Source organism: Bradyrhizobium sp. CCBAU 45389 (assembly GCF_028128625.1).
Taxonomy (GTDB): domain Bacteria; phylum Pseudomonadota; class Alphaproteobacteria; order Rhizobiales; family Xanthobacteraceae; genus Bradyrhizobium; species Bradyrhizobium liaoningense_B.
Genome location: NZ_LBIY01000091.1, coordinates 229,835 through 271,380, shown reverse-complemented (window position 1 = coordinate 271,380; position 41,546 = coordinate 229,835). Strand labels below are relative to the sequence as shown.

Annotated in this window: 35 protein-coding genes (1 of these 35 cut by a window edge); 12 read left to right on the top strand and 23 right to left on the bottom strand. The window is 64.3% G+C overall.

All coding sequences use genetic code 11. The annotated features are described in order from the left end of the window. Window positions 1-26: 26 nt before the first annotated feature. A complete protein-coding gene (locus XH79_RS22480) occupies window positions 27-830 on the bottom strand; it encodes an N-acetylmuramoyl-L-alanine amidase (protein WP_271582959.1) in 804 nt (267 codons plus the stop codon). Between the two features lie 3 nt (window positions 831-833). Beyond that, entirely contained in the window at window positions 834-2,171 is a 1,338-nt protein-coding gene (locus XH79_RS22475; protein WP_271582958.1) for a Rieske 2Fe-2S domain-containing protein, read from the bottom strand. A 440-nt stretch (window positions 2,172-2,611) separates the two neighbouring features. Here XH79_RS22475 and dgt point away from each other — a divergent pair, with 440 nt between their 5' ends. Next, complete coding sequence (dgt, locus tag XH79_RS22470) at window positions 2,612-4,057, top strand: dGTP triphosphohydrolase (protein ID WP_271582957.1); 1,446 nt, start codon at window positions 2,612-2,614, stop codon at window positions 4,055-4,057. A 41-nt stretch (window positions 4,058-4,098) separates the two neighbouring features. Here dgt and XH79_RS22465 read toward each other — a convergent pair whose 3' ends face one another. The 4 genes from XH79_RS22465 to XH79_RS22450 all read right to left on the bottom strand — a co-directional run bounded on the left by XH79_RS22465 (window position 4,099) and on the right by XH79_RS22450 (window position 7,922). Further along, window positions 4,099-4,995, bottom strand: a complete 897-nt coding sequence (locus XH79_RS22465; protein ID WP_271582956.1) for a TauD/TfdA dioxygenase family protein — start codon at window positions 4,993-4,995, stop codon at window positions 4,099-4,101. Window positions 4,996-5,141: 146 nt separating this feature from the next. Continuing rightward, the gene (ispG, locus tag XH79_RS22460) at window positions 5,142-6,425 is read right to left on the bottom strand and encodes a flavodoxin-dependent (E)-4-hydroxy-3-methylbut-2-enyl-diphosphate synthase (protein WP_271582955.1); all 1,284 of its coding nucleotides are present in this window, start codon (window positions 6,423-6,425) and stop codon (window positions 5,142-5,144) included. A 12-nt stretch (window positions 6,426-6,437) separates the two neighbouring features. After that, window positions 6,438-7,391, bottom strand: coding sequence for a DMT family transporter (locus tag XH79_RS22455; RefSeq protein ID WP_212340452.1), 954 nt, complete (start codon window positions 7,389-7,391; stop codon window positions 6,438-6,440). 36 nt (window positions 7,392-7,427) lie between these two features. Further along, entirely contained in the window at window positions 7,428-7,922 is a 495-nt protein-coding gene (locus XH79_RS22450; RefSeq protein ID WP_212340451.1) for a Fur family transcriptional regulator, read from the bottom strand. Window positions 7,923-8,079: 157 nt separating this feature from the next. Between XH79_RS22450 and XH79_RS22445 the strand changes: the two genes are divergently transcribed. From XH79_RS22445 to XH79_RS22435, 3 genes are read left to right on the top strand one after another with little or no spacing between them, the layout of a single operon-like run. Further along, window positions 8,080-8,562, top strand: a complete 483-nt coding sequence (locus XH79_RS22445) for a MarR family winged helix-turn-helix transcriptional regulator (protein ID WP_212340449.1) — start codon at window positions 8,080-8,082, stop codon at window positions 8,560-8,562. Next, complete coding sequence (locus tag XH79_RS22440) at window positions 8,555-9,718, top strand: HlyD family secretion protein (protein ID WP_212340447.1); 1,164 nt, start codon at window positions 8,555-8,557, stop codon at window positions 9,716-9,718. The genes XH79_RS22445 and XH79_RS22440 overlap by 8 nt, the downstream gene beginning before the upstream one ends. 30 nt (window positions 9,719-9,748) lie before the next feature. After that, window positions 9,749-11,305, top strand: coding sequence for an MDR family MFS transporter (locus XH79_RS22435; RefSeq protein WP_271582954.1), 1,557 nt, complete (start codon window positions 9,749-9,751; stop codon window positions 11,303-11,305). 172 nt (window positions 11,306-11,477) lie between these two features. Here XH79_RS22435 and XH79_RS22430 read toward each other — a convergent pair whose 3' ends face one another. The 6 genes from XH79_RS22430 to pcaF form a co-directional block, all read right to left on the bottom strand. Further along, entirely contained in the window at window positions 11,478-12,569 is a 1,092-nt protein-coding gene (locus tag XH79_RS22430; protein WP_271582953.1) for a phosphotransferase, read from the bottom strand. 48 nt (window positions 12,570-12,617) lie between these two features. Then, window positions 12,618-14,306, bottom strand: coding sequence for a methyl-accepting chemotaxis protein (locus XH79_RS22425; RefSeq protein ID WP_271582952.1), 1,689 nt, complete (start codon window positions 14,304-14,306; stop codon window positions 12,618-12,620). Between the two features lie 231 nt (window positions 14,307-14,537). Next, a complete protein-coding gene (pcaG, locus tag XH79_RS22420) occupies window positions 14,538-15,128 on the bottom strand; it encodes a protocatechuate 3,4-dioxygenase subunit alpha (protein ID WP_271582951.1) in 591 nt (196 codons plus the stop codon). A gap of 1 nt (window position 15,129) precedes the next feature. Continuing rightward, on the bottom strand, window positions 15,130-15,831 hold the full coding sequence (gene pcaH / locus XH79_RS22415) for a protocatechuate 3,4-dioxygenase subunit beta (protein WP_271582950.1): 702 nt from the start codon (window positions 15,829-15,831) through the stop codon (window positions 15,130-15,132). 108 nt (window positions 15,832-15,939) lie between these two features. After that, complete coding sequence (locus tag XH79_RS22410; protein WP_212340435.1) at window positions 15,940-16,833, bottom strand: dioxygenase family protein; 894 nt, start codon at window positions 16,831-16,833, stop codon at window positions 15,940-15,942. Between the two features lie 137 nt (window positions 16,834-16,970). After that, window positions 16,971-18,179, bottom strand: coding sequence for a 3-oxoadipyl-CoA thiolase (pcaF, locus tag XH79_RS22405; RefSeq protein ID WP_271582949.1), 1,209 nt, complete (start codon window positions 18,177-18,179; stop codon window positions 16,971-16,973). Window positions 18,180-18,394: 215 nt separating this feature from the next. Between pcaF and mutS the strand changes: the two genes are divergently transcribed. Beyond that, entirely contained in the window at window positions 18,395-21,133 is a 2,739-nt protein-coding gene (mutS, locus tag XH79_RS22400; RefSeq protein ID WP_271582948.1) for a DNA mismatch repair protein MutS, read from the top strand. 83 nt (window positions 21,134-21,216) lie between these two features. Here the strand turns inward: mutS and XH79_RS22395 are convergent, their stop codons facing one another. The 5 genes from XH79_RS22395 to XH79_RS22375 form a co-directional block, all read right to left on the bottom strand. After that, the gene (locus XH79_RS22395) at window positions 21,217-22,026 is read right to left on the bottom strand and encodes a hypothetical protein (RefSeq protein WP_212340430.1); all 810 of its coding nucleotides are present in this window, start codon (window positions 22,024-22,026) and stop codon (window positions 21,217-21,219) included. A gap of 174 nt (window positions 22,027-22,200) precedes the next feature. Next, the gene (locus XH79_RS22390; protein ID WP_008145226.1) at window positions 22,201-22,710 is read right to left on the bottom strand and encodes an OsmC family protein; all 510 of its coding nucleotides are present in this window, start codon (window positions 22,708-22,710) and stop codon (window positions 22,201-22,203) included. A 53-nt stretch (window positions 22,711-22,763) separates the two neighbouring features. Further along, entirely contained in the window at window positions 22,764-23,549 is a 786-nt protein-coding gene (locus XH79_RS22385; protein ID WP_271582947.1) for an ABC transporter ATP-binding protein, read from the bottom strand. Between the two features lie 4 nt (window positions 23,550-23,553). Next, complete coding sequence (locus XH79_RS22380) at window positions 23,554-24,399, bottom strand: ABC transporter permease (RefSeq protein WP_271582946.1); 846 nt, start codon at window positions 24,397-24,399, stop codon at window positions 23,554-23,556. Between the two features lie 217 nt (window positions 24,400-24,616). After that, the gene (locus XH79_RS22375; RefSeq protein WP_271582945.1) at window positions 24,617-25,588 is read right to left on the bottom strand and encodes an aliphatic sulfonate ABC transporter substrate-binding protein; all 972 of its coding nucleotides are present in this window, start codon (window positions 25,586-25,588) and stop codon (window positions 24,617-24,619) included. A 188-nt stretch (window positions 25,589-25,776) separates the two neighbouring features. On the opposite strand from XH79_RS22375, the gene XH79_RS22370 reads away from it, so the two are divergent. After that, window positions 25,777-28,566, top strand: coding sequence for a [protein-PII] uridylyltransferase (locus XH79_RS22370; RefSeq protein WP_212340423.1), 2,790 nt, complete (start codon window positions 25,777-25,779; stop codon window positions 28,564-28,566). A gap of 124 nt (window positions 28,567-28,690) precedes the next feature. On the opposite strand, the gene XH79_RS22365 is transcribed toward XH79_RS22370, so the two are convergent. Next, window positions 28,691-29,221, bottom strand: coding sequence for a methylated-DNA--[protein]-cysteine S-methyltransferase (locus XH79_RS22365; protein WP_271582944.1), 531 nt, complete (start codon window positions 29,219-29,221; stop codon window positions 28,691-28,693). A gap of 49 nt (window positions 29,222-29,270) precedes the next feature. On the opposite strand from XH79_RS22365, the gene XH79_RS22360 reads away from it, so the two are divergent. From XH79_RS22360 to XH79_RS22350, 3 genes are all read left to right on the top strand, one after another. Further along, window positions 29,271-29,678: a DUF1304 domain-containing protein gene (locus XH79_RS22360; RefSeq protein WP_271582964.1), complete on the top strand. Its 408-nt coding sequence runs from the start codon at window positions 29,271-29,273 to the stop codon at window positions 29,676-29,678. Window positions 29,679-29,810: 132 nt separating this feature from the next. After that, window positions 29,811-31,037, top strand: a complete 1,227-nt coding sequence (locus XH79_RS22355; RefSeq protein ID WP_271582943.1) for an ABC transporter substrate-binding protein — start codon at window positions 29,811-29,813, stop codon at window positions 31,035-31,037. Window positions 31,038-31,285: 248 nt separating this feature from the next. Further along, window positions 31,286-32,512 (top strand): ABC transporter substrate-binding protein, encoded by a 1,227-nt coding sequence (locus tag XH79_RS22350; protein WP_271582942.1) that lies wholly within the window; start codon window positions 31,286-31,288, stop codon window positions 32,510-32,512. 138 nt (window positions 32,513-32,650) lie between these two features. On the opposite strand, the gene XH79_RS22345 is transcribed toward XH79_RS22350, so the two are convergent. Further along, window positions 32,651-33,076: a DUF1330 domain-containing protein gene (locus XH79_RS22345; protein WP_271582941.1), complete on the bottom strand. Its 426-nt coding sequence runs from the start codon at window positions 33,074-33,076 to the stop codon at window positions 32,651-32,653. A 180-nt stretch (window positions 33,077-33,256) separates the two neighbouring features. On the opposite strand from XH79_RS22345, the gene XH79_RS22340 reads away from it, so the two are divergent. Beyond that, on the top strand, window positions 33,257-35,473 hold the full coding sequence (locus XH79_RS22340) for a transglycosylase domain-containing protein (protein ID WP_271582940.1): 2,217 nt from the start codon (window positions 33,257-33,259) through the stop codon (window positions 35,471-35,473). Between the two features lie 356 nt (window positions 35,474-35,829). After that, window positions 35,830-36,489, top strand: a complete 660-nt coding sequence (locus XH79_RS22335; RefSeq protein WP_271582939.1) for a hypothetical protein — start codon at window positions 35,830-35,832, stop codon at window positions 36,487-36,489. Window positions 36,490-36,701: 212 nt separating this feature from the next. On the opposite strand, the gene XH79_RS22330 is transcribed toward XH79_RS22335, so the two are convergent. From XH79_RS22330 to XH79_RS22315, 4 genes are all read right to left on the bottom strand, one after another. Next, complete coding sequence (locus XH79_RS22330) at window positions 36,702-37,541, bottom strand: M48 family metallopeptidase (RefSeq protein ID WP_271582938.1); 840 nt, start codon at window positions 37,539-37,541, stop codon at window positions 36,702-36,704. 218 nt (window positions 37,542-37,759) lie between these two features. Continuing rightward, complete coding sequence (locus tag XH79_RS22325; protein WP_018644330.1) at window positions 37,760-39,088, bottom strand: polyhydroxyalkanoate depolymerase; 1,329 nt, start codon at window positions 39,086-39,088, stop codon at window positions 37,760-37,762. A gap of 121 nt (window positions 39,089-39,209) precedes the next feature. After that, window positions 39,210-40,028 (bottom strand): ABC transporter permease, encoded by an 819-nt coding sequence (locus tag XH79_RS22320; protein ID WP_212340400.1) that lies wholly within the window; start codon window positions 40,026-40,028, stop codon window positions 39,210-39,212. Continuing rightward, window positions 40,025-40,828, bottom strand: a complete 804-nt coding sequence (locus XH79_RS22315) for an ABC transporter ATP-binding protein (RefSeq protein WP_212340398.1) — start codon at window positions 40,826-40,828, stop codon at window positions 40,025-40,027. The genes XH79_RS22320 and XH79_RS22315 overlap by 4 nt, the downstream gene beginning before the upstream one ends. 107 nt (window positions 40,829-40,935) lie before the next feature. Here XH79_RS22315 and XH79_RS22310 point away from each other — a divergent pair, with 107 nt between their 5' ends. Beyond that, window positions 40,936-41,546: the 5' end (the start) of an ActS/PrrB/RegB family redox-sensitive histidine kinase gene (locus XH79_RS22310; RefSeq protein ID WP_271582937.1), read on the top strand. It continues 712 nt past the right edge of the window; only the first 611 of its 1,323 coding nucleotides appear in the window; the start codon lies at window positions 40,936-40,938; the stop codon falls past the right edge of the window.

The window sequence follows — 41,546 nt, the reverse complement described above, 5'->3', positions numbered from 1 at the left end:
ACAACCGAAATCTTCACGCTCGCCGGCTACCGCCTCTCGCAAAACTCCCCCACCGCCGCCGCCACCGCCCCTGCAATCATCTCCTGCCGCTCGGTCGAGTTCATTTCCATCTCCTCGTCGCGATTGATGATGGAGCCGGCTTCGAGCAGCACGGCAGCGCTTCTTGTTCGCGACAGCACGATGAGCCCGTCATAGCGGTAGACGCCGACATCCTTGTCAAGCAACTGACGCCGGTAGCGGCCCATCACCGGTAAGCTGTATTGGCTGGCATAGTGCAGGCCCTGCTCCTTCAACTGCCGACCGATCAACCTGGCCAGCTTCAGACTGGTGGTGAAGTGCGGATTGCGCTCGGAGACGAACAGCGAGTGGCCGGAAAAACGATCGCTGAAATAGCTCTTCGCGCCGTCGAATTCCCAGGTGTCGAGCAGCTTGTCCGGCACCGAATCGTGATGAACCGACAGAAAGAGATCGGCCCGGCCGTCATTCGCGACACTGACGCGCTTGAACAGGCTCGGCCGCGCCTTGCCGTCCGTGACGAGCAGGCGGGTTGCGGCGAACCCTTCAGACTTGAGCTTCGCCGTGATGAGCCGTGCGAGCCGGAAGTTGAAGCCGAACTCCGGATCGTTGCGCGCGCTTAGGGCGCCATAGGAGTCCGGGGTGTGACCGACATCCACGACGATGCGGAATTTCGGCATCTCACATTTGGCCGGTGACTGCACCGGCTTCGGTCTGGCCTTCGCAGCTTTTGCCGCGGCTGCGACGTCGCCGACAGGCCCTGACAACAGGATCGACGCGACCAGCCCGGCGATGATGCTGCGCAACGGCCTCAAGCGCTACTCCGCTGCCGCAATTCGTGGCCGGCCGACAAAGCCGGCGACGTCGCCGAAACGCTCCAGCATCACGGCCGGCAGGTCCTTGGTCTTGCTGGTGACGCAGGCGCCGGAGCGCACCGCGTAGCGATCCTGATGCGCAGCCTGCGACGGCGGCTCGCCCTGCTGGAGCGCGCGCGCCAGCTCCATCACGGTTTTGCGGAAATGCATGATGCCGAGATCGGTCGGCCCGAGATGCTCGCGGGTGCGGTCGGCGATCGGGCCTTGGCTGTCCTGCACGGCGGCATCCTGCTCGGACACGCCCTTGATGCCGGTATAGCTGCGGGTCTTCTGGAGCTTGCGGTCGATCAGGTAATCGTTGCCCTTGTGGCGCAGCGGCACGTAATTGGCGTCGACCTCCGCGATCACGCCGTTGCCACGGTCGTAGGCGTCGCGCTCTCCCTGCGTCAGCGGCCGCTCCGGATTCCAGACATAGGTGTAGATCCAGCAATTGGTGTCGGTGACGGGCACGAAGGTCTGGCCAAAGATGGCCTCGCCCGGCATCGCGCTCGGCGCATAGGCGTGGAACGGCATCAGGAACTGCGCGATGCGCCAGTAGATGTTGTCGCCGCCGGTGAGCCGGCCGCCGGCGATGGTCAGCCCCGCCTCGTGCGGAGCGACCTTGATCACGGGGCGCGGGTCCTCTGCTATCCAGCGCATGTGATCGTTGTTCATGCGCACCAGCGGATTCACAAAATGCTTCTTGATGTCCAGGATCTCGTTCTCCTCCTTGTCGAAGGAGAGATGGGCGAAGGTGAAATGCGCGGTGTCGATCGAGCCTTCCAGCGCCTGCACCCAGTTGCAGTCCTGCCATTTCTTGCTGACGTAGCGGTGCGAGGCCGGCAGCAGCGCCATTTCGAGATCGGGCAGCTCAGGCATCGCGTCCGCCGGGCCCATATAGGCCCAGATCATCTCGCCCCATTCGCGCACCGGATAGGACTTGATGCGGATGAGATCCTTGGCGTTGAGATCGGGATAGGAGGTCGGCATGTCCACGCAAGCCCCGTCGGTGTCGAACTTCCAGCCGTGATAGACGCAGCGGATGCCGCATTCCTCATTGCGCCCGAGCCAGAGATTGGCGCCGCGATGCGGGCAGTACTGGTCGATGACACCGACGACACCGCGTGAATCGCGGAAGGCGAGCAACTCCTCGCCGAGCACGACGATCTTCTTCGGCTCGCCGTCGGGCTCAGGGAGCTCTTCGGAGAGGAGGACGGGAATCCAGAAGCGGCGCAAAAGCTCGCCCATGCCCGTACCAGAGCCGGACTCGGTCAGGAATTTATTGTCCTCTGCGCGGAGCATGGAAATCCTCCCGATTTGTTTTTTTGGGAAGATTGGCTTCGGCTGGGGATGGCGTCAATGGAACCAGCCGGCGTAGCTGTCCGCGCAAGCTTTCTCTGCAGATATCCCCACAGTTGGCCCCCGGAAAAAAAGTCCGAAGGCCCCGATTCCGGCAACCGAATCGCCGTTGTAGAATCAGTAACCTCGAATTGAATCGCCTCAATATGTTCGTCTTTTGTTCTTGACGCGACTTCTCAGTTCACGTATAAAATGCGTTAAAAAACAACGCTCTAGAGCGGAGATGACGATGGCGGACCTACCTAAGATTGACTCTGCAGGACTACGTCTAGCAAAACTCAAGGGCGCAGAACGTGTCTCGTCGGTGACGCGAATCTCTGGTCCGGAGGGGAAGGTCGCCAAACGGGGCCAGTCATACCAACTGCGTCGCGATGAGGTAGCGAATGGCAGCGGCCCTATACAACCGGCAGGTAGACGAAAAGAGAGTCGTTAAGGTCAGGAACAAGAAAGGCGATGCTCGGAACGCCTTTAGACGTGACGTCGCCCGCCTAATACATTCGCCATCCTTCCGACGGCTTCAGGGGAAGGCACAGCTTTTCCCGTCGGACGAGAACGATTTTTTTCGAAATCGCCTAACGCACAGTCTTGAGGTCGCCCAAATAGCGACCGGCATAGCGCTGAACCTCAATAATAATGAGCCCGCGCTCAAGCGAACCCCCATTGATATTGATCTCGTGCATTTCGCCGCACTTGCTCACGACCTTGGACACCCGCCGTTTGGGCACGACGGCGAACGCACACTCGACCACATGATGAAGGGCTATGGGGGATTTGAGGGAAATGCTCAGACGATCCGAATACTCACCCGATTGGAAAAGAAGGAACTCGAAACTCCGCCAATGAGGCGTAGAGACATCGACACGAGGGTTGGCCTGAACCTCTCATATCGAAGCATCGCTTCAGTTTTGAAGTACGACAGGGTGATCCCGACAAACCGTCCAGCTACAAGCGAAGTGACGAAGGGCTACTATCAAACAGAAGCCGCACTCATTGCTGACATCAAATCCAGTATCGGACCCGGTTGCAAGCCTGGAAGGTTCAAGACTCTGGAGTGCAGCATCATGGATCTGGCAGACGATATTGCTTACTCAACATACGATGTTGAAGATGCCTTCAAGGCTGATTTTCTCTCCCCGCTATCAATGGCGGCTGCTGACAATCGTCTTAAGCAGCGCATCGCGGACGTTGTAAACAGGAAGATGCTCACGAGTTACCCGAAGAGCGTCACTTCGCAAGAAGCTTTGACCATCGACGGCGTCGATCGCATCATATTCTCAATGATGAAAGATATCTTTCAGCCCTCGCAACGTCTCGTAGAACGAGCTCAGGAGACAGCGATGACGGGCGAGGAGTTGAGCTACGCATTGTCTGCCGAAGTTTCAGCGGGCTCAAAAACTCTTCAAGAGGAAGGCAGCCTCCGCAGCGAGTTCACATCGAAGCTCGTTTATGCATTCATGTCTGACGTAGAATTTGTGTTGGATCCAAAGACGCCAGCTCTTAGTTGGGTTCAGCTCAAACTTGGTACATTTCAGGCGATAGAGGTACTGAAGCGATTTGCCTACGAGGCGCTCGTCATGTCTAATCGCTTCAAAATGGCAGACAGAAGAGGACGGGAAATCATTGAGCACATATTCAAAGCGCTAGCGCAGCCGGGCGGCGAGAAGCTTCTGCCTCATGATGTCCGCTCAACTTACGACGCATACAGCGACAAAGCTTGGAAATTGAGGACGATTTGCGACTTCATCGCTAGTATGACGGATCGCTATTGCGTTGAATTTTACTCTCGACTGATCGGCATCAACGCACCATCAATTTATAAACCGTATTAGAAAGCCGGAAAGAGCGGAACGGGACGGCTTTATCGCCTCACTCACACCGGCCGCTCGCCCTTCACCGTCACGCGCGTGCCCGAGCGCGTATGCGGCCAGTAGTCCCACATTGCGCGGTGCTGGGTGCAGCGGTTGTCCCAGAAGGCGATGGCGTTCTCGGTCCAGCGGAAGCGGCACTGGAACAGCGGGTTTTCGGCGTGCTGGTAGAGATAGGCGAGCATCGCGTCGCTCTCGTCGCGCGGGATGCCGTTGATGTGGCGGGTGAAGCCGCGATTGACGTAGAGCGCCTTCCTGCCTGTGACCGGATGCGTGCGGACCACCGGATGCTCCGCGTTCGGATAGGACGGACGATCGGCAACGCCGTAGTTCGCGTAGAGCCCGCGATAGATCGGCTCGCCATCGTGCAGCGCGGTAAGCCCGTCGAGATAGGCCTTCATGCGGTCGGACAGCGCCTCGTAGGCCGCGTACATGTTGGCGAACAGCGTGTCGCCGCCACGCGGCGGGCATTGCTTGATGTAGAGGATCGAGCCCATCGGCGGCTCGAGATCGCAGGACACGTCGGAATGCCAGCCCTCGCCGTTCGCCCGCGGCGAATTCTTGTCGGCGTAGATCTTCATCAAGGCCGGGTCTTCATCCTCGTGCGGAGCTGCGGGATGGAAATGCAGTTCGCCGAACTTGCGGCCGAAGGCGAGATGCTGCTGCGGCGTGATCTGCTGGTCGCGGAAGAAGATGACGAGATTTTCGGCGAGCGCGCGGTGGATCTCGTCCATCTGCCGGTTGGAGCGGGCATCGTCGGAGACGAGCTTGCCGATGTCGACGCCGGAGATTTCCGCTCCGATGATGGGAGTGAGCTTTTCGACCGCGATGGTCTCGTAGGGCGCGCCGTCTTCGGCCGTGTGGCGATAGCGCGGGCCTTGCTTGCCGGCGAGTGAGCTCATGGCGGTTCTCCCGATCGTTCTGATTGGGAGACATCGTAGCAATGTAGGGCGGGTTAGCGAAGCGTAACCCGCCACTTCGCTCCGCAAAAAATAAGGCGGGTTACGCTTCGCTAACCCGCCCTACGATTCCGATATTTAGGAGACGCTTACTCCGCCGCGGGCACCGGCACCTTGGCGCCCTGGCCGTAGCGCTGGTCGATGTAGTCGATCACCAGCGCCTTGAAGTCGGCGGAGATGGTGGGCCCGCGCAGCGTGCGGAACTTCTTGCCGTCGACGAACACGGGCGCGGCCGGCGCTTCGCCGGTGCCCGGGAGCGAGATGCCGATATTGGCGTGCTTGGATTCGCCCGGGCCGTTGACGATGCAGCCCATCACGGCAACGTTGAGCTCCTCCACGCCGGGATACTTGGTCTTCCAGGTCGGCATCTCGTCACGGATGAAATCCTGGATCGAGCGCGCCAGCTCCTGGAACGTGGTCGAGGTGGTGCGACCGCAGCCGGGGCAGGCCGCGACCAGCGGCACGAAGGTGCGGAAGCCCATGGTCTGGAGCAGTTCCTGGCCGACCTGCACCTCGCGGGTGCGGTCGCCGCCGGGCTCCGGCGTCAGCGAGATGCGGATGGTGTCGCCGATGCCCTGCTGCAGGAGGATGCCGAGCGCGGCCGAGGACGCCACGATGCCCTTCGAGCCCATGCCGGCTTCGGTCAGGCCGAGATGGATGGCGTAGTCGGAGCGGCTGGCGAGATCCTGATAGACCGCGATGAGATCCTGCACCGCCGAGACCTTAGCGGAGAGGATGATGCGGTCCTTGGGCATGCCGAGCTCTTCGGCGCGTGCGGCCGAGAGCAGCGCGGATTGCACCATGGCCTCGCGCGTCACCGCGCGGACGTCGCGCGGATTGGCCGAGGCGGCGTTCTCGTCCATCAGCTTGGTCAAGAGCTCCTGGTCGAGCGAGCCCCAATTGGCGCCGATGCGGACCGGCTTGCCGTTCTTGTTCGCGATCTCGATGATGTCGGCGAACTGGGTGTCGCGCTTGTCCTTGAAGCCGACATTGCCCGGGTTGATGCGGTACTTGGCGAGCGCCTCGGCGCAGGCCGGATAGGCCGCGAGCAGCTTGTGGCCGATATAGTGGAAGTCGCCGATCAGCGGCGTGGTGATGCCGCGCTTGGCGAGGCCGTCGCGGATGTGCGGGACGGCGGCCGCGGCCTCCTCGCGGTCCACGGTGATGCGGACCATTTCGGAGCCGGCGCGCGCGAGCGCTGCAACCTGGGCGATGGTGCCGTCGATATCGGCGGTGTCGGTGTTGGTCATCGACTGCACGACGATCGGCGCGCCGCCGCCGACAGCGACGTTGCCGACCTTGACCTGGGTGGTCCGGTGCCGGGGCGCGGGGCCCGCGATGTCTGAATCGAGAGGGTTTTCGAGCTTGTTCATGGCGTCCAAATATCAGGTTTTGGTGACGTTCAGCAATGCATCGCGCGGCGCCGCAGCCGATTGGCTGGGACGGTTAACCAGAAAAAGCCCAGCAATTACAAGGACCGCGGCGGCCCCGAATGTCAGGCTCAGGGTGTCGTGCATGATGAAATAGCTACCCACCACGCCAAACAAAGGGGTGATGAAGGTAAAAGCGGACAATTTGCTGGCCGAATAGGCCTTCACCAGCGCGAACCAAAGCGTGAACGTGGTTCCCACCACCCAGATCGCCTGGAAGGCCATCAGGCCGAGCGACAGCGGCGCCGGGGTGTGGGTGATGGATTCGCCGAATAGCCAGGCCGCCAGCCCCAGGATCGGGATCGAGGTCGCGACCTGGTAGCCCAGCGCCTTTTCCGGTGCGGCGAAGCGCAGACGTGTGCCCTTGGCCACCAGCGTCGTTGCCGCCCACAGCCCGGCGCCGCCGACGATCAGAAGGTCGCCGAGCAGGACATGCGAATCGACATTCGGCTGCGGCACCCCGATCGCGAGCGCGACACCGGCAAAGCTGATGGCAAGACCCAGCCATTGCGAGGCGCCAAGCCGCTCGCCGAGCACCTGGTAGGAGCCGAGCGCGACGAAGAACGGGGCGGTGTAGAGGAACACCACCGCGCGAGAGGCGGAGGTGAGGCGCAGGCCCTGGAAAATCAGCACGAACTCGATGCCGAACATCAGCCCTGCGATCAGGCCGGCCTTCCATGTCCCGTCACGCTCGAAGAATTTCACGCCACGCAGAGTGCCGATGATGAACAGCACCGGCAGCGCGCCCATGGAGCGGATCATCGCCTGGAGCATCGGCGGGATGTCCGGCAGCACCAGCTTCACCGCGATCTGGTTGAATCCCCAGGTCAGGCACAGCATGAGCATCAGGGCGATGGCGCCGGCGCTGAGAGGACGGCCGGCAGACGGGATGGCTTGAGGTGCGGACATTTCTTCCCAAAAATCCGGCTTTGCGCCGTTGTTGCTTCAAGACGTTTTCTGACAATGGGTGCAGACGCCCGTGATCTCCACCACAGACAGCTTCGGCGCAAAGCCCGAGCTGCGCGCCGCGGCATTGAGATCCCCGGCAAAGGACCCCGACGGGATCTCGCCGACAAGGCCACAGCGCTCGCAGATCAGGAACGCCACCGCCGAGGTCGCGTCATGGTCATGGGCGGCACAGGCGAGATAGGCGTTGCGGCTTTCGATGCGGTGTACGAGGCCGTTGGCCATCAAGAAATCGAGAGCACGATAGACCGTGATCGGCGCCGGCCGCGCCATCGATTTCGCCAGCTCGTCGATCACCTCATAGGCGCCGAGCGGGCGATGGCTGGAGAGCAAGGCACCCAGCACCTGGCGGCGGATCGGCGTGAATTTTTGCGCGCGGGCCTCGCAAACCTCCTCGGCATGCGCCAGCGCGTCCGCGGTGCAGCGGCCGTGATCGTGGTCAGGCGCGGGAAAGGCCGGCTTTGCGAGGGTCATGCGGCCTGCCTTCTAGCATTTCGGCGATGGAACCCAAAGCATCACGGGCGGCGGGGCTGCCAGCCATGCTCTTCCTGCGGGACTGCATCCCGATAATCCGCCACACAATAATCATAAGCTTGCTTATATTATCTCAAGCTTATTGGAGACAAAGCTCATGACCCGCGGGTCGGTCGACCAGAACTTCCTGTTTACGCTCGGCGAACTCTACCGCCTGCTGCGCGTCTATGCCGACAAGGAGGCCTCGCGCTTCGGCATCACCCGTGCGCAATGGGCGGTGCTGGCCAAGGTCGAGCGCAGCGAGGGCATGAAGCAGTCCGAACTCGCCGAGCTGCTCGAGGTGCAGCCGATCACGCTGACGCGTCTGATCGACAAGCTCTGCGACAGCGACTGGATCGAGCGCCGCAGCGACCCTTCGGACCGCCGCGTCAAGCGCCTCTATCTCAAGAAGGCCGGCCGACAGCTGCTCGGCCGGATGAGCGGCCTGAAGTCGGAGCTCACGGCGAACGCGCTCGACGGCATCAGTCCGGCGGACGCGCACCGTCTCCTCACCCAACTCGAAACAATCAAGGAAAACGTGCGTAACGCGATTCAGACATCGGGCGCGGAGCAAGCACGCAAGGAGCAGCGCTATGGCTGATCAGGTTCTCAAATTCCAGCCCGAGCACAAGAACGACAGCGGCAAGCCCACCAGGAAGGCCGGCACCGATCCGCGCCGCCGCGTGCTCGCCGGCCTGCGCCGCTATCGCCGCTTCCTGCTGATGGTCGTGCTGCCTGTTGTCGCCGCCATCGGCGGCGTCACATTCTATCTGCACGGCGGACGCTATGTCGGCACTGACGATGCCTATGTCGGCGCACAGAAGGTGCTGGTGACGCCCGACATCTCCGGCAAGATCGAGAAGGTCGTCGTCCGCGAAGGCCAGCTCGTCAAGCAGGGCGACGTGCTGTTCGAGATCGATCCCGTGCCGTTCCGCCTCGCGGTGGACGAGGCCAGGGCGCAGCTCATGCAGGCGCAGACGACCTACGACAACCTTCGCGCCAACATCAAGATCTACGGCGACATGCTCGACCTCGCCCAGAAGGGCGTCGACCTCAAGCAGCGCGACGTCGAGCGCAAGCAGGCGCTGGTGAAGAACAGCTTCGGCTCGCAGCTCGATCTCGACAACGCCTCGAACGCGCTGGTCACCTCGGGCTCGATCGCGCAATACGTCAAGCAGCAGATCTCGACCGCCAAGACGCAGTTGCTCGGCGACACCGATCTGCCGCTGGAGAAATTCCCGCCCTACGCGCAGGCCAAATCCAAGCTCGAAAACGCCGAGCGCAATCTCGACCACGCCGTGGTGCGGGCCTCGATGGGCGGCGTCGCGACGCAAGTCGAGCAGATCCAGCTCGGCCGCTATGTGGCGGCGGGCACGGCGGTGTTCTCGATCGTCGATATCGCCCATCCCTGGGTCGACGCCAATCCGAAGGAGAGCGATCTCACCTATGTCACGGAGGGCCAGCCGGTGACGCTTGAGGTCGACGCATTCCCGAACCACGTCTTCAAGGGCAAGATCGGCTCGCTCTCGCCCGGCACCGGCGCGCAGTTCGCGATCCTGCCGCCGCAGAACGCCACCGGCAATTTCGTCAAGGTCGTGCAGCGCGTGCCGATCAGGATCTATTTCGACGAGACCGACAAATACGTGCGGAAGCTGAAGGCCGGCATGAGCGTCTATGCCACCATCGACACCGGCCACCAGCGCACGCTCGCCGGCCTGCTCGGCCTGTCGGCGACCGCAGGCCAGGACAAAGAATAAGATACAAAGAATAAGATAAGGACTGATCTGATGTCCGGCCCCAATGCCAGCCTGATGGTCCCCGGCCTGCGCCGGAACATGGTGACGATCTGCGCCATGACCGCGACCATCATGCAGGCGCTGGACACCACGATCGCCAACGTCGCCCTGCCCTATATGCAGGGCACGCTGTCGGCGTCGCAGGACCAGATCAACTGGGTGCTGACCTCCTACATCGTCGCCGCCGCGATCATGACGGCGCCGGTGGGCTGGATCGCCAACCGCTTCGGCCGCAAGCGCATCTTCATCATCTGCTCGGCCGGCTTCACCATGGCGTCCGTGCTGTGCGGCCTGGCGCAGGACATCAACCAGATGGTGCTGTTCCGCCTGCTGCAAGGCGTGTTCGGCGCGGCGCTGGTGCCGCTGTCGCAGTCGGTCATGCTCGATTACTACACGCTCCAGGAGCGCGCCAAGGCGATGTCGATCTGGGGCATGGGCGTGATGATGGGCCCGATCATGGGCCCCTCCCTCGGCGCCTGGCTGACCGAGACCTATTCCTGGCACTGGGTGTTCTTCGTCAATTTGCCGTTCGGCGCGATCACCGTGCTCGGGCTGATCGTCTTCATGGACGAGACCAGGAAGGATCTCAGCCTCAAGTTCGACTGGTTCGGCTTCGCAGCGTTGGCGATCGCGATCGGCTCGCTGCAGCTCGCGCTCGACCGCGGCGAGCAGCTCGGCTGGCTGGAATCCAACGAGATCATCGCGGAATTCATCGTCTCGGCCGTCGCCTTCTACTTCTTCCTCGCGCACTCCTTCACGACGTCGACGCCGTTCATCCGCTTTGCGCTGTTTCGGGACCGCAACTTCGTCACCGGCTGCGTGTTCATGGTCGTGATGGGCCTCGTACTGTTCTCGACCATGGCGCTCGCCTCGCCCTACATGCAGAACGTGATTGGCTATCCCATCATCACCGCCGGCCTGCTGCTGGCGAGCCGCGGTTTCGGCACCTTCTTCGCCATGATGCTGGTCGGCCGCATGATGCGCTATTTCGAGGCGCGTACGCTGATCATTACCGGCCTCACTCTGACCGCGGGCTCGCTGTTCCAGATGACCGGCTGGACCGACCTGACCCAGGTGCCGGAGATCGTCACCGTCAGCATCATCCAGGGCTTTGGCTTCGGTCTCGTCTTCGTGCCGCTCTCGACGGTGTCGTTCCTGACGCTGCCGAACCATCTGCGCACCGACGGCACCGCCATGCTGACCCTGATGCGCAACGTCGCGAGCTCGGTCGGCATTTCGGTCGTCATCGCCGAGCTGACGCAGGGCACGCGGCGGACCTATGCGATCCTGTCCGAGCACATCAACCCATTCAACCACGCCCTGCAAATGCCCGACGTGCGCGGCATCATCAACCTGTCCACCGACGCCGGCCGCGCCATGGCCGACCGGATGGTCGGCGTGCAGGCGCAGATCATCGCCTTCGCCCACGACTACATGCTGGTGATGGTCTTCATCCTCTGTACCATCCCGCTCGCGCTGATGATCGGCTCGACCAAGGCCACCCTGCGCAAGCAGGCAGCGGGGCCGGAACATGCGGTGATGGAGTAGTTGTTGTCGTCCCCTTCACGGTCGTCCTGGACAAGCGCAGCGCAGATCCAGGACCCATTACCCCAGGGAGGAGTTTGACGACGGCTCGTGGTTGCTAGCTCGGCGCCACAACCACGCCCAGGGGTAATGGGTCCTGGCTTTCGCCAGGACGACATCGGGGTTGCGGCGCCGCCTACCCCAACAACTCCTCACATCCCAAATCCTCGACCGCGATCATCACCCGTTCCAGATTGTTCCACCAGATCAGCGGCGGGATGTTGATGCTCCACTGCCAGACCGGCCGCGTGATCTGCCAGAGCACCGCCCAGCGGTAGTCGCGGTCGAGCGCGCCGCGCGTATAGCTGGTGATGCCGCTGTCGATCAGCGTCTCGTGATAGAGATTGAGCAGCGGCCGTTCGAGCGCCTGCCGGCGTTCCGGATACCAATGCATCGCCATCATATAGGCGAGATCGTGGGTCGGAACGTTGATGCTCCAGAGATCGAAATCGAAGATGCGCACGGTGTCGGCGACGCCGGCGCGCGGCAGCAGGAAATTCCAGGTATGGGCGTCGCCATGCGTGATGCTGAGATGACGGCGTGAATGGTAACGCTGGGACAGCCGTTCCGACTGATCGATCAGGCGACGGTAGAGGATCCGCCGCTCTTCGCTGAGGCGATTGCCGAGAACGTCGGCAAAGCGGTCATAATGGCCCGCAAACGTCTCCATGCGTTGTGCGCTGTCGTCCGTGCTCGCGAAGGTGCCGACGGTGTCGCCGAAGCTCGGATGGTCCCACCAGGCCGCATGCCAGCGTGCGAGCGTGGTGACGATGGCGAAGGTTTGCTCGCGCGACGGCGGCACCGGCCAGGCCATCGCAATGTCGTGGCTGTCGGTGAGGTCCTCCAGCAGCAGATGCCAGGTGGGGCCGTCCCCGTCGAAATGCCCGTCAAAACAGCGCGGCACGAGTCCCGGCGGCATTTTCGGCGCGAGCTGCGTGTAGTAGTCCACCTCGCGCCGGCCGCCATTGGCGAGGCTTTCGGCGAAAGCGGAATTGGGGGTCTTGAGGATCAGCGACTGCGGGGCGCCGGCGGATTCGCCGACATAACGCAGACCGAGCCTGACGATGTGTGACACGACGGTGTCACGCTGATGCAGCACCTTCACTTCGCGCACCGCGCCGGCGTCCAGCACGCCGCCCCGGCGGAGCGCAGCCGTCAGTCGGGCGGGCTCAACGACCGCCGGCAATTGTGGAAGTGTCATGACCACGATGCCCCTGTCCCGCGCCATACTGCACGATCACGATCCCAGGCACCAGCGGCCGACCTGATGCCTGACCTACGCCGCCGCAGTCGAGTCGCGCACGGTCCGAACCACGACCGACCGCAGCTGCTCGAGATTGGCCGCCATGCCGGCAATTGCCTGTCTGACCTCCGCGGCGCGCTCGTTCACGGAAGCGGCGTCGCGGCTGACATTGCCGATCTTGGCCGAGACGTCCTTTGCGGCAGACGCCGATTCGGAAATCGACCGCGCGATCTCCCGCGTCGCCGCATCCTGCTCTTCCATCGCGGCGGCAACTGAGGTCGCAACGCCGTCGATCTCGACGATGTGGCCTCCCATGGCCTCGACGGCGTCCACGGCCGCCTGTGTCGAGGCCTGGATCTCGGCGATCAGGCGCGCGATCTCCTCGGTGGACTTGGCGGTCTGGTCGGACAGGGATTTCACCTCGGATGCGACCACGGCGAAGCCGCGGCCGGCCTCGCCGGCGCGCGCCGCCTCGATGGTGGCGTTGAGCGCCAGCAGGTTGGTCTGGCCGGCAATGCCGCCGATGAGGTCGGAGACCTCCGCGATCTTCTTCACCGATCCGGCCAGCGCCTGGATGGTCGAGCGGGCCTGCTCGCGGCCTGCGACCGCCGACCTCGTGACGGTCGAGGTGCGAGCGACCTGGGTGGCGATCTCCCGGATCGAGGCGCTCAGCTCCTCGGCTGCAGCCGAAACCGTCTGCGAGCTGCCCAGCGCCTGCGTCGAGGCCGCAGCCACTGCCTGTGATTCCGTGGACAACGAGCGGGCGATCTCGGACAGGCTGGAGGCGACCCGTTCCACGCCCTGGCTCGCGGCGCTCGCGGTATCGACCGAACGGCCGGTTTCGCGCTCGACCGTCTCGGCCATCTGATGCAGGGCCGAGCGCTTGGCGCGTGCGGCCTCCTCTTCGTTCTGCAATTGCTCCTCGCGCAAGCGGGAGTTCTCGATCGCCCCCTGCTTGAACACCTCGAGGGCGCCGGCCATCGAGCCGACCTCGTCCTGCCGATGCGCGAAGGGGATGTCGGCGGCGAGATCGCCGGTCGCAAGCTTCTGCATCGTGCCGGTCATGCGCACGATCGGGCGCACCACGCCAAGGGCGACGCCGAGCAGGCCGGCGGCAATGAACGCAAGGACCGCCGCGGAGACACCGAGGAGGATATAGAGGATCGAGCTGTCGCGGTCCGCGGCCAGCTTCTCCATGGCGGCATTCTGCTTGTTGGCGTTCTCGACGATACTGTCGATGACGGCGCGATGCGCGGTGTAGGCGTCCTTGAGCTGCGCATAGGCGCGCTCGGCGGCAGTCGTATCCTTGGCCTTGAGGGCCGGCAGGAGCTGGTCGGACGCCTTCCAGAATTTCTGCACCTCGGCATCGGATTTCGACACCAGGGCAGTCTTCAGGTCGGCCGAGAGGCTGGAGGCGACCCAGTAAGCCTTGCGCTCGGCGTAATCCTTGCGGAGCTGGACCAGTCGCTCGCCATGGGCGGCCAGCTGATCCGGCTCGCGCATGGCGAGCGTGGCTTCGAGATAGGCCTCGATGACATATTCCGGCGGCGGCAGGATGTCGGCGATGAGGTCGTTGCCGAGCTTGATGTCGGAATAGAGCGGACCGCCGACCTTGAGCTCGCGTAGCGCGTAGAGGCTGGTCGAGACGACCGCAGTGAAGCCGATGGCGAGCACGATGCCGAACGCAATGATCGCGGAAGACAACGACAGACGAATTTTCATGAGGCAATCCAGGCGCGAATCAAATCTGCACCGAGCCTAGATCGCTACGGTAAATACGGACTTTCCTCGCGGACTGGTTGCAGAAGGAAAAGCTCCGCAGAACTACGGGAATGGGACGTCAATCAATCGGTTTTGGTCAGCGAGACTGACGCTCAAACGCGCAGCATCGGTTGCGATTGCGCTGAATGAGAAGCGCGTCGCGGCGACCCGGAGTTGCCGCGACGCATTGCCTCACATGTCGAAGAACACCGTCTCGTCGTCGCCCTGGAGGTGCAGGTCGAGGCGATAGACCGGCTTGCCGGCCTCGCGCACCGCGGTCAGCGTGGCGCGGCGCTCAGCTGGCACCAGGGCCAACACGGGATCGGAGGCGTTGCCGGCCTCGTCGCTGAAATAGATCCGGGTGTAGAGATGCCTGAGCATGCCGCGCCCGAACACGGCGAGGACGATGTGCGGCGCCTGCGGCTTGCCGTCGGGATCGGGCACCACGCCCGGCTTGATGGTGTCGAAGGAATAATTGCCGTCCGTGTCGGTGCCGCAGCGGGCGAAGCCGCGGAAGCTGGCATTGGGCAGCGCGCGCTTGTCCTGCGGGTCGGCGAAACGCCCTTGGGCATCCGCCTGCCAGATCTCCAGCATGCAGTCAGGCACGACAACGCCGTCACCGTCGAAGACCCGGCCCTCGATGCGGACACGATCGCCGGTGACATCGGGCGTCAGCGTCGAATTGGTGAACGCATCGTTCCAGGCGTAGTCGCCGGTCGGCGTCAGGCCGTATTTGAAGAACGGACCGACGGTCTGCGATGGGGTAATCCCGTTATCCTGCACGTTAGTGGTTCTCCATGGGCGTGGCGTTCTTGCCGCGCAGCACGATGTCAAAGCGGTAGCACAACGCCCATTCGGGCTGGGTATTCTCGAGATCGAACGAGGAAACCATGCGCGCCCGCGCCTTCTCGTCCGGCACCGAGTTGAAGATCGGGTCGAACGGAAACAGCGGATCGTTCGGGAAGTACATCTGCGTCACCAGGCGCGTGACGAAGGAATGGCCGAACACCGACAGATGGATGTGCGCCGGACGCCAGGCATTGTGGTGATTGCCCCAGGGATAGGCGCCGGGCTTGATGGTGACGAAGCGGTAGTAGCCGGCGGCATCGCTCACCGTGCGGCCCGCGCCGGTGAAATTCGGATCGAGCGGCGCCGGATGCCGGTCGCGGACATGGACGTAGCGACCGCAGGAATTGGCCTGCCAGATCTCGACCAGCGAGTTCGGCACGCCGCGGCCGTCCTCGTCGCGCACATGGCCGTGCACGATGATGCGCTCGCCGATCGGCTCGCCGGTGTGCTGGGTGGTGAGATCGTTGTCGCCCTTGCGCACGGTCTCGTGGCCGTAGACCGGACCGGTCAATTCCGACAGCGTGTGACGCATCGGGATCAAGGGCTTGTTCGGCGCGCGCTTGATCGAGCTCTTGTAGTCGGGCGACAGCGGCAGCGGATGCGCCTTGTTGCTGTCGACGGGATAGATGAATGTCATTGGCGAACTCCTCCCCGGCCATTTTAGGTCCAGCCGGTCAACGCTTCCGCCAATCATTATAGGATATAACTAATTTGGGGAAGCGGGTTTAAGCCTCCTGCGCCGACGCTATTTGATCGGCGGACGTGGCAGCACGGCTTCCCCGGTCTCGAGCCGATAGGTGTGGTCGAGCGAGTACCATGGCGTTGCGACGTCGGGCGCGGTCGGATGCGGCGTATCGTGGCGCTGGAACTTGCCGATCAGCGCCTGCGTCACCCCGAACTGCACGTCGCTGTCGATATGCGGATCGGCGGGATCGTAGACCTGCGAGATCAGCACCTTGAATCCGGGCTTGAAGATCAGGGCGTGCAGATGCGCGGGGCGGTAGGGGTGCCGGCCCTGCGCCTCGAGCAGGCGGCCGACCACGCCATCCGTCGGAATGGGATAGCCGACCATCATCACCGAGCGGAAGGCGAAGCGTCCGTCCTGGTCGGTGGTGAACTTGCCGCGCAGGTTCATATCGGCCTGCTCAGGGTCCTGGTTCTCGTAGAGGCCGACCGGCGAAGCATGCCAGACATCGACCTCGGCCCCGGCGACGGGACGGCCGTCCCTGTCGACGACGCGGCCATTGACGAACAGCGGCGCACCCGGTGTCTCCGAGCGCACGATCGATCCGCCATTCTCGACCCGCGGCGAGTTCAGCCGCCAGAACGGTCCGAGCAGCGACTGATCGGTCTCCGTATTGCCCTGATCGCCATTGTTGAGCAGGCACACCAGCGGGGAGACGCCGAGCGATCCCGCCATCAGCACGACTTCGTTATGCGTGTCGGTGGTCAACTTGCCGAGTTCGGCGATGACAGCGGTGGCGTCGCGAAACTCCTTCTCGGTCAGGCGAACGTCGCGCACGAAGGCATGGAGGTGCTTGACCAGGGAGACCATGATCTGCCGCAGCCGCGGATCGGATGTCCGCTCCATCACCGCCAGGGCCGCGGCCGTGACGTCCTGCTCGCGCTCGATGATCATGGGACGGTCCTTGAAGCGACCCGCGTAACTCTAACACTGTCATTCCGGGATGGTCCGAAGGACCAGACCCGGAATCTCGAGATCCCGGGTTCAGCCCTGTCGGGCTGCCCCGGGATGACGGGACGCTACGCGTCCCGTCAGTTCACCTTCTCGATCGCAACGGCGACGCCCTGGCCGACGCCGACGCACATGGTGGCCAGCGCCAGCTTGCCGCCGCGCTTCTCCATGCCGTGCACGGCGGTGAGCGCGAGGCGCGCGCCGCTCATGCCGAGGGGATGACCGAGCGCGATGGCGCCGCCATGCGGATTGACGTAATCGGCATCGTCGGCGACGCCGAGCTGGCGCATGCAGGCGATGCCCTGCGAGGCGAAGGCTTCGTTGAGCTCGATCAGGTCGAAATCGCTGATCTTCTTGCCGAGACGCTCCATCAGCTTGCGGGTCGCGGGCACAGGACCAATGCCCATGATGCGCGGCGGCACGCCGGCCGAGGCGAGGCCGAGAATGCGCGCGCGCGGCGTCAGGCCGTGCTTCTTCACCGCGGCTTCCGAGGCGAGGATCATCGCGGCGGCGCCGTCATTGACACCCGAGGCGTTGCCGGCGGTGACGGTGCCGGGATTGCGCACGATCGGCTTCAGTTTTGCCAAACCTTCCAGCGTGGTCTCAGGGCGCGGATGTTCGTCCTTGTCGACCGTGATCGGACCGGCCTTGCCGCCAGGAATCGTGATCGGCGTGATTTCTTCCGCGAAATAGCCGGCCGCGATCGCCTTGCCGGCGCGCTGCTGCGAGCGGATGGCGAAGGCGTCCTGGTCGGCGCGCGAGACCTGGAATTCCTCGGCGACGTTCTCGCCGGTCTCCGGCATCGCGTCGACGCCGTACTGCGCCTTGAGCAGCGGATTGATGAAGCGCCAGCCGATGGTGGTGTCGAAGATCTCGGCCGAGCGCGAGAAGGCTTCCTGCGCCTTGCCCATCACGAAGGGCGCGCGGGTCATGGATTCGACGCCGCCGGCAATGGCAAGCTCGATCTCGCCGGAGCGGATGGCGCGGCCAGCAGCGCCGACGGCGTCGAGGCCGGAGGCGCAAAGCCGGTTCAGGGTCTGGCCGGGAACCGAATCCGGAAGGCCTGCCAGCAGCAGCGCCATGCGCGCGACGTTGCGGTTGTCCTCGCCGGCCTGGTTGGCGCAGCCGAAGAAGACTTCGTCCACCTGCGCCCAGTCGAGATTGGGATGCTTGACCATCAGCGCCTTGATCGGGGCTGCGGCGAGATCGTCGGCACGCACCTTGGCGAGCGAGCCGCCGAAACGGCCGATCGGGGTCCGCACGGCATCGCAGATAAAGACGTCACGCATCGTTGTTCTCCCTGAATGCCGCGATCCGGCCAAATTCTTCAATGTCGGCGGAGTTTTAGGAGGGCGCCCGCGGCAGGTCAATTGACGGTTTCGCGTGCGATTTGCAGGGGCCTGCGGTCCGCCACGCATGCCGCGGTGCGGACAACGTGGAAAACCCGCCCCGCACGGCCAAACCGATAGGAGCAGGAGGCGAAATTTTGTAGGTTGCGCCGCCCATGACGATGCAACAGCCGATACCCGTACCGCCGCCCGACGAAGCGCCCGCACCGCAGGCGGAAGCTGCCGCGCGCGTGACGCCGATGATGGAACAGTACCTCGAGATCAAGGCGGCGCATCAGGGCCTGCTGCTGTTCTACCGGATGGGCGATTTCTACGAGCTGTTCTTCGAGGACGCCGAGATCGCCTCCAGGACGCTCGGCATCGTCTTGACCAAGCGCGGCAAGCATCAGGGCGCCGACATCCCGATGTGCGGCGTCCCGGTCGAACGCTCCGAGGATTATCTGCATCGCCTGATCTCGGCCGGCCACCGGGTCGCGGTCTGCGAGCAGACCGAGGATCCCGCGGCAGCGAAAGCGCGCGGCAACAAGAGCGTGGTCCGTCGCGGCGTGGTGCGGCTGGTCACGCCGGGCACGCTGACCGAGGATACGCTGCTCGATGCGCGTGCCAACAATTACCTGCTGGCGATCGCGCGCGCGCGTTCGTCCACCGGCGGCGACCGCTTCGGCCTCGCCTGGATCGATATCTCGACCGCCGAATTCATGGTGACCGAGGTTTCGGGCGGCGAGCTCGCCGCGACGCTGGCGCGCATCAACCCGAACGAGGCCATCGTCACCGACGCGCTCTATAACGACAGTGAGCTCGGGCAGACACTGCGCGAGCTGCCGGCTGTGACGCCGCTGACCCGCGACGTCTTCGACGGCGCCACCGCCGAGAAGCGCCTCTGCGACTACTTTGCCGTCGCGACGATGGATGGCCTCGCGCAGCTGACGCGGCTGGAAGCCACGGCTGCGGCCGCTGCCGTCACCTATGTCGACCGCACCCAGGTCGGCAAGCACCCGCCGCTGTCACCGCCCGCGCGCGAAGCGTCCGGCGCCACCATGGCGATCGATCCGGCCACGCGCGCCAATCTCGAGCTGACGCGGACGCTCGCCGGCGAACGCCGCGGCTCGCTGCTCGACGCCATCGACTGCACCGTGACCTCGGCCGGCTCGCGTCTGCTGGCGCAACGGCTGGCGGCGCCGCTGACCGACGCGCCGGCAATTGCGCGGCGGCTCGACGCCGTCGGCAGCTTCGTTGCCGATTCCGCCGCGCGCGAGGACATCCGCAGCATCTTGCGCGGCGCGCCCGACATGTCGCGCGCGCTCGCACGTCTCTCGGTCGGCCGCGGCGGACCGCGCGATCTCGCCGGCTTGCGTGACGGCATCCTCGCCGCCGACCAGGTGCTGACGCGGTTGTCCGAGCTCGACCAGCCGCCGCAGGAGATCGCGGCGGTGATGGCCGCTTTGCAGCGTCCGTCGCGCTCGCTCGCCGCCGAGTTTGCGACGGCGCTCGACGAGCAATTGCCGCTGATCAAGCGCGACGGCGGCTTCGTGCGCCAGGGCTACGAGCCTGCGCTCGACGAAGCGCGAAACCTGCGCGATGCCTCGCGCCTCGTGGTGGCCTCAATGCAGGCGCGCTACGCCGACGACACCGGCGTCAAGGGTCTCAAGATCCGCCACAACAACGTGCTCGGTTATTTCGTCGAGGTGACCGCCCAGCACGGCGACAAGCTGATGTCGGCGCCGCTGAACGCGACCTTCATCCACCGCCAGACGCTGGCCGGCCAGGTGCGGTTCACCACGTCGGAGCTCGGCGAGATCGAAGCCAAGATCGCCAATGCCGGCGACCGCGCGCTCGGCCTCGAGCTCGAAATCTTCGAGAAGCTCTGCGCCAAGGCGCTCGAGATCAGCGACGACCTGCGCGCCGCGGCGCAAGGCTTTGCGCTGCTCGACGTCGCGACCTCGCTGGCCAAGCTCGCGATCGACGAGAACTATGTGCGGCCCGAGGTCGACGGCTCCCTTGCCTTCGCGATCGAAGCGGGCCGCCATCCCGTGGTCGAGCAGGCCCTCAAGCGCAACGGCGAGCCGTTCATCGCCAATGCCTGCGATCTCTCGCCTGGTCCGGCGCAAAAATCCGGCCAGCTCTGGCTGCTCACCGGTCCCAACATGGCCGGTAAATCGACCTTCCTGCGCCAGAACGCGCTGATTGCCCTTCTTGCTCAAATCGGAAGTTTCGTGCCGGCGACGCGCGCGCGGATCGGCATCATCGACCGCCTGTTCTCGCGCGTCGGCGCCGCCGACGACCTCGCCCGCGGCCGCTCCACCTTCATGGTGGAGATGGTCGAGACCGCGGCGATCCTGAACCAGGCCGGCGAGCGCTCGCTCGTCATCCTCGACGAGATCGGCCGCGGCACCGCGACTTTCGACGGCCTCTCGATCGCCTGGGCCGCGATCGAGCATCTGCACGAGAGCAACCGCTGCCGCACGCTGTTCGCGACGCATTATCACGAGCTGACTGCGCTCTCGGCAAAGCTGCCTCGGATGTTCAATGCGACGGTGCGGGTGAAGGAATGGCAGGGCAATGTCGTGTTCCTGCACGAGGTGCTGCCGGGCTCGGCCGACCGCTCCTACGGCATCCAGGTGGCAAAACTCGCGGGCCTGCCGCCGGCCGTGATCACGCGCGCAAAATCCGTGCTCTCTAAGCTGGAGGCGCAAGACCGCGGCCAGACCGCGCGCGCCTTGGTGGACGATCTGCCGCTGTTCGCCGTGCCCTCGCGCGCCGCCGCTGAAGCCACGCCGCCGAGCGAAGCCGAGCTGTTGATGGACGCGGTGAAGGCACTGCACCCCGACGAGATGTCCCCGCGCGAAGCGCTCGATGCGCTCTATGCGTTGAAGGCCAGGCTGCCGAAGCAGTAGCGGTGCCGTAGGGTGGGTTAGCCGAAGGCGTAACCCACCACGGTCTATCCCCGGCGGAACGCAAGGTGGCGGATTACGCTTCGCTAATTCGCCCTACGAAGTTCAAGCCGCTTCCTCCGCCCCATCCACCACAGCGTCAGATTCCACCCGACGCAGGTCGCAAGCCCCATGCTGAGGCCGATGGCGGAGCCGAAATTGGCGGCGCCGAGATGCAGCACGGCGACCGCCATGCCGAACCCTAGCAGGCCCCACGCGGAATTGGCGAGCACGGCCGCGGTCGGCGGACCGCCGATGCGCGGATGCAGGATCACCATGATGCTGGAGAACACCACCGGATAGAGCGCGATGATGCCGCTGATGCGGGGGCCGACCCAGCCGGAGGTCGAGACCACGATGGCGACAAGAGTCGCGACCAGCGCAGCCCGCATCGGGACGTCATACCAGCGGCGCGTCACCAGCGGCATCTTCGCGTGGCGATAGCCTGCGAGCAGCGGAATGCAGATGCCGAATGCGATCAAATTGGCCGCGAGCCCGGCGGTGAGCGACCATTCGAACTGGCGGATGATCGAGGCCATTGCGATCCAGACCGCGAACGCGCTGCCACAACTCACCGCCATGCCGTGCCGCTGTGATAGCACGACATAGGTGAGGCACATGAAGATCGTCGCCGCATTGACCGGCAGGCTCGCCAGCGCGCCCTGCGCGATGAAGGCGGCGTCATGGTCGATCGCGAGGAAGACGTAGGACGGACCGGCCGACACCGGAAGCGTCGCGATCAGCGCGCCGATCACCGGCCCCGAGCGCTCGGTGATAACAGACGCCGTCACCACGAACGCCGCTGCGATCGCCATGCGCAAAAGGAGAAAGAGGATGAAGTGGAGGTCGAGGGACATTTTTTCTTCTTACCCTCCCCTGGAGGGGGAGGGTCGCTGTGCATGGAGCGAAGCGAAATGCGCAGCGGGGTGGGGTGATCTCTCAACACGAACAGTGTGCGACGTGGAGAGATCACCCCACCCCGCTCGCGCTGCGCGCGATCGACCCTCCCCCTTCAGGGGAGGGTAAGAAAGTCACATCCGCTGCATCGACACCGAAACCTTCGGGCCGTTCTTGATGGTCTGATAGACCACGCAATAGCGCTCGGTGAGCTTGAGCAGGAGATCGAGCTTGTCCTGCGGCGCCGGTGTATCGACCTCGAAGCGGAGACGGATCTCGGCAAAGCCAACCGGCGTCTCCTTGTCGACGCCTAGCGTGCCGCGGAAGTCGAGATCGCCCTCGGCGTAGACATTGCCGGTCTTGAGCGGCACCTCGATCGCGGTCGCGACCGATTTCAGCGTGACGCCGGCGCAGGCGACCAGCGCTTCCAGCAGCATGTCGCCGGAGCAGAGCTCGAGGCCTGAGCCGCCGGTGGCGGGATGCAGGCCGGCCATCGCGATGGCGCGGCCGGTCTCGACCTTGCAGGCGATACCTTCGCTGTCGGTGGAACCCTTGGCCTTCAACGTGATCAGCGCGGTCTTGGGATCGGTCTTGTAGCGCTCCTTGATCGGGGCCTGCATCTGGCGCAGTTCGGCGGCGTCCATTGTTCTCTCCCGGAAAAATCGCCCCCTCGATTTACCGGCTCAGAGCAAAAATGTCACCACCACATGGCCTGACCGGGACCCTGGGTTGCGTCCCGGTCGGGCACACTGCGGTCGAGCGAACGGTCGAGTGACGTCAGCACACTTCGCTTGAAATTCTCGAACAGCGGCGAATTGCGATCGCGCGGCCGGGCCAGATTGATCTCGATCTGGTCGAACAGCCGACCGGGCCGCGGCCGCATCACCAGCACGCGATCGGCCAGCACCACGGCCTCGTCGACGTCATGTGTGACGAGGATCAAGGTCGGCCGCGTGTCGGCCCAGAGGTCGAGCAGATGATCCTGCAGATCCCTGCGGGTGAAGGCATCGAGCGCGGAGAACGGCTCGTCCAGCAGCAGCACCTCTGGCTGCGGCACCAGCGCCCGCGCAATCGCGACGCGCTGCGCCTGCCCGCCCGAGAGCTCGCGCGGCCAGGCCTGTGCCTTATCAGTGAGCCCGACGCGCTCGAGTGCGCGCGCCACCTTTTCGCGCCGCTCGGCGGCGGGCAGATCGGCGAGGCCGAAGCCGATATTGTCGGCGACGCTGAGCCACGGCAGCAGGCGTGGCTCCTGGAAGATGATGCCGATCTTGGCGTGCGGTGAGCTGATCGCTTCACGGTCGAGCGTCACGGTGCCGGAGCTGGCGCGATCGAGCCCGGCGATGGCGCGGAGCAGCGTGGACTTGCCGCAGCCGGAGCCCCCGATGATGGCGATGACCTCGCCCTGCCTGATCTCGGCGGAGAAACGCGCCAGCGCCTCGACGCCGTTGGGATAGGTCTTGCTGACCCGGTCCAGTGCCAGCATCGCCTCAGGCTCCCTTCGCGCGGGAGAAAGCGTCCTGCCAGCGCAGGAACGGCGCAGCGGCGACCTCGATCAGCCAGTCCGTGAGCTTGCCGAGGATGGCGAAGATCACGATGGCGGCGAGGATCTGCGCGGGCTTGCCGAGCTGCTGGCCGTCGAGCAGGAGATAGCCGAGGCCTTCGGAGGCGCCGATCAGCTCGGCCGCGACCACGAACATCCAGCCGAGACCGAGGCCAACGCGCAGCGACACGACGTAAGCCGGCAGCACTGCGGGCAGCAGGATGCGGCGGATCATCGCCGGGCCGGAGAGACGGAAGGTGCGGCCGACCTCGACGATCTTGCGATCGACCGAGAGGATCGCGCCCATCACGCCGAGATAGACCGGAAAGAACACGCCGACCGCGATCAGCGCGATCTTCGAGGTCTCGAAGATGCCGAGCCACAGGATGAACAGCGGCACCCAGGCGAGCGAGGGGATCGCACGCAGCGCCTGCACGGTCGGATCGAGTAGCCGCCGCGCCAGCGACCAATAACCGGAGATGGCACCGAGCAAGGTGCCGGCGACCACGCCGAAGGCGAAGCCGAGCGAGACGCGCCACAGCGTCGCAGTGATGTGACGCACCAGCTCGCCGGAACGGGCGAGGTCGGTGATGGTGGTGAAGATGCGAGACGGCGGCGGCACCAGGCGTCCGTTGGACCAGCCGGACCAGACCACGAGCTCCCAGCCGAGCGCGAGCGTCAGCGGCAGCAGCACGCCCAGCATCGGACGCGCATAGCGCGACAGCCGCGAGGGCGCAGCAGCGCTCTCGGCGGGTTCCGAAGTTTGTTGCAGGACTGGCGCGTCGGAGATCATGGCCGGTAGGAAGCGCGTCTGACGAGGGAATGCAACAGTGTTGCTATGTTCTCAGCCGTCGTCCCGGCGAAGGCCGGGAGCCATAACCACAGGGCAGTGTGGTTACGGGGACTCGGAGTGACCGCCTTCGCAATAACTACGCTCGGTGGGTATGGGTCCCGGCCTACGCCGGGACGACGGCGGTGTGTGGTGCGCGCGCTTGCCTCTTCCCTGCCGACTAATTCGTCGGCAGCGGGACCTGGTCGTCGATCAGGGCATCCAGCGTCGCCTTCACGTCGACCTTGGCGTCGACGACACCGGCCTGTTGCAGCGCGAGGCCGGCAGCGAGGATCGACTCGCGCTGCGGCGCGCCGATGCGGCTGTGGGTGAGCTCGGTGCGCTCCTTGAGCTGCTTGTCGACGACCGCCTCGGGCAGCTTCGTCACGGCGATGAAGGTCTTCTTCAGCTCGTCGTAATTGGCCAGCGAATATTTGCGCGCTTCCTCATACACCGAGAGCACGCGGCGGGCCGCGTCCGGATGATCCTTCAAAAACTGCTCGCGCACATTGAGGATGCCCCAGGTGTTGGCGTCGGCCTTGCGATAAAACAGCTTTGCGCCCTCCTCGACCTCGGCCTGCGCCATCATGGGATCGAGACCGGCCCAGGCATCGACATCGCCGCGGATCAAAGCGGTCTTGCCGTCGGCGTGCTGCAGCAGCACCGGCGTGATGTCCTTCTCGGTCAGGCCGGCGCCGAGCAGCGCACGCACCAGGAAGATGTGCGGATCGGTGCCGCGCGTCACCGCGACGCGCTTGCCCTTGAGGTCAGCCACGCTCGCGATCTTGGAGTCCTTGCCCGTCACCAGCGCGGTCCATTCGGGACGCGAATAGACATAGATCGACTTGATCGGGTTGCCGTTGATCTTCGCCACCAGCGCCGCCGAGCCCGCGGTCGAGCCGAAATCGATCGAGCCGGCATTGAGGAATTCGAGCGCCTTGTTGGAGCCGGCCGACTGCACCCAGGTGATGGTGATGCCGTCCTTGGCGAACTCCTTCTCCAGCAGCCCCTTCTGCTTCAGCACCATCGACACCGGGTTGTAGGTCGCCCAGTCGATGCGGATTTCCTTGAGCGGATCAGCGGCCTGCGCCGCAGGGGTCAAAGCAAGCGCCACAGCGCCCGCCAGCAGAATGCGTCGTGTAATCCCAGTCATGCCCGGCCTCCTCCAAAACTTCATTGTTTTTCAATGAGTTATATCTAGAGGTCAACGAGAAAATCCGACCCTTGAAAGGGCGCCGGCCGAGAACAGATTTGCCCGAAGCCGGCCTTTTCCAGCACGGAACGACTATTGCCAGCGAATGACGGGTGACAGCGCCTGTCACCTCTTATATCCGGTGAGACATGGACAGCGTCGCAACTGAGCAGAAGCCACAGGTGGACGATCGCTTCGACACCGCGCGGATCACAGCCGCGGTCGATGCGCTTGCCGAGAAGCACGAGGGACGCGAGGACGCGTTCCGCACCGCCATGGCGCAATTGCTCAAGGCCGAGCTGATCGCGGCGCGCGCCGCAGCACAGGCGATCCTCTTGAAGGACCGTCACGGCCGCCGCTGCGCCGAGCGGCTGTGCCATGTGCAGGACGAGATCATCCGCATCCTCTATTCGGCCGCGACCCGCCATCTCTACCGCTCGCCGATCCCGAGCGGCGCCGAACGGATGGCGGTGGTAGCGACCGGCGGCTATGGCCGCGGCCTGATGGCGCCCGAGTCCGACATCGATCTCTTGTTCATCCTGCCCTACAAGCAGACGGCCTGGGGCGAGCAGGTCGCCGAAGCCATCCTCTACTGCCTCTGGGACATGGGCCTGAAGGTCGGTCACGCCACGCGCTCGGTCGATGAATCGATCCGGCAGGCGCGTGGCGACATGACCATCCGCACCGCGATCCTGGAGACGCGCTTCCTCACCGGCGACCAGCCGCTCTATGACGAGCTGGTCGAGCGCTTCGACAAGGAGGTGGTGCAGGGCACCGCATCCGAATTCGTCACGGCGAAGCTCGCCGAGCGCGAGGAGCGGCATCGCCGCGGCGGCCAGTCGCGCTATCTGGTCGAGCCCAACGTCAAGGACGGCAAGGGCGCGCTGCGCGACCTGCACACGCTGTTCTGGATCGCAAAGTACGTCTACCGCGTCCGCGACACCGACGAGCTGGTCGAACGCGGCGTGTTCGACGCGCAGGAATATCGCAGCTTCCGCCGCTGCGCCGACTTCCTCTGGTCGGTGCGCTGCAATCTGCATTTCTACTCTGGCCGCGCCGAGGAGCGCCTGTCGTTCGACCTGCAGCGCGAGATCGCGATCCGGCTCGGCTACACCTCGCATCCCGGCATGCAGGATGTCGAGCGCTTCATGAAGCACTACTTCCTGGTCGCGAAGGAAGTCGGCAACCTCACCGCCATCCTCTGCGCCAAGCTCGAGGACCAGCAAGCCAAGCCGGCGCCGGTTCTGAGCCGGGTGATGGCGCGGCTGCGCCCGACCCAGGTGAAGCGGCGCGTCCCTGACAGCGACGACTTCATCGTCGACAACAACCGCATCAACGTCGCCGCGCCCGACGTGTTCAAGCACGATCCGGTCAATCTGATCCGCATCTTCCGCCTGGCGCAGAAGAACAACCTCGCCTTCCATCCGGATGCGATGCGCGACGTGACGCGCTCGCTCGGCCTGATCAACGCGCAGCTGCGCGAGAATCCGGAAGCCAACCGACTGTTCATGGAGATCCTGACCTCCGACAATGCGGAGATCGTGCTGCGGCGGATGAACGAGACCGGCGTGCTCGGCCATTTCATCCGCGCCTTCGGCAAGATCGTCTCGATGATGCAGTTCAACATGTATCATCACTACACCGTCGACGAGCATCTGATCCGCTGCATCGGCTTCCTCCAGGATATCGAGCGCGGCGGCATCGAGGAGTTCGCGCTCGCCAGCGATCTGATGCGCAAAACGAGACCCGAGCACCGCGCGGTGATCTATATCGCGACGCTGCTGCACGACGTCGCCAAGGGCCGCCCCGAGGATCACTCCATCGCCGGCGCCAAGGTGGCGCGGCGGCTCTGCCCGCGGCTCGGCTTCAGCCCCGCCGACACCGAGCTCGTGGCCTGGCTGATCGAGGAGCATCTGACCATGTCGACGGTCGCGCAGTCGCGCGACCTGTCGGACCGCAAGACCATCGAGAATTTTGCCGCCGTAGTGCAGTCGGTCGAGCAGATGAAGCTGCTCACGATCCTCACCACCGCCGACATCCGCGGTGTCGGTCCCGGCGTGTGGAACGGCTGGAAGGCGCAGCTGCTGCGCTCGCTCTATTACGAGACCGAGCCGGTGCTCACCGGCGGCTTCTCGGAAGTCGACCGCGGCAAGCGCCTCACGGCCGCCTACGCCGAATTCCGCAACGCCTTCGCCGAGTGGCCGGCGGACGAGCTCGATGCCTATATCGGCCGGCACTATCCGGCCTACTGGCTCAAGGTCGAGCTGCCGCGAAAAATCCGCCACGCCCGCTTCGTGCGCTCAAGCGAGCAGGCCGGCCACAAGCTCGCGATCAATGTCGGCTTCGACGAGGTGCGCGGCGTCACCGAGCTCACGATCTTCGCGGCCGACCATCCCTGGCTGCTGTCGATCATCGCAGGTGCCTGCGCCTCGGCCGGCGCCAACATCGTCGACGCCCAGATCTACACCACGACCGACGGCCGTGCGCTCGATACCATATCGATCTCCAGGGAATACGACCGCGACGAGGACGAGGGCCGCCGTGCCACGCGCATCGGCGAGATGATCGAGGACGTGCTTGAAGGCAAGCTGCGCCTGCCGGAAGTGGTGGCGCGGCGCACCGTGCGCAGCAAGGCGCGGCCCTTCGTGATCGAGCCGGAAGTGACGATCAATAACCAGTGGTCCGACCGCTACACCGTGATCGAGGTCTCCGGCCTCGACCGCCCCGGCCTGCTCTACGAGCTGACCACCGCGATCTCGAAGCTCAACCTCAACATCGCCTCGGCCCATGTCGCGACCTTCGGCGAGCGCGCCCGCGACGTGTTCTACGTCACCGACCTGCTCGGCGCACAGATCAACGCGCCGACCCGCCAGTCCGCGATCAAGAGTGCGCTGACCCATGTGATGGCGGGCGACAAGGCGGTTCAGCCGGCGGCCTGATACAGCTTGTCATTCCGGGGCGCGCGCAGCGCGAACCCGGAATCCATTCATCCGCGGAGTCGGTGGCACGATGGATTCCGGGCTCGCCGCTTGCGCGGCGCCACGGAATGACGAGGAGAGAGACCTAAACCTCCACACCCTCATGCCGCAGCAGCCACCTCTTCCGCTCCAGCCCGCCACCATATTTCACCAGCGAACCATCCGCGCCGATCAGGCGGTGGCAGGGCAGCACCACGCTGATCGGATTGGAGCCGTTGGCGTGCCCAACGGCGCGAATCGCCTTCGGCATATCGATCTTCGCGGCCATCGCGCCGTAGCTCATCGTGGTGCCGGCAGGGATGTGAGCCAGCGCGGTCCAGACCTTCTGCTGGAACGGCGTGCCGGCGATGCGCCATGCGATGCCAGCGAGCTGGGCGAGATCGCCTTCGAAATAGCCCGACAGCGCAGTCCGCATCCCGGTCGGCGCGGGCCGATCGCTGATATCCACGGCCCCATAATGCAGGCGCAAGAGCTCGCGCATGCGGTGCTCGTAGTCGTCCCAGTCGAGCGCCCGCAGATTGCCTTCGGCATCCGTGACCAGCAGCGCGATCCCGATCGGCGTCGTCAGGCGATCGAGGCCGAAGCGTTCAGCCGTCTTGGTTGATCGAGCGGGCATTGCGGCACCAGGCAATCGAAACACACCCATCGCACTTGCCATGGCGGCCATGCTAACGTCCACCCGAAAGCTGACGCTTTTGGGGGAGCTCAACTTGAACGTGATCGCCAATGTCCTGGTGGCGCTGGTCGCCGCACTGCACGCCTACTTCCTGATCCTGGAGATGTTCCTCTGGGACAAGCCGCAGGGTTTGAAGGTGTTTCGCAATACGCCGGAGAAGGCCGCGATCACAAAAGTGCTGGCCGCCAATCAGGGGCTCTATAACGGCTTCCTGGTCGCCGGCCTGATCTGGGGTCTCGTCCACGGCAATCCGGCCTTCGCGTTCCAGATCAAGGTGTTCTTCCTGCTCTGCGTGATCGTGGCCGGCGCCTATGGCGCGGCGACCGTCAGCACGCGGATCCTGATCGTGCAGGCGCTGCCGGCGGCGGTCGCGCTGGTTGCATTGTTTCTCGCCTGAGACGCTTCGGCGCAGCGCCGCGATCCTTGCGCGGCGGCTGCCCTTCCTCCACAATCTCAGGCAGCGATGGCGACCGTTGCAACAACGGAAAAAGACCATCGGTCGAAAATTCCGTCAGGAGGAACAACCAACATGACCAGTCGCAGAGCCTTCCTAGCTGCCACGACAGCACTCGCCTTCACATTCTCCGCCAGCCAAGCCCTCGCCCAGAAGAAATACGACACCGGCGCGAGCGACACCGAGATCAAGATCGGCCAGACCGTGCCGTTCTCCGGGCCGTACTCCGTCTACGCCAATATCGGCAAGACGCAGGCCGCCTATTTCAAGATGATCAACGACCAGGGCGGCATCAACGGCCGCAAGATCAACTTGATCCAGTATGACGACGCCTATTCGCCGCCGAAGACGGTGGAGCAGGTGCGCAAGCTGGTCGAGGGCGACGAGGTCCTCTTCACGTTCCAGCTGATCGGCACCGCGGCCAACGCCGCCGTGCAGAAATATCTCAACGGCAAGAAGGTGCCGCAGCTCCTGGCTTCCACGGGCGCGGCGCGCTTCAACGATCCGCAGAACTATCCCTGGACCATCGCCTATAATCCGAACTACGTGTCCGAGGGACGCATCTACGCCAAGTACATTCTCAAGGAGCATCCCAACGCCAAGATCGGCGTGCTCTACCAGAACGACGACATGGGCCGCGACTATCTCGCGGGCCTCAAGAGCGGCCTCGGCGACAAGGCCGCCAGCATGATCGTCGGCGAGGTCTCCTACGAGGTCACCGATCCCACGGTCGACTCGCAGGTGGTCAAGCTGAAGTCGATGGGCGTCGACGTGTTCTTCGATGCCTCGACGCCGAAATTCGCGGCACAGGCGATCAAGAAGCTCGCCGACCTCGGCTGGACGCCGGTGCACATCCTAGACATCAATGCGAGCCCGATCTCGGCGACGCTGAAGCCGGCCGGCCTCGATATCTCCAAGGGCATCATCTCGACGCAATACGGCAAGGAGCCGGGCGATCCGCAGTGGAAGGACGATCCCGGCGTGAAGGCCTTCTTCGCCTTCATGGACAAGTATTTCCCGGAGGGCGACAAGCTCAACACCGTCAACACCTATGCCTATTCGGTGGCCGAGTTGCTGACGCAGGTGCTGAAGCAATGCGGCGACGACCTGACGCGTGAGAACATCATGAGGCAGGTCGCCAACATCAAGGACTTCACCCCGAGCTTCGCCCTGCCCGGCATCAAGATCAACACCGGACCGAACGACTTCCGCGTTAACAAGCAGATGCAGATGATGCGGTTCAACGGCGAACGCTGGGAGCTGTTCGGACCGATCATCGAGGACACGGGCCCGTCGGGTTAGTGATCGCGTAGGGTGGGTTAGCTTGGCGGATGCGCGGAGCGCGATCCGCCGGGCGTAACCCACCTCTTCTGCGTCCGCGGAGATGAACAGTGGTGGGTTACGCCTACGGCTAACTCACCCTACAAAGGATGGGCGCCGCCCACCTTGCGTCGCAGCAACGCCTCCTCCACACTCGTCCTCAGCGGTGACGTCCGGTTCGCACAAGCGCCCGGCAGATCACCTGCAATAACAAACTGAGGAAATTGCGAATGAGGAATGGAATGCTGCATCTGGCCACGGCAACGGCGCTGACCCTGGCGCTGTCGATCTCTGCGGCCAATGCCCAGAAAAAATATGATCCGGGCGCCAGCGACACCGAGATCAAGGTCGGACAGACCATGCCGTTCTCGGGACCGGCGTCGGCCTATTCGTCGATCGGCAAGACCCAGGCCGCCTATTTCAAGATGATCAACGACCAGGGCGGCATTAACGGCCGCAAGATCAACCTGATCCAGTATGACGACGCCTATTCGCCGCCGAAAGCCGTGGAGCAGATACGCAAGCTCGTCGAGAGCGACGAGGTGCTGCTGACCTTCCAGATCATCGGCACGCCCGTGAACGCGGCCGTGCAGAAATATCTCAATTCCAAGAAGGTGCCGCAGCTGTTCGCCGCGACCGGGGCCTCGAGGTTCACCGATCCGAAGAACTTTCCGTGGACCATGGGCTACAATCCCAACTACTTCGTCGAAGGCCGAATCTACGGCCAGTACATTCTGAAGGAGCACCCGAACGCCAAGATTGGCGTGCTCTATCAGAACGACGACCTCGGCAAGGACTATCTGAACGGCCTCAAGGCCGGGCTCGGCGACAAGGCCGCCAAGATGGTCGTGACCGAAGCGTCCTACGAGGTCTCCGATCCCACGGTCGACTCCCAGATCCTCAAGATCAAGGACGCCGGCGTCGATCTGTTCTTCAGCGCGACGACACCGAAGCAGGCCGCGCAGGCGATCAAGAAGATCGCCGAAATGGGCTGGCATCCGATCCAGATCGTCGACATCAACGCCACCTCGGTCGGCGCGGTGCTGAAGCCGGCAGGCCTTGAGGCCGCCAAGGACCTGATCAGCGTCAACTACGGCAAGGAACCGCTCGATCCGACCTGGAAGGACGACCCCGGCCTGAAGAAGTATTTCGACTTCATGGCGAAGTACTATCCGGACGGCGACAAGGATTCGAACTTCAACACCTACGGCTACAGCACCGCACAGCTGCTGGTGCATGTGCTGCAACAGTGCGGCGACAACCTGACGCGCGAGAACGTCATGAAGCAGGCGGCGTCATTGAAGGACGTCGCCAGCGACACCGCGCTGCCCGGCATCAAGGCCAACACCTCGGCGACCGACTACCGCGTCAACAAGCAGCTTCAGATGATGAAGTTCAACGGCGAGCGCTGGGAACTGTTCGGCCCGATCCTGGAGGATGCAGGTCCGGCGGGTTAGAAGAGAGGACCTCTTCGTAGGGTGGGTTAGCCGAAGCCGTAACCCACCACTCCTGCCGACACACGGGAAAGCGAAGAGGCGGGTTACGCCCGGCGGACTGCGCTTCGCGCAGCCGCAGGGCTAACCCACCCTACGAACTCAGGTCGGTATCTCCCCAAAGTTCTTCCCGACCGGCAGCACGGCGTGCCGGATCAGCCGCGAATCCTCCACCGCCGCCTGACGGTGCTTGACCGCCTCGCGATAGACGGGATCGCGGATCATCTCGACGAAGGCTCCGACGCTTGGATACTCCGCGATGAAGCAATGGTCCCAGCGCTCGTCCTGCGGACCGATCAGCATCAGCTCGAATTTGCCCTGCCAGACGATGCGGCCGCCGAGGCGTTCGAACACCGGGCCGCTCTCGCGGCCATAGGCGGCATAGGCTTCCGCGCCGCTGGCCTTGCGGCCGTCGGGATAAGCCGCTTCCTTGCGCAAGCGCACCAGGTTGAGCATGTGGATCGGGCCCGGGCGATCGTTCTCCCGGAATTGCGCAAAGATCTCCTTGGTCGGATCGATGTGGCCCATGCGTGCTCCCTTCGTGAGTTCCCTCTGTTTTATGCGGGCGATCCTAGCGCTGGCGCCCTGGAAGCGGAACTGCGGCGGGCGAATGCCGCATCTCCTAATCGCGCGTTAACGCCGGGGTAACCCGGCCTTAAACAGCGACCGCTAGCGTGCGGCGGGGCGGGCTGACCGGGCATTTTGCGTATGGCGTGGGGAAAGAAAAAGGGTGGGCGGAAGGAGCCGCTGTTCGGCTTGCCCGCGGCGCTCGCCGATCTGCGCCTGACGGCGGCGGACCGCATCCCCGGCGGCGAAGACAAGCCGAAGAAACCAGCGAAATCATCCGCCAAGCGCAAGAGCGACGATGCCGGCGACGAGCCGCCGCGCGAGCGCAAGGCACCGGCCGGCCGCAGCGGCGCCAAGCGGCGCTCGAAATCCGGCGGCGGGTTCAGCCTTGGCCGCCTGGTCTATTGGGGCGCGGTGCTGAGCCTGTGGGGCGTCATCGCCGTGATCGGCGTCGTGATCTATGTCGGCGCCCACCTGCCGCCGATCCAGTCGCTGGAGATTCCAAAACGCCCGCCGACGATCCAGATCGTCGGCATCGACGGCAGCATGCTGGCGCAGCGCGGCGAGATGGCCGGCGCCAATGTCGCCCTGAAGGATCTGCCCCCGTATTTGCCGAAGGCCTTCATCGCCATCGAGGACCGCCGCTTCTATTCGCATTTCGGCATCGACCCCATCGGCATCCTGCGCGCCCTCGTCACCAACGTGCTCCATCGCGGCGTGTCGCAGGGCGGCTCGACCTTGACGCAGCAGCTCGCGAAAAACCTGTTCCTGACCCAGGAGCGCACCATGCAGCGCAAGCTGCAGGAGGCGGAGCTCGCCATCTGGCTGGAGCGCAAGCACTCCAAGGACGAGATCCTGGAGCTCTATCTCAACCGCGTCTATTTCGGCTCCGGCGCCTACGGCGTCGAAGCCGCCGCGCAGAAATATTTCGGCAAATCGGCCAGGAACGTCACCATCGCCGAGGCCGCGATGCTGGCCGGCCTCGTCAAGTCGCCCTCGCGCCTTGCGCCGAACCGCAACCCCGAAGGCGCCGAGGCGCGCGCGCAGATCGTGCTCGCGGCGATGGCGGATGCAAAATTCATCACGGAAGCACAGGCGCAGGCCTCGATCGGCCATCCCTCCTACAATGTGAAGCCGGCCGGCGCCGGCACGGTCAATTACGTCGCCGACTGGATCGGCGAGGTCTTGGACGATCTGGTCGGCCAGATCGACGAGAGCATCAAGGTCGAGACCACGATCGATCCGAAGCTGCAGAGCGTCGCCGAAGCCGCCATCATCGACGAGCTCGCCGCCAAGAGCGTGAAGTTCAATGTCAGCCAGGGCGCGCTGGTGGCGATGACGCCCGACGGCGCGGTGCGCGCCATGGTCGGCGGGCGGAACTATTCCGACAGCCAGTACAACCGCGCTGTGACCGCCAGGCGCCAGCCGGGCTCCTCGTTCAAGCCGTTCGTGTACCTGACCGCGCTCGAGCAGGGCCTGACGCCGGATACCGTGCGCCAGGACGCGCCGATCGAGGTCAAGGGCTGGAAGCCCGAGAACTACACCCACGAATACTTTGGCGCCGTGACGCTGACGCAGGCGCTGGCGATGTCGCTCAACACCGTCGCCATCCGCCTCGGCCTCGAGGTCGGCCCGAAGAACGTGGTCCGCACCGCGCACCGGCTCGGCATCTCCTCCAAGCTCGAGCCCAACGCCTCGATCGCGCTCGGCACGTCGGAAGTCTCCGTGGTCGAGCTGGTCGGCGCCTATGCGCCCTTCGCCAATGGCGGCTTGGCGGTCGCACCGCACGTCGTCACCCGGATCAGGACGCTCAGCGGCAAGCTGCTCTACATGCGCCAGCCCGACGAGCGGAACCAGGTCATCGACCCCCGCAATGTCGGCATGATGAATGCGATGATGCGGGAGACGCTGATATCAGGCACCGCCAAGAAGGCGGAGATCCCGGGCTGGCCGGCGGCCGGCAAGACCGGCACCAGCCAGGACTACCGCGACGCCTGGTTCATCGGCTACACCGCCAACCTCGTCACCGGCGTCTGGCTCGGCAATGACGACAACTCGCCGACCAAGAAGGCCACCGGCGGCGGCCTGCCGGTCGAAGTCTGGTCGCGCTTCATGAAGACGGCGCACGAGGGCGTGCCGGTCGCGAACTTGCCGAACTCGCAAGCGACCTGGGGCCTGTCGAACCTCGCGCAGGCAGCCTCGCAAGTGTCGCCGCCGACGGCGGCCGCGCCGGGACCAGCACCGGCGAGCGCCGGTGGCTATCGCCCGCCACAGCCGACGCGAGCCAATGTGCGGCCGGAAGCGGCGGCCGGGCTCGATGGCTGGCTGATGGACCGGCTGTTCGGCGGCAATCGCTAGCTGCGAATTGAGGTCCTGGTGGCCTCAAAACAAAAACTGCGAAAACAACCCCATGCACAGTAGAACGTGACGTCAGGCGTGACGCTGGGTGGATCGTTCGAAGCGTTTGATGTGGCGAGGCTAATCAGGCGACCGGCGCAATCGTCGCGGCGTCGGAGAAGAATCGCGCAAATGCGTAGAATGCTGCGTTGGTCTTCTCTGTCATTCCCCGCCACCGCTTCGGCAAGTCCTGCCTAGCGCGGCAAGATTCTCCGCGGCCCGCAGCTCGCCGAAACCAAAAACGCCAGTCTCTTCAAGCTCCCGTCAGCGGCCTGGGATTTGCTCTCACAGGTTGTGCGAGTGCAGGAGAGCGTTCCATGATTTCAGGTGTATCCAGCGCGGCGTTGCCTCATCTGCGGCCCGCATCAACGTCTGCTTCGAATGCGACATCGGGTCTCCAGCCGGTAGAGCCGGATGCGACCGACGCTCAGTCCAGCGGCTTCCGGATTGACGTCTCCCAGGTCAAACCGCTGACAGGGGCCAAGCCGATATCGGCTGCGGATGATCCTTTCCTGCACGATCTCATGGCAACGCACTGGTTGATGGCCCGCGACACGAGTGCAGCTCAACCCGGCGTCTCGGACGACGCTCCTGAGAACATCTACGCCCAGGTGAAAGTGGACGGCCAGGTGGTAGCCACGCTGTACAATGGCGGCTCCTCGACCATGACCAACGCGGCAGCTGCCAAGGTCGGCAAGCTCGAGGATCCTCCCGGTTTGAGCGGACCTGATCTGGCGCAGTGGCGGGCCGACCAATACGCCGAGCGGCTTGGCGGCACCGTCGAAAAGGCGCCCACCGCGATCAGCCAATCGCAATGGACACCGCGTGAAGACAGGTCGACGACCTATAGCCGCGAGCAACTCGACGCGGCGTTCCAGGCGATGCTGGCGGAGGGGCAAAGGGTCATGGCGCAGCAGCAGGCACGCTACCTGGCGTCACACGCGCAGGCGGGGGCGAGTGCGGATTTCAGTGCGTGAGCTGCCCCACTCTCCGCTGTCATTCCCCGCGAAGGCGGGAAGTTGGCAGGCTCTCGCCCACCCTGGGTGTCGTCTCGGCGAACGCCGGGACCCATAACCAAGTTTTGGCGAAGAGTCGTCGTTCGGCACTGCGTCCTTCCGCGATCGATAGATCACGCGGTATGGGTCCCGGCCTTCGCCGGGACGACATCGAGTTGCCTAATGAGCGCGCCCTAATCCTCGACCCCGTACCGATGCAGGTCGTTGCCGTGCGTGTCGAGCCACTTCTTGGCGCGCTCCATCGAGGGGCAGACCTTGCCGCAGACGCGCCAGAAGCGGGCCGAGTGGTTCATCTCGACGAGATGGGCGACCTCGTGGGCGGCGAGATAGTCGAGCACGAAAGGTGGCGCGAGGATCAGGCGCCAGGAGAACGACAGCGAGCCCGCCGAGGTGCAGGAACCCCAGCGGCTGGACTGGTCGCGGATCGAGAGCCGCTTGACCCTGACATTGAGCTCGGCGGCATAGGCCTCCGCCGAACGCTGCAGGTCACGGCGGGCCTCGCGCTTGAGGAAATCGCTGACGCGGCGATCGACATGGTCGACGCCGCCGGCGACGCAGAGAATCTTTTCACCGCTGTCGCGCGTTTCGGTCCACACCGTGCCGCGGGTGCCTGCGCGATGAACGATGCGATGAGGCGTGCCGCGAAGCGGTATCACTGTGCCAGGCTGGAACGGCGCGGCCTTCGGCAGGCGGCCGAGACGTGCAGCGATCCACGCACCGTGACGCGTCGCAAAGTCTTTTGCTTCGGCCAGCGTGCCGCGCGGCGGCATGGTGAGGATGGCTTCGCGATCACTCGGATGAATTCGGAGCGTATAGCGGCGCGCACGTCTGTGCCGGCGCAGCCGGATCGCAAAAAACTGCGATCCATGGGTGATGACGAGGGTCTTCGGTTCGTGGGGCCGCCGATAAAGGAGTGCGCGAGTGGCCATGTCTGTCAGTCCGGGGGGCAGGAGTTCGCCCGGATTCTGCCATAACCACCGCCAGGGAAAGCGCTCGGCGCAAAAACAAATCATTTGCCCAATATACAGGGGTTCTTCAGTCCGGGAGACCCTACAGACTGGGGTTGGAACCGGCTTTTTTCGCCCCCGCTGGACGCATGCGGCACCCCCAAGGGGTGAGGGGTGACTCACTCCTATAACGCTACCTAAATACCTCGAATCTGGAGGGAACTTACCCCTGCCGGAGGCCCCGGCAGGGGCGGAAATTTCGACGGGAAAGCCGAAATTCAGGATTATTCAGCCGCGAGAGCCTGCAACGAGCTCGGATTCGCAGCCGAGACCATGAAGTCGTGAATCCGCGGCACGATCTCCGACTTGAAACGCGATCCGTTGAACACGCCGTAATGTCCGACGCCCTTCTGGACGTAATGAACGCGGCGATGATCGGGAATCGAGCTGCACAGACCGTGCGTCGCTTCGGTCTGACCAAGGCCGGAGATGTCGTCGTTCTCTCCTTCGACCGTCATCAACGCAACGCGCGTGACCTTGGAAGGATCCACGAGGGTTCCGCGATGGGTCATCTCGCCCTTCGGCAGCGAGTGCTTCACGAACACGGTGTCGACGGTCTGCAGGTAATACTCTGCCGAGAGATCCATCACCGCGAGATATTCGTCGTAGAAGTCGCGATGCTTGTCGACGAGGTCGCCGTCGCCCTTCACCAGATTGGCGAACAGCTGCTTGTGCGCATCCATGTGCCGATCGAGATTCATGCTGATGAAGCCGTTGAGCTGCAGGAACCCCGGATAGACGTCGCGCATCATGCCCGGATGCGGGAACGGCACCTTGGTGATGACGTGGTTGCGGAACCAGTCGATGCCGCGCTGCTGGGCGAGGTCGTTCACCCCGGTCGGATTACGGCGGGTGTCGATCGGGCCGCCCATCAGCGTCATCGAGGTCGGCACGAACGGATCGCGCCGCGCTTCCATGATCGAGACGGCGGCGACGACGGGCACGGAGGGCTGGCACACCGCCATCACATGGGTGTTGCCGCCGAGGACGTGCAGCATCTCGATGATGTAGTCGATGTAGTCGTCGAGATCGAAGCGCCCTTCGCTGAGCGGCACCATGCGGGCATCGGCCCAGTCGGTGATGTAGACCTCATGCGCAGGCAGGAAGGCCTCGACCGTGCCGCGCAGCAGCGTCGCATAATGGCCCGACATCGGCGCCACGATCAGCACGCGCGGCTGCGGGCTGCGCAGCGGACGGGTGAACTTGCGATCGAAGTAGAGCAGCCGGCAGAACGGCTTTTCCCAGACCGAACGGATCTCGACGGGAACGCGGATGCCGTTGACCTCGGTGTCGTCGAGGCCCCATTCCGGCTTGCCATAGCGGCGCGTGGTGCGCTCGAACAATTCGCAGGCCGCGGCGACCGACTTGCCGACCTCGGTACGGGCCCAGGGATTGAGGGGATTCTGAAACAGCAGCTTGGTCGCGTCGGTGACTGCACGGGCCGGATTGAGAGAGGCGTGGGCCATCTCGTACATCCAGTACATCGGCGTCGTCAGGACCGGACTGCCTTCTGCAGCCAGGGGCGGGGCGCCGCCAAACTCACCAATAGGCATCGCTATATTCCTCTTCGCATCGCAGCATACTGCCGAATGCGTAATATTGCGTCAATGCACGGCTCCGTACATCTACGTGGCTGAGACGGTTAAATCGTCCTGAATCCACGAGAAAGTGACGTTATTCGCCACCCGACAGCAGCGAGCCGTGCTTTTTGGCGCTGCGCAAAAGGGCAAGGAATGCCCAAAAAGAAGCAACCAGAAGTACAGCATTGATGACCAACGCCTCCAGCATCAGATCGATCCTGAAGGTGTTCTCGATCAGCAGCGCCCGCATCCCCTCGAACACATAGGTCGGCGGCAGCGCCCAGGCGACATATTGCAGCCAGACCGGCAGCACGCTGACGGGATAGTAGATGCAGGCGAGCGGCATGATCGCGAACATCAAGGTCCAGACGATGCTCTCGGCGCCCAGACCGTGCCGCAGCACCAGCCCCGAGACGAAGATGCCGACCGACCAGCTGGTGAAGATCAGGTTGCAGAAGAAGGCGATCAGCGGCAGGCCGAGCGCATAAACGTTGAAGTGAAACAGGAACAGCGCCAGCAGCGTCATCGGGACGATGCCGATCGCGAGCCGGATCAGGCTCATGACCGTCAGCGACAGCAGAAACTCGATGGGCTTCAAGGGGCTCATCATGAGGTTGCCGAGATTGCGCGCCCACATCTCTTCCAGGAACGAGATGGAGAAGCCGAGCTGGCCGCGGAACAGGATGTCCCAAAGGATGACGGCGCCGATCAGCGTGCCGCCGGCCCGCGCGAAGAAGCTGGCGTTTTCCGCAATGTAATACTGGATGAAGCCCCAGGTGATGACCTGCAGCGCCGGCCAGTACAAGAGCTCGAGCAGCCGCGGCCAGGACGACAGCAGCAGGTACCAATAGCGCAGGATCATCGCGCCGATGCGGTGCGCGGAGATGCCGCGATGGAGGGAGAGCTCGGTCATCGCACCGCCTCCTTCGCACCGTTCATCCGGCCGCGGGCGACGTCCAGAAACACCTCCTCCAGCGTGGTGCGGTTGTAGCGGGCCATGATCGCCTCGGGCGTGTCGTCGTCCTCGATGCGGCCGCGCTTCATGATGATGATGCGGTCGCAGAGCCGCTCGACCTCGAGCATGTTGTGCGAGGCCAGCAGGATGGTGGCGTTGTTGTCGCGGCGGTAGCGCTCCAGATGGCCCCGCACCCAATCGGCAGTATCGGGGTCGAGCGAGGCCGTCGGCTCGTCCAGCAAGAGCAGCTCGGGCTGATTGATCAGCGCTTTCGCCAGCGCGACGCGGGTCTTCTGTCCGGCGGAGAGCTTTCCGTTGGCGCGGTCGATGAAATCGGTGAGGTCGAGATCGTCGGCGAGCTCCGCAATGCGGTCGGACAGATTCCTGACCGCATAGAGCTTGCCGAAGATGGTGAGGTTCTGCCGCACCGTGAGCCGCATCGGCATGTCGACATAGGGACTCTCGAAATTCATCCGCCCCAGCACGGCAGCGCTCTCCTCGGGCATGCGATGCCCGAGCACCTGCACGCGGCCGGAGGTCGGCAGCACCAGGCCCATGATCATCGCGATGGTCGTGGTCTTGCCGGCGCCGTTGCCGCCCAGGAGGCCGGTGATGCTGCCGCGCGGCAGCGAAAAGGAGATATCGTCGACGGCGCGGGTCTGCTTGTAGAGCTTGACGAGGTGATCGACCGCAATCGCCGCGGAGGAGGCGTGCGCCGCGACAGTCGGCCGACTTGAAGCCTTGTCATTCTCGGTCATGCTGGGCCGTTCTTCTGCTATTGCAGCTGATAGCGCAAGGCTTGTAATCGGGGTGGTTCCGCGAGCCCAGCGTTTGTGATCCAGAAAGCACCGCCACATTGGCCGATATGACCGAAATTGCCGCTTCCGACTTCCGCCACGCGCAGCGGCATATCCGCCTCGACACCATCCTGCGGCTGCGCTGGCTCGCGGTGCTGGGCCAGCTCGCCGCGATCTTCATCGTGGCGCAGGGGCTGGAGTTCAATGTCGAGATTGTCCCCTGCGTCAGCATCATCGCGCTGTCGGCCGCGCTCAATCTGGGCCTTCAGACCGCTGCCAATCCGATGCAGCGGCTGGAGCCGATGCAGGCCGCCGGCCTGCTGGCGCTGAACATCGTGGAGCTGGCGGGGCTGCTGTTCTTCACCGGCGGACTGCAGAACCCGTTCTCATTCCTGTTTCTCGCGCCGGTGCTGATCTCGGCGACGGCGCTGCCGGCCCGCTTCACCTTCGGCCTCGGCCTGCTCGCCGTCGCCTGCGCCTCGGTGCTGTTCTTCTTCCACCTGCCGCTGCCCTGGGATTCCGACGATCCGCTGGTGCTGCCGCCGATCTATCTCGTCGGCGTCTGGCTCTCGATCGTGCTCGCCATCGGCGTCACCAGCCTCTATTCGTTCCAGGTGACCGAGGAGGCGCGCAAGCTCGCGGACGCGCTGGCCGCGACCGAGCTGGTGCTGACGCGCGA

Bases quoted from the DNA above. Each gene is read 5' to 3' on its own strand.
- XH79_RS22440 (WP_212340447.1), top strand. From the start codon at position 8,555: ATGGCTGATCAGGTTCTCAAATTCCAGCCCGAGCACAAGAACGACAGC.
- XH79_RS22345 (WP_271582941.1), bottom strand. From the start codon at position 33,076: ATGGGCCACATCGATCCGACCAAGGAGATCTTTGCGCAATTCCGGGAG.
- XH79_RS22335 (WP_271582939.1), top strand. From the start codon at position 35,830: ATGATTTCAGGTGTATCCAGCGCGGCGTTGCCTCATCTGCGGCCCGCA.
- XH79_RS22465 (WP_271582956.1), bottom strand. From the start codon at position 4,995: ATGAGCTCACTCGCCGGCAAGCAAGGCCCGCGCTATCGCCACACGGCC.
- XH79_RS22435 (WP_271582954.1), top strand. From the start codon at position 9,749: ATGTCCGGCCCCAATGCCAGCCTGATGGTCCCCGGCCTGCGCCGGAAC.
- mutS (WP_271582948.1), top strand. From the start codon at position 18,395: ATGACGATGCAACAGCCGATACCCGTACCGCCGCCCGACGAAGCGCCC.
- pcaH (WP_271582950.1), bottom strand. From the start codon at position 15,831: ATGACATTCATCTATCCCGTCGACAGCAACAAGGCGCATCCGCTGCCG.
- XH79_RS22455 (WP_212340452.1), bottom strand. From the start codon at position 7,391: ATGTCCGCACCTCAAGCCATCCCGTCTGCCGGCCGTCCTCTCAGCGCC.
- XH79_RS22430 (WP_271582953.1), bottom strand. From the start codon at position 12,569: ATGGCGCGGGACAGGGGCATCGTGGTCATGACACTTCCACAATTGCCG.
- XH79_RS22325 (WP_018644330.1), bottom strand. From the start codon at position 39,088: ATGCCTATTGGTGAGTTTGGCGGCGCCCCGCCCCTGGCTGCAGAAGGC.
- XH79_RS22350 (WP_271582942.1), top strand. From the start codon at position 31,286: ATGAGGAATGGAATGCTGCATCTGGCCACGGCAACGGCGCTGACCCTG.
- XH79_RS22360 (WP_271582964.1), top strand. From the start codon at position 29,271: ATGCTAACGTCCACCCGAAAGCTGACGCTTTTGGGGGAGCTCAACTTG.
- dgt (WP_271582957.1), top strand. From the start codon at position 2,612: ATGGCAGCGGCCCTATACAACCGGCAGGTAGACGAAAAGAGAGTCGTT.
- XH79_RS22475 (WP_271582958.1), bottom strand. From the start codon at position 2,171: ATGCTCCGCGCAGAGGACAATAAATTCCTGACCGAGTCCGGCTCTGGT.
- XH79_RS22425 (WP_271582952.1), bottom strand. From the start codon at position 14,306: ATGAAAATTCGTCTGTCGTTGTCTTCCGCGATCATTGCGTTCGGCATC.
- XH79_RS22410 (WP_212340435.1), bottom strand. From the start codon at position 16,833: ATGATCATCGAGCGCGAGCAGGACGTCACGGCCGCGGCCCTGGCGGTG.
- XH79_RS22390 (WP_008145226.1), bottom strand. From the start codon at position 22,710: ATGGACGCCGCCGAACTGCGCCAGATGCAGGCCCCGATCAAGGAGCGC.
- XH79_RS22315 (WP_212340398.1), bottom strand. From the start codon at position 40,828: ATGACCGAGAATGACAAGGCTTCAAGTCGGCCGACTGTCGCGGCGCAC.
- pcaF (WP_271582949.1), bottom strand. From the start codon at position 18,179: ATGCGTGACGTCTTTATCTGCGATGCCGTGCGGACCCCGATCGGCCGT.
- XH79_RS22380 (WP_271582946.1), bottom strand. From the start codon at position 24,399: ATGATCTCCGACGCGCCAGTCCTGCAACAAACTTCGGAACCCGCCGAG.
- XH79_RS22320 (WP_212340400.1), bottom strand. From the start codon at position 40,028: ATGACCGAGCTCTCCCTCCATCGCGGCATCTCCGCGCACCGCATCGGC.
- XH79_RS22395 (WP_212340430.1), bottom strand. From the start codon at position 22,026: ATGTCCCTCGACCTCCACTTCATCCTCTTTCTCCTTTTGCGCATGGCG.
- XH79_RS22365 (WP_271582944.1), bottom strand. From the start codon at position 29,221: ATGCCCGCTCGATCAACCAAGACGGCTGAACGCTTCGGCCTCGATCGC.
- XH79_RS22450 (WP_212340451.1), bottom strand. From the start codon at position 7,922: ATGACCCTCGCAAAGCCGGCCTTTCCCGCGCCTGACCACGATCACGGC.
- XH79_RS22340 (WP_271582940.1), top strand. From the start codon at position 33,257: ATGGCGTGGGGAAAGAAAAAGGGTGGGCGGAAGGAGCCGCTGTTCGGC.
- XH79_RS22445 (WP_212340449.1), top strand. From the start codon at position 8,080: ATGACCCGCGGGTCGGTCGACCAGAACTTCCTGTTTACGCTCGGCGAA.
- XH79_RS22385 (WP_271582947.1), bottom strand. From the start codon at position 23,549: ATGCTGGCACTGGACCGGGTCAGCAAGACCTATCCCAACGGCGTCGAG.
- XH79_RS22355 (WP_271582943.1), top strand. From the start codon at position 29,811: ATGACCAGTCGCAGAGCCTTCCTAGCTGCCACGACAGCACTCGCCTTC.
- XH79_RS22375 (WP_271582945.1), bottom strand. From the start codon at position 25,588: ATGACTGGGATTACACGACGCATTCTGCTGGCGGGCGCTGTGGCGCTT.
- ispG (WP_271582955.1), bottom strand. From the start codon at position 6,425: ATGAACAAGCTCGAAAACCCTCTCGATTCAGACATCGCGGGCCCCGCG.
- XH79_RS22330 (WP_271582938.1), bottom strand. From the start codon at position 37,541: ATGATTTGTTTTTGCGCCGAGCGCTTTCCCTGGCGGTGGTTATGGCAG.
- XH79_RS22370 (WP_212340423.1), top strand. From the start codon at position 25,777: ATGGACAGCGTCGCAACTGAGCAGAAGCCACAGGTGGACGATCGCTTC.